We start from the raw sequence: 44547 nt of genomic DNA on the forward strand, positions 1-44547 counted from the left end.
TGCCGATTGCCGATTGCCGTCAGATGGGTGGCAAGCGAGCGACCATTAGCAGTGGGTAGGAAAACCGGCGCGGTTATTTTCAGCTGGTGAGCTGATAAGGGAAGTGCGTGGTCTGCAAAAGGATCTCCAGCGTGTGTTTAGACTGGGGCTTTGGGAGGGCGTGTCAATAAATAGAGAGCCAAGAAATAGCGTGGCAATAAATGGCGTACCAATAAAAAGGGAAGATGAGAGGCATCTTCCCTTGGTAATCGGTTGGCGCGGGTTCGATCAGCTGTGCTGGCGGCGATCGTTGGCTTGTGCCAGCAGGGTGCGGCTTTCGCGCAGGAACTGGTCGGCATGGTCACCAAAGAAGCCGGAAACCTGGCTGAACGCCTCGATAAAACCGTCCCTGTCTCCACGCTCCAGCAGACTCAGCGCCTCGCCGAAGTTCTGGTAGTAGCGCCGGATCATCGCCAGGTTCTGTGGCGACGACAAAATGATGTCGGCATAGAGGTGGGGATCCTGGGCAAACAGCCGCCCCACCATGGCCAGCTCCAGCCGGTAGATGGGAGAGCTCAACGCTAGCAGCCGCTCCAGATTGGCTCCTTCCCGGGAGAGGTGCCAGCCATAGGCAAAGGTGGCAAAGTGGCGCAGTGCCTGGATAAAGGTCATCGCCTCATCGTGGGCCTTGGCTTCCACCTGCTGCAGGCGGGCGCCCCAGATGGTCATCTGCTCCAGCAGCCACTGGCTGGCGGCTGCGTCACGTCCCTGACAGCAGACGATCACCTGTTTGGCAAGGCTTGCCACATCCGGTCCGAACATGGGGTGCAGACCCAGCACAGGCCCCCGGTGCACCGCCAGCATGTGCTCGAGCGGAGCGGATTTGACGCTGGTGACATCCACCAGCAGGCAATCTGCGGGCAGGTTGCCGAGCCGGTCGATGATCTGGCAGGTGATGTCGATGGGCACCGCTACCATCACCAGTCCTGCGCCCTGCAGGATCTCGTCCGCTCTTGGCCAGTCGCCCTGTTCGAGGGTATCGACGTGATAGCCCGAGAGGGTGAACATATGGCCAAACAGGCGGCCAAGCTGGCCCTGACCGCCGATGATCACCACCTTGCCCAGATCCGGCTTCATGCACTTGAAGCCGGTATCTTTTTCACTGGTGTAAGATTCGCGCATCACCCGGCGCAACACGTCTTCGATCAGATCGCCCGGCACTCCCAGTGCCTCGGCTTCGGCGCGGCGGCGGGCCAGCATGCTGGCCTCCCGATCCGGCGCGTAGATGGGCAGGCCGTGGCGACTCTTCACTTCACCGACTTCTCCCACCAGCGCTAGTCGAGCGGCCAGCAGATCGATCAGCTGCCTGTCTACCGCATCAATCTTATCCCTGAGGGCATTCAACTCTTCTGCCATCTTCAGTCCCTGTGGGTGCCGCCTGCAACGGCACCTTGTGATTCAATATGTTGCATCAAGATATCACGGCTTAACGGCCAGTTCTGCTCTTGAGTGGCGCCGCCAGCTGGCTGTGGCAACGGGCCAGCAGCGCCTCTGTGGTTTCCCAGTCGATGCAGGCATCGGTGATGGAGACACCGTAGCGCATCTCGCACTTGGGTTGCTCGCTTGACTGGTTGCCTTCGAACAGGTTGGACTCGAGCATCACCCCGATGATGGAGCGGTTCCCCTCCAGGATCTGGTGGATGACGTTGTCAGCCACCTTGGGTTGCAGACGGTGATCCTTGCTGGAGTTGCCGTGGCTGCAATCCACCACTAGCCCCGGCTGCAGGCCTGCTTTTTCCAGCGCCTCTTCGGCCAGCGACACGTTGACCGAGTCGTAGTTGGGGTGTTTGCCGCCGCGCAGGATCACATGGCCATCCGGGTTGCCCTGGGTCTGCAGCAGCGCGACCTGACCCTGCTGGTTAATGCCCATAAAGGCGTGGGGAGAGGAGGCCGATTGCAGGGCATTGATGGCGGTGCCCAGATTGCCGTCGGTACCGTTCTTGAAGCCGACCGGCATTGAGAGGCCGGAGGCCATCTCCCTGTGGGTCTGGGATTCGGTGGTGCGGGCGCCGATAGCTGACCAGGAGAAGAGCTCGGCCAAGTATTGCGGGCTGATGGGGTCGAGTGCTTCGGTCGCCAGCGGTAGCTCCATCTCGGCCAGCGAGCAGAGCAGCTCGCGGGCACGGTGCAGCCCCAGCTCTACGTCGAAGGTGCCATCCAGATTGGGATCGTTGATAAAGCCCTTCCAGCCCACCGTGGTGCGGGGTTTCTCAAAGTAAACCCGCATCACAATGTAGAGAGAGTCCTGATAGGCATCATGCAAGGCCTTGAGTCTGGTTGCGTACTCTTTGGCGGCCTCCATGTCGTGGATGGAGCAGGGGCCGCAGATCACCAGCAGGCGGTGGTCACGGCGGTGGATGATATCGGCGATGGTATTGCGGGCCCCTTGCACGAATGCCAGCGCCTTGGCGGAGATAGGCAATTTCTCCTTGAGCTGGGCAGGCGTGATCATCACTTGTTCGGACTGGATATGGATGTTGTTCAGGGGATCTCTTTGCATGATGTCGTTCTCTCTGGACTGAATTCTAAAAGCAATCGTACATTTATGTTTACATTGGTACGTGCTTTGTTACGCAACCGCCCTCACCTTACCAAGTAAAAACAAACAATCAAGTGAAACAAGCGGGTTTACTGCCATTTATGCAGATAAAAACGCGTTGACATAGTCGTTATGGTAATAAAATAGTGAGACATAGCGTGATGGGGAGTGATTTTTGTAATTAAATGTTTACGGTTGGTGCTGAGAGAGGGTAAAAAGAGCATAAAGGGAGAGCTGGCTCGACACCGCAGAGAAACAAGAAAGGGGCCCTGATGGCCCCTTCGAATAGGGGCCAGAGCCCCGTTCAAGACGTGATATTACGCCTTGAGTTTGTCCAGCATCTCTTTGGTGACCAGGACTATGCCCTGTTCGGAGCGATAGAAGCGACGGGCATCCTCATCGGCGTTTTCACCGATCACCATCCCTTCCGGCAGCTTGCAGCCCTTGTCGATCACCACCCGGCGCAGGCGGCAGCCCGGCCCGATCTCGACCCCGGGGAAGACCACGGCCTGATCCAGGGTGCAGAAAGAGTGAACCCGCACATTGGTAAAGAGCACCGAGCTCAGGATAAAGGAGCCGCTGACGATGGTGCCGCCAGAGAACATCGAGTTGATGGTCATGCCGTGCTGGCCGTTTCTGTCCTGCACGAACTTGGCTGGCGGCGTCATGGTCTGGCTGGTCCAGATGGGCCAGTCCTGATCATAGATATCGAGCTCCGGAGTGACGGAGGCGAGGTCCATGTTGGCCTCCCAGAAGGAGTCCACTGTGCCCACATCGCGCCAGTAGGGGCGCTTCTCGGCATTGCAGCCGACGCAGGACATGCCAAACGGGTGAGCGTACGCAGTCCCTTCCCGCACCACGCGGGGGATCACGTCCATCCCGAAATCGTGATGGGATTCGTCGTTGGTGATGTCTTCATCCAGCAACTGATAGAGATAGTCGGCATCGAAGATGTAAACCCCCATGGAGGCGAGGGAGGTATCTTCCTTGCCCGGCATGGCAGGCGGGTTGGCCGGCTTTTCCACAAAGGCATTGATCTTGCGATCGCCATCGACCGCCATCACCCCGAAGGCACTCGCTTCACTGCGCGGCACTTCGATACAGGCAACGGTCACCTTGGCACCCATGTTGACGTGGTCGAGCAGCATGGCGGCGTAATCCATCTTGTAGATGTGATCGCCAGCCAGCACCACCACATATTTGGGGCCATGGTCGCGGATGATGTCCAGGTTCTGATAGACCGCATCGGCGGTGCCCCGATACCAGTTGACCTCGTCCACGCGCTGCTGCGCGGGCAGCAGGTCGATGAACTCGTTCATCTGATAGCGCAAGAAAGACCAACCGGACTGAAGGTGGCGCAGCAAGCTGTGGGATTTGTACTGGGTCACCACACCGACGCGGCGAATGCCGGAGTTGATGCAGTTGGAGAGCACAAAATCGATGATGCGGAATTTTCCGCCAAAGTGGACTGCAGGCTTCGCTCTGTTATCAGTTAACTGTTTGAGGCGACTACCCCGCCCTCCGGCGAGAACCAAAGCCATGGTCTCGTTCAGCAACTGTCTCGCTTTTGCTGTATTGGCAGGTTGTAACAACATCTTGTATCCCTTTGTAGATAAATCACTACAATCTTGCCGCTTTTGAGACCTAAAGAAAGTGCTTTCAGTCACATTTTTGCGGGGTATGCCGTAATAAAATGACTTTTTTGTTATTAAGGTGTGGTTGTTTTTTCATCATTTGCTGTCAATCTGCTCACTCGTAAATTTTCTTCGTAAAAAGAAGCTAACAGCGTTAAAAGAAGGGGCAGGAAAGAGGCCCCTGCCAGTGTGCAGGGGCCGGAAGGTGGGAGGTAAAACACACCGTAAAAAGAACCGTAACAAGGGCGGTTATGCCGCCTCTGCCAGCGGCTCCTCACCCTTCTTCTGATAGGCCAACGGGCTCAGACCCAGCAGCTCCTGCACGGTGGAGGCCACTGTGATGGAGGAGATGGTCCCCACCAGAATGCCGGTGAACAGAGTGAAGGAGAAACCGTAGAGGGTATCGCCGCCAAACAGCAGCAGTGCCCCGACGGTAAACAGGGTGGTACCCGAGGTGATCATGGTGCGGCTGAAGGTGGCCTTGATGGCGACATCAGAACATTCGTGGATCCCCATCTGGGTGCGCGAGCTCAGCAGATCCCGCAAACGGTCCGAAATCACGATGCTGTCGTTGAGGGAGTAGCCGATCACCGCCATCAGACCGGCGATGACGTTGAGATCAAACTCGATGTTGAACAGCGCCAGCAATCCCAGCGCCACGATGGCATCGTGGATCACCGAGATAAGAATGCCGATGGCCTGACGCCACTCGAAGCGAAACGCCAGATAGGCCGAGATGGCGAGAGAGGCGACCAGCACCGCCAGCATCCCCTGCTGGAACAGCTCGGCGCCCACCTGCGGGCCGACGATGGTGGTGCGCAGCAGCTCGACCGGCATGCCCAGTTGCTGGGTCAGCATGGTGGCAAGCTCGGTGGCCTGCCAGGGCAGTTCGTGCGGTGGCAGCTTGATCAGCCACTCGCCGGGAACACCGGCAGAGCTGAGTTCCACCGCGCCCGCCAGCGGGGAGGTGAGCATGGCGTTGAGCTCATGGGCCTCCTTGAGGGTCTGGATATGAAACTCCAGCAGGGTGCCACCGGTAAAGTCGAGGCCGAGGGCAAGGCCGTTGACCAGCAGCATGGCGATGCTCGCTACTGTCAGTACGATAGAGGCCCACAGGCCGATATAACGCCAGCGGGTCAGACCCATGGCAACAATCATTCTCAACATAGTTCTCTCCTTGGCCTGCCAGCACCTGGCTGGCGGCCGCATCCCGACGTGCCTTGGCACTGCGGGGGAAATGTCTCTGATCCGGTGCGCCCGGCTGGCCATCTCCATGACCGGCGGCGGAGCCGGATCCGCTCATCAGGGGGCGGTTCGCCCCGTTACACCTTCAGCGTGCGCTCGCTGCTGCGGCCCCACAGGGGGTTGATGATGGCGCGTGTGCCCCAGATCCCGGTCACCATGCTGGAGATAAGTCCCAGAATGAGGGTGATGGAGAAGCCTTGCAGCGGCCCGGAACCGATGGAGTAGAGCACCACGGCGCAGATGAGCGTGGTGATGTTGGCATCGAAGATGGTGCGAAATGCCGAGCGATAGCCAAAGTCGATGGCGTTGGCCAGCGAGCCGCCGTCACGCAGGCGATCCTTGATCCGCTCGAAGATGAGCACGTGGGTATCCACCGCCATCCCCACCGTCAGCACCAGACCGGCGATCCCCGGCAGGGTCAGCACGGCCCCCGGCAGCACCGCCAGCATGCCGACCTGCATCAACAGGTTGGCGACCAGCGCGGTGATGGCGACCCAGCCGAACTTGCGATACCAGGCCATCATGAACAGCATCATGCCCGCCATGCCGAAACCGAGGGCGGTGAAGCCCGCTTCGATATTCTGCATCCCGAGGGTCGGGCCAATGCTGCGCTCTTCCAGGATCTTGAGCGGTGCGGTGAGGGCGCCGGCGCGCAGCAGCATGGCGAGCTCCTGCGCTTCCGGCAGGCTGCCAATCCCGGTGATGCGGAACTGGTTGCCAAGGGCGGTCTGGATGGTGGCGACGTTGATCACCTCGCTCTGGGCGCGCAGCTTGCCCTGGGCATTGGTCTTGTACTCGGTGAAGACGGTCGCCATCGGCTTGCCCACATGCTGGCGGCTGAACTGGTTCATCTTGTTGCCGCCCAGGGTGTCGAGCACGATGTTGACCTGCGGTTGACCCATCTCGCCCATGTTGGCCCGGGCATCGACGATGTGTTCGCCGGTCAATACTGGCCGGCGCGCCATGCCGACGGCCTGACCGTTGCGATCGGCGATGTAGAAGTGGCTGTCAGCCTTGGCCTCGTAGAAGGCCAGTGACGCGGTCGCCCCGATCACCTCTTTCGCCTGTTTGGGGTTGTGCACGCCCGGCAGCTCGATGCGGATGCCATCCTGCCCCTGACGTTGTACCGAGGCCTCGACGATGCCGAGTTCGTTGATCCGCTTTTTGAGGATGGAGAGGTTCTGGGTCACGGCGTTGTTGATGAGCTGGGTGCGCTCGGCCTCGCTCAACACCAGCTTGAGCTGATTGCCGCTGCGGGTCATTTTCCACTGATCCTGACGGGTGCCGGCGCTCTCCTTGATGATGGTGAGCCAGCCACTCTGATCGTCAGCTTCCGGCAGGGTGACATTGACGCTGCCGAGATCGGCCCGGGCCACACCCGCACCGCGCAGATTGGCTTCACGGAAGCGGGTGCGCAGGGTGTCGACCAGATTCTTGGTCTGGGCATCGAGGACGAAATCGACATCGACCCCGATCAGCAGCTGGGAGCCGCCGCGCAGATCGAGCCCGAGTTTGATGGGATCGGCGCCAAGGCGGCTGATCCAGGTCGGGGCGTTGGAGTGGAACTCCAGCGTCAGCGCTGCGCTGTCGAGGCCCTGCTGCTCCAGCAGTTGTTTGGCTCTTTGCTGTTCGCTCTGAGTGGCAAAGACCAGCTCGACCCGCTCCGGTTGTTCGATGATCTTGGCCGGGTTCAGGTGGTTGTCGGTCAGCAGCATCTGCTGTTTGGTGGTCAGGCTCTGCTGACCGTGCAGACCAAGAGAGGGCTGCTCACCAAAGAAGGTGGGCAGCGAATAGAAGGTAAAGGTCAGCAGCATGAGCAGCAGTAGGGCGTACTGCCACTTGCTCATGCGGTTAAGAAGGGTATGACTGGTTTTTCTCATGGCAAATTGGCCTCTGTCAGGAGAATGGTGCGCAGGCCGATAGCATCAAGGCTCGGCAAGGCGCAGAAAAATGGATGCATCAAGTGCGGATCAGGCCGAAGCGGGATCCGTCAGAAGGAGGAGATGAGCAAACAGTGGATGTGCCAACCCCTCGGGGTCAGGCGCTCAGATAGCTCTGGGTGAAGCGGTACTGCAGATACTGGCGCTGCAGCCGGTGGCGGTGAATCGTGGCGAAGGGATCACGAAAGAGCTGCTTGTGGTAGAGCTGGGCGGCCAGCAACAGCCAGCCAAGCAGCACCAGCAGGATCGCCTGGGCTGACCAGCTCTGGATCAGCTCGTAGACCACGCTCTTGGGCTGGTTGTCGCTGCGCAGGGATTGCTCAAAACGCAGCAGGTGATTCTGGTTGGTCGCAACAAACTTGATGACACCATCGTCGCTCTCGCTCGCTTGCGAGAGGCTCTGGGTCTGTTGCTGATCGGGTAGCAGCGGGCCTTCCATCACATTGATGGAACAAAGCAGAGTGAGCGAGACAACGAGTGCCACCAGCCCCAGTTTGACTTTGTCGATAAGGCGCAAAAGGGTATTCCCGATAAATGGAAAAGGGAAACTACCACAGGCAGCGCAGGTGGGACAACCCTTGCCGCCCAATTAGGATTATTCTGAAGCCCCTTGGTCAGCTCCCGGTCATCTGCTGGAAATCGCGAGCATAGCCCTTGAGCAGTGAGTAGAGATGGGCCCGCTGGGCCAGATCCAGTGACTGACTCATGGCGCAGAGCCAGTTGACGGTGCGCTGGCGCGACTGCTCGGTATAACCGGTAAAGCGGCCATCCATCATGCCATCCCCCTGTGCCAGCAGTTCGGTCAGTTCGCGGGTGAAATCGGGGCTTTGGCGCTGCTGCATCAGCCTGTCCAGCTCTTTGGTCCAGGAGGTCTGGAACTCGAGCCAGGGGGGCATCAGCTCGTACTGCCACTCGGCCCACTGTGCCACCAGTGGCGCCTGCGCCGGTTTCACTTCGCCAATCCAGTACTCGAGGCGCTGGTTCATCTTGTCGCGAAACTCCGCCAGCATCTTCTCTTTGGGTTCGCTGGCAAACTCCTGCTGCCGCTCCTGCTGGCGTTTGAGCCGATCGGCCATGAAGCGGGTCACCTGCTCATCGCTGAGAGTGCTCGCCAGCCTGACGGTACGGGGAATGGCGTTCTCCAGGGTGCGGGTCAGGCTCTGCTGCACCGCATCGAGATTGGTGGAGATCTGCTCCGGTGTCATGGGGCTGGCCACCGCTTTGGCGAGGGTATCGAGATCCCGGGCGTAGCGGGGCAGTTCGTGCTGGCGGTGCCATGCCATCAGCCCTTTGACCTCGCGGCTCAGCAGATCCTTCTGGGGTGAGGTGAGGACGAAATAGTCGTCCAGCTGCCAGATGATGGCGGTATCAATCCAGTAGTAGATGACCCGGGTCGAGCAGCCGGTCAGCAGCAGGGCGAGCAGTAGCAGACCCCAGGTTTTTGGCTTGTGCCAGCGCACCTTGTTGATCATCTGTCACTCCAGTCGTTGCCGGTTGAGGGCAATCAGTGCGTCGTAGTCGGGCGAAGCGTGTTGTTCCGCCATCAGCAGAGCCCAGAGTAGACCGATATAGTCGACCCAGGGGATGAACGCCTCGCTCTGAAAATCGGGCCACTCATGGCGTGGTAGCGAGCGCAGATAGTGCTCCTCCAGCGCCAGGCGGCGCTCTGCGGGCCAGTCGTGAGTGCGCTGGATGCTGGCCACCTCAAAACCGGGATGGCCTGCCGCGCCGTACTCCCAGTCGATAACCCAGGGCGCGTGACCCAACAAGTTAGCCGGATTGAGATCATGGTGGCAAGGCCGCCAGCAATCGTCGGGTTCGCGGTTGGCAAGCAGGCTGCGCTCCAGCGTCGGTAGCCAGGTCGGTACCTGAGCCAACCGGGCGCGATAACCGGCGGCGTGGGCCCGTACCGCCATCACCACAGAGGGAAGGGGGAGGCGATGCAGCTTGCGCAGCACATCTGCCAGCAAACGGGTCTGTTTGGCGACGGAGGGCGCAGCCTCTAGCCAGTTTGGCTCGTCGCACCACTCCAGCAGCATCAGGCCGCTGGCGGGATCCTGGTAATGGCAGGGCAGTGCCAGACCCGACTTCATGGCTCCCTGATAGAGCTGCCACTCGGTGGCCCGGTCGATGCCAAGGCGCACCGGATCCGGATGGCCCTGACGCAAAAAGTAACTGCGCCCCGAAGGGAGGCGCAGTCGATAGTTGCTGTTGGTGAGGCCCGCGCCGAGCGGCTCGAGAGTCCCGTCTCGCCATGGGACGGGCAGCGTGGCGAGCAGGGCGTCGGGGGCGAGCATCACCGGGTGAGCCTTACCAGCCAAAGGTGGACTTCTTCGCCTGCTTGCGGATCTCTTTCTGGTCAGCCCAGAGCAGTTCGCCGCTTTGCAGATCCATCAGGTTCATGGTCATCTGGTAGTAGACATCCTTCACCTTGCCATTGTCCTTGACGATGCTGGCGAGGTTGCCATAGACCATGTAGCGGGCACCGGTCTGCTTGCCCAGTCGCACCATGGAGGCCGGGTCAACCATGCCGCTGCTCTGCTGATATTCGAGCTGCTGCTTGACGGCGGCAACCTTGCTCATGTCGACGAAGCGGAACTTGCCGGCCCGCAGCAGCTTGGTGCGGATGGTGTCGGTGATCGCTTCAGTATCGATGTGCTCGGAGGTCTTGTTGCGGATGGAGTCCATAAACATCACCGGACGACCGCCGGCGGTGATCTCGCTGGTGGCGGGGGAGGCCAGCATGGAATCCGCCATCTTGTCGGCGATGGCCTGCAGATCGCTGGAGCCGTAATCGACGGTGACCGTTTCGGTTTCGGTCGGATCACCGTAGCTGACCGTGGTGCTGGAGCAGCCGCCCAGCAGCAATGCGCCGGTCAGGATCAGCAGGGCATGATTCATTTTCATCAGTAGGATTCCTCAATCACTTCACGTACATAAATCCGGTAACCGCGGGCGGTCGGGGTCGGGGCCAGGGCTGACAGAGTGCGGGTCTGATAGCCGTGCAGCTTGAGCGGTGTCCAGCCACGACCGTCGCTGGCGACCTCCTGACCGGCCTCATCATACCAATAGAACATATATTGCAGCTTGTTGTCGCCACGCTGGGTGCTGGCGGCGGCCACATTGACCTGCAGCAGGGCGTTCTGTTCATGGCGGCTCAGCTCGGTCAGGGTGACGTTGACGTTTTGATGCTGCTCCGTCACCGCTGCGGCGCCCGGTGCTCCATAGAGCGCCACACCGGAGGTATTGGTGGCGCAGCCGGTCAGCAGCAGCGCGAACCCGAGGGCCAACCCGTATGCTTTCATCTTGCTCTCCTTGGTTGGAGTGAGTGGGGCAGCACTGGGGCTGCCCGGTTAATCGTCTTGCTCATCTCTCTTCGCCGCTTGCTCAGAGCGGCATCACCCGGGTGGTCAGGCCGGCGCCGAGGCGCTGAACCCAGACCAGAGTGGTGCGGCCGCTATGAATGGTTAGCGGCAATTGACGCTGGGCGGCACCTGCTCCCAAGGTGAGATTTACCTCACCTGCAGGTACCATTCCCTGCCAGCTCGATGCCTGTGCCGGTAGCGTGAGCCAGCTGCGGGTATCAGCCCGTTCCGAGAGGGTATTGAAGATCCCCACCAGAATATTGCCTACATCGCCCCCCTCTTTGGCGGCGGTGCGGCGCATCTGCTCCTTGGTCACCAGCCGCAGCGCCTGCCGGGTCAGCATACCGGGCAGCCGCTCCTGCAGATCTTTGGCGGCCAGCGCTTCCAGCCTGACCAATTCGCTGGTCTGCTCGACCCGTTTGCCGAGCGTGACCGTGAGCGGCCCCGTGTCGCTGGCCCGATTATCGTAATAGGGGATGGCCACGGTAAAGGTGCGAAAATCGCCGCGGGAGGTGGAGATTGGGAGCGGCAGGAACAGTTCGCGCCGTGCCGGGATCAGGCCATCTTCAAACAGCACCACCAGTTGGCCCTGATTTTTAGTGGGTGGTGGCGCTTTGCGACCCACCTTTTTCTCGGTCGCGCGGATCTCGTCCGGCGCGCCACGCAGCACCGCCAGACGCAGCAAGGCATCTTGCAGGCTGCGGTTGTCCGGCGCTATCTGGTAGCCGCGTTGGTAATCGACCCAGGCGTCGTTGAGATCCCCCGCCGCCTCATAGAGCACGGCGGAGAAGTAGAAGGTATAGGCGTTCTGGAAACCGTTCTTGACCTTGCCGATCAGCCGGTCGAGCTCGGGTGCGCCGCGCGACATCAGCTGGCGCATCTCCCCCTCGGTCTCGGCCTCTTCGCTCTCATTCTTTGCCTTGCGTACCTCGTCTGCTCGCCGTTTCAGGGCTTGCTCCTGCACCTTATTGGCCCGGCGCACCTCCACCAGGGCGCCATCGGCATCCCCCCGATGCAGGTAGTTGAGGGCCAGATAGTGGTGCAGCATGGTGCGTTCGTAATCGGGGGTGAGGTAGGCCATCGACTGGTCGTTGGTGAGCAGGCTGCCCACCTGATCCAGACCGTGGCTCAGCCGGTATTCGGCCTGATTCTCTTCCCACTCGAGGCGGCTGTCGGCGGCAGAAAACGCCTGCTTGCTGCCCGCATCCTGACCGGCGAGCCAGGCGATGCGCCCCTCTTCCAGACGGTCGAGGACAAAGGTGTCATCGCCGAGGGTGGAGTCGCGCACCTCGGGCAGCGCCTCGGCGGCATGGCCCAGCAGCAGCTGGTTGCGCAGTGGCACCATCTGATCGGAGTAAGAGACGAACATGTCTTGCCAGCGGGAGGCGCAGCCCCCCAGCAACAGCAGGGCGCCGCAGAGCAACATGGCGCTGCGGCAGGTGGCGATGTAGCGAGTCATTACAGGCTGAGCAGCGGTCCCAGCGGCTGGCCACCGACCAGATGCATGTGGATGTGGTAGACCTCCTGCCCACCGTGGCGGTTGCAGTTCATGATGAGGCGGTAGCCATCCTCGGCAATGCCTGCTTCGGCGGCGAGCTTGCGGGCCACGGTGAACATCCGGCCAAGAGCCAGTTCGTGCTCCGGCTCCACGTCGTTGACGGTAGGGATCAGCACGTTGGGGATGATCAGCACGTGGGTCTTTGCCTTGGGCTGGATGTCCCGGAAAGCGGTCACCAGATCGTCCTGATAAAGGATGTCGGCGGGGATCTCTTTACGGATGATTTTGCTGAAAATGGTTTCTTGCGCCATGGCTAACTCCCTTATGAGAAAAAGAAAATCGAATTTGGATCCCAAGCGGCTCCGGGCTGCACGGCAAGTGTGACACAAGCCGAGATTTGACACAGCTGATGTCCCATTCCCTTCAGTTATTGTTAAAAATACCGATAGCCGGAGGGACGTCATCTGTAGCGCCTGTTCAGGGTGGTCTGCAGGGTATCAAAAGGACGGGGTACTCAGGCAAGGGACTTTTGCATATACAGCGGGATAATAATGAAACAATCAATGTCGGATCTCTCCATCTTGCAGCGGGTCTATCTTGGCTTCGCTATTCTGGTGGCCGTGATGGTGGCCAGCTCACTGCTCACATTTCGTAGTCAGGAGACCCTCGGCGGGGCGCTGGAACAGGTTACCCAGCAGTCGATGCCACTGGTGATCTCCAGCAGTCAGACCCAGATCTCTCTGCTCAGCGCCAACAAGTGGCTCGGGGATGTGCTGACCGAGCAGGACCCCAAGCAGCTGCCGGCCGAAGTGGCTGAGCTGAAACAGGCCAAGGCGCAGGTCGACAAGACCCTGGCCGCCTTGCGTCAGCAGGTGGCCGAACACCCCGAGCTGCAGGGCGAGATGACCGCCCTTGGCGAGCAGGTGGCGCGTTATCTGGAGCTCACCGATACCCTGCCCGGCGAGCATGAGGCACTGCTCACCCGGCTGCACAAGGTCAATCTGGCCAAGGGGCAGTTTCAGGTCAGCCTGCCCCAGTTCAAGAAGAATCTGGGTGACATGATGATCACCATCGACGACAGCTTCATCAAGATGCTCTCCGAGACCCTGACCACCAAGCTCTCTGCAATCGAACTCTCCACCATGGATGCCCTCAACCAGACTATTCCGGCTCCCATCGAAGGGGCGCTCAAGCGCAACAAGATGCAGATCGAGGGGTTCAACAGCACCATCAAGGATCTGCAGGGTGAGCTCAAGAATTTCGAGAACGACATGGGTCACTATGTCCACGGCTTCGTGCGCGACACCACTGCCAGCGAAGGGGTGCTGGCCCAGTATCTGGCGTTGATGAAGCAGCAGGAGCTGATGCGGGAGAAGAGCAAGCAGGCCAGCGCACTGATCGTCGAGATCCAGAACCGGCTGGAGCGGATGACGGCGAGCAGCCAGCAGCTGATGAACGGCAGTATCCAGCATGCCAAAGAGGTGCAGCGCCAGAGCACCCTGACTCAGGGGGCGAGCATAGTGGTCGCCATCCTGATCGCCATGCTGGTAGCCTACACCCTGGGCAAGGCGATCCGTCGTCCGCTGCGGGAGCTGCTGCGGGTTCTCTCCGAGGTGACTCGCGGTGACATGACCCAGCGTATCGGTTTTCAGAGCAAGAACGAATTTGGCCAGCTGGGCAGCCAGATCAACCTGCTGATTGCCCAGATGGGGGAGGTGCTGGCGCAGCTTTCACAAGCGTCGGCCCAGCTTAACGATGCTGCCCACGGCAACCGCCACACCACCGAATCGGTACGGGCCGATCTGGAGAAACAGCGGCAGGAGACCGCCTCGGTTGCGGCCGCCATGACCCAGATGGAAGCCTCGGTGCGCGAGGTGGCGCAGGCTGCGAACCAGACTCTGGAGCGGGTGATGGATGTGGAGAAGGCCTCCGAGATGGGGCGCAAGGTGATGGCAGGTAATATCACCACCACCCATCAGCTGGCGGGCAAGCTGCAACAGACCGGCAAGGTGATTGGCGATGTGAGCAGCATGAGCAGCCAGATCGGCAACATTCTCGATGTCATTCGCGGCATCGCCGAGCAGACCAACCTGCTGGCCCTCAATGCGGCCATCGAGGCTGCACGCGCTGGCGAGCAGGGGCGCGGATTTGCGGTGGTCGCCGACGAGGTGCGCAGTCTGGCGGGGCGCACTGCGCAATCCACCAGCGAGATCCAGACCATGATCGAGAACCTGCAACAGGGGGTCGCCAGAGCGGTGACCGTGATGCAGGAGTGCTCCCGCGAGATGGACAGCTGCATGGATCAGAGCTCCCACGCCAACAACGCCATGGAGGAGGTGCAGGGGATCGTGGTGCTCATCAGCGACATGTCGAGCCAGATTGCCTCTGCCGCCGAGCAGCAGCAGGCGACCAGCGCCGACATCGCCACCAACCTCAACCGCATCTCCGATATCTCGGATCTCAACTATCAGGGGATCGAGCGGGTGGCCCAGACCAGCCAGCAGCTCGACTCCCTCGCCGAGCAGCAGGAGAGCCTGGTCAAGCGCTTCCGCTTGAGCGCCTGATGGCAATAGGCTGAAATAACAAGGCCCCGCATCTGCGGGGCCTTGTTGTTTGCGGCAGTGACAAGGGGATCAGGCGTAGGCGATGGCGCCCTTGCCGACCCCTTCATAGGCGACAATCTTGACGAACTTGTCGCCCACCATCTTCTTCACTTCGCGGGCGATATAGCAGGCCAGCAGCTCGACCGTGGTGTCGGTGTCGATCATCTCCACCTCGGCGCTGGGGATGGCCAGCTGGAACAGCCCCTGCGGCGCCACATATTTGAAGCCGGTGTGGTGTTCACCCAGCTGCACGTTGGCGCGGGCACTGAGTGCCAGCTCTTCGAGGGCCACTTTATCCTCATCGGTGCCGAGATAGATATCGGCCCAGCGTTCGGCCCAGTTAAGCTCCAGCTCACCATCGCGCTCACCATCGACGTGGATCTCAATGGGGGAGCGGTGGCCGTGGGCGATGCGCTGGCAGTTGCCATCGTGCTTTTTCAGGCCGTGGCTGTAGTGATAGAAGGGGCCGTCGATGGCTTCCTGGCGCAGGGTCAGGGAGAGATCCTTGATGTTGCCTGGCAGCCGCTTGGCCAGTACCGCCAGCAGGTAGCGAGTGACCGACTCCTTGTCGACCTGCGGGGCAGGGATAAAGGCAAAACCCTGGGTCGGGCAGCGCAGGTGGATGGAGCGGCCGGGGCGCAGCAGATCAACGCAGCTCTCGCCATCTTCCTGCGTCTCGACATGCACCAGAGAGCACTCGGTCGGGACCAGCAGCTTGTGATCCACCTCGTCATCGATGATCGACTTGATCAGCTTCTTTACCCGGCCGAAGTCCAGCAACATGCTCATCTCGTTGAGCTCACCGCTCATTTCGATATCTACCAGCCAGCTCTCACCCACCATGCCGCGGCGTTCGCACAGGTAGCTGGAGTCGATCACGGTCAAATCTCTTACAAATAACTTCATCAGTCAGGCCTTGCTACAGAGAAAGGGCAGTTTTGCGCTATTATGACCCGCGATTATCGGCAAAGGAACTGGAACCCCCCATGAACAAACTGCTTATCAAGAATGCCACCCTGGTCAACGAAGGCCGTATCTATGCCTCCGACGTGTTGATCGAGGGGGAACGGATTGCCCGCATCGCACCCGATATCGACGCGCATGATGCGGTGGTGATCGATGCCGCAGGTCGCCACCTCATCCCCGGAATGATCGATGATCAGGTCCATTTCCGGGAGCCGGGGCTGACCCACAAGGGGACCATCGCCAGTGAATCCCGGGCCGCCGTCGCCGGTGGTACCACCAGTTTCATGGAAATGCCCAACGTCAATCCCCAGACCACCACCCTCGACGCCCTCGAAGCCAAATACCAGATCGCCGCCAACTCCTCCGTCGCCAACTACAGCTTCTATCTGGGTGCCACCAACGACAACCTGGAAGAGATCAAGCGCCTCGATCCCAAGCAGTCCTGCGGGGTCAAGGTGTTCATGGGCTCCTCGACCGGCAACATGCTGGTGGACAATCAGGAGACCCTGGCGGCCATCTTCCGCGAGAGTCCGGTGATGATCGTCACCCACTGCGAAGACACCCCGACCATCGCCAAAGCCGAAGAGGCGGCGCGGGCCAAGTGGGGCGAGAATGTGCCGATGGGCGAGCATGGTCGCATCCGCAGTGACGAGGCGTGCTACAAATCCTCCAGCATGGCGGTGGCGCTGGCCAAGCAGTACGGCGCCAAGCTGCATGTGCTGCATCTGACTTCGGCCAAGGAGCTGTCGCTCTTTACCGCCAGCCACGATCTGAGTGAACTGAAAGACAAGAACATCACTGCCGAGGTGTGTGTTCACCATCTGTTCTTCAACGAAGCCGATTACGAGACCTTGGGCAGCCAGATCAAGTGCAACCCGGCGGTGAAGAGTGCCGCCGATCAGCACGCGCTGCTCGATGCGGTGCGCAATGACGTGCTCGATATCATCGCCACCGACCACGCTCCCCACACCTGGGAGGAGAAGCAGAACAGCTACTTCAAGGCGCCGTCCGGTGTGCCGCTGGTGCAGCACTCCCTGCAGGCGCTGCTGGAGCTCTACCACAACGGCGTGTTCACCCTGGAGACTATCGTCAAGAAGACCTCCCACGCGGTGGCCGAGCGCTTCCAAGTGCAGGATCGCGGCTACATCCGCGAGGACTACTTTGCCGATCTGGTGCTGCTGGATCTGGGCAAGCCCTACGTGGTCAACGATGACAACATCCTCTACCACTGTGGCTGGTCGCCCTTCAACGGCTACCGTTTCCACAGCACGGTGGAGATGACGCTGGTGAACGGCCAGATCGCCTGGCAAAACGGGCAGATCACTGACCAGATCCTGGGCAAGCGGCTGACCTTTAACCGCTGATTGTTCGCAAAGCAGGCGAACGCACCATTGTCGGGGAATTGGCGGCGTTTCTTTGTTGACAGGGCTGGGCCATCTCCATAAACTCAGCCCCCGTCAGCTAAGACTGACTTCGTCGGCGTGTAGCGCAGCCAGGTAGCGCACTGTCATGGGGTGTCAGGGGTCGGAGGTTCAAATCCTCTCACGCCGACCATCATTCCCCGGAAAAGGCCTTGTCAAACGACAAGGCCTTTTTTCTTTTCTGCTCTTCGCCGTTGCTGCGATTGTCTATCCCCCTTGCGCTGTGCTGTAGTAGCGACACTGTTCTGCCCTGACGGGGGTTATCGTGTCTCTCTCTGCATCCATCTGGCGATCTCTGGTTTTGCTCTCCCTGCTGCTCGGCGGCTGCGCCACGCCATATCAGCAGGATAAGTCGTTCTGGAACGGCCGCACCGGCTTTTCCGAGACCCGCCTTGCGCCCGACAAGTGGCAGCTGGAGTTTGTCGGCAACGATCTGGTGGACAGGGAGACGGCCCGCAAATATGTGCTCAAGCGGGCAGGGGAGCTGGCGCAGCGGGAGGGTTACCCCATGCTGCAGGTGGAGGAGCTGACCATTGCGCGCGATGCGGTGAGGGTGACCCCGGAGCGCCCCATGTTCGGCTTTGACGAGGATGAGCCAGACACCTTCATGACGCAGATGCAGGTACAACACACCATCTCGGCCATGCTTACCTTCCGGTTGCTAAAGCGGGCAATTAATGAACAGTCGCTTTCCACCAAATATCTTGCTGATATTAAAATAAACGGTGATTAATATCGGTTTGTTGCAAGATCCATATCACATACATCTAACAGCAGCATAAAATTCTGGAATAAGCCTCTAGATTTACCCCCTGCTTTTAGGCATTCTCCCAGCATACCAGCCGCCAGGAATCAACGGCTCGGATCACAAAAACGGACTGTAGTGGCTCCCATGCCACTGTCAACGGCTTGCACCAATCAAAACCGGGACTCCCCCATGAAAATGAATAAACTGACGGTCGCCATCCTCATTTCGATGTTGCTTGGCATCCTTACCGGCCAGGGCTATCGCCTGTTTGCTGCCGATCAGGCGGCAGACTTTGCAAACAACATCACGATCCTGACCGATATCTTCCTGCGACTGATCAAGATGATCATCGCGCCATTGGTCTTCACCACTCTGGTGGTTGGCATCGCCAAGATGGGCGATACCCGCACCGTGGGTCGTATCGGTGCCAAAACCCTCGGCTGGTTCATGCTGGCCTCCCTGCTCTCCCTGAGCCTGGGTCTGGTGATGGTCACCCTGATGCAGCCGGGGGTGGGCCTCTCCCTTTCCCTGCCCAATGATGCCGCTACCTCTGGCATTTCTGCCGGCGCGATTACCCTGAAAGATTTTGTGACCCACGCCATTCCGAAAAGCGTGGTCGAGGCGATGGCCACCAACGAGATCCTGCAGATCGTGGTCTTCTCCCTGTTCTTTGGTCTGGCTGCTGCGGCGCTGGGCGATCTGGCCAAACCGGTTGTGGTGCTGATGGCCAGTGCTGCCGAGATCATGCTGAAAGTGACCGGCTACGTGATGAACTTTGCGCCGTTCGCCGTGTTTGGCGCCATTGCCGCCATGGTGGCCAAAGAGGGGCTGGGTATTCTGGTTACCTACGGCAGCTTCATGGCCCAGTTCTACATCGCCCTTGGCTGCCTCTGGCTGCTGCTGATCGCCATGGGTGGCGCCTTCCTGCGTGGTCGCATCATCAAGCTGCTGGCGATGATCCGCGAACCCATCCTGCTTGCCTTCTCTACCGCCAGCTCCGAAGCGGCCTATCCGAAGACGCTGGATCGTCTGGAGAAGTTCGGTTGTGACAAACGCATCGCCAGTTTCGTGCTGCCGATGGGTTACTCCTTCAACCTCGACGGATCCATGATGTACTGCACCTTCGCGGTGATGTTCATCGCTCAGGCTTATGGCATCGAGCTCTCCACCGCCCAGCAGATCACCATGCTGCTGCTGCTGATGGTCACCTCCAAGGGGATGGCCGGGGTACCGCGCGCCTCTCTGGTGGTGATTGCCGCGACCCTGAACCAGTTCCATATTCCGGAAGCGGGCATCCTGCTGCTGCTGGGTATCGATCACTTCCTCGACATGGGTCGCTCTGCCACCAACGTGCTGGGCAACGCCATCGCCGCCAGCGTGGTAGCCAAGACCGAAGACAGTCTGGGCGAGACCGAAGAACTGGGCGAGAGTGCTCCCGCCAAGGCATAAGCATGGTTTGAGCTGACCAGAGGGTTGGCCGGTGCAAAGAGAAATCCCCGTCATGACCATGGCGGGGATTTTTTTATGGCTGGCCGGTTTAGAAGCCCGAACCGGGTTGCAGCAAAAACGCTGCCTCTTCCGGCGTCGAGGTGCGACCAAGAGTGACGTTGCGGTGGGGGAAGCGGCCAAAGCGTTCGATGATCACCTGATGGCGGCGGGCAAAGTCGGCAAAGCCCGCGAAGGTCTCGTTCGCTGGGGAATGCGCCTGCTCGGCGGCCAGCTCTTCAAACAGGGCCACGCTTCTGGTTTGCTGCTCGCGGGATTCTGCGTGTTCCAGCGGCAGATAGAAGAAGACCCGCTCCAGCGGCGAGAGCTGTCGGTCCATGCCAAGAGATAGTCCCTTGAGGCACTGCTCGCGGGCGAGCGGATCCCGGGCAAAGGCGGTGGGTGTGCCGCGATGGATATTGCGTGGCAACTGGTCGAGCAGCAGGATCAGCGCCAGCCTGCCGTGGGGCAGATCGGCCCAGTCGGCCAGCGCCCCGTTGGCGGCCGCCTCTGCTTGCGCGCCAAAACGCCGGGCCAGCAGGGCATCGGTCTCGCTACTTTTGCCCCACCAGAGCGGGGCTTGTCGTTTGGCACGCAGGGCGTCGTCGGCCGGGTCGCCAAACCAGAAATCGAGCAGAGGTTGCCAGGGCTGCATGGGGACTCCTTGCCGGTGTGTTGAGGAGGGCCAATAACAAATGGCTCCGGGGTGCTGCCGAAACGGTAGCTTCTCGTTACACTGTGCCATCTTTTGCCCGAAAGAAGTAACCCCAGATGGCGAGCGACGGTTGCCTGGCGCGGCCGATGATGGCCTGCCATCGCTATGAGGTGGCCCTGCTGACCCTGATGGTCATCAGACCGCACACCTTTCTCCAGGGGTTGTTCTCACTGATATAAGGAATCTCTGATATGGCCGGAACCAGTTTGTTGGCCCTGCTCGACGATATCGCCAGCGTGCTTGATGACGTTGCGCTGATGACCAAGATGGCAGCGAAGAAGACCGCCGGGGTGCTGGGGGACGATCTTGCCCTCAATGCGGAGCAGGTCTCCGGGGTACGCGCCGAGCGGGAGCTGCCGGTGGTGTGGGCGGTGGCCAAGGGGTCATTTCGCAACAAGTTGATTCTGGTGCCTGCCGCGATCGCCATCAGTGCTCTGGTGCCCTGGCTCATCACCCCGCTCTTGATGTTGGGGGGCGCCTACCTCTGCTTTGAAGGTGCCGAGAAGCTGGCGCACAAGTTTTTGCCTCATCAGGAGGAAGGTGAACATCACGCCGGCCCCATTCCTGACGATCTGGTGGCCTTCGAGCAGCAGAAGGTGAAGGGGGCGATCCGCACCGACTTTATCCTCTCCGCCGAGATCATCGTCATCGCTCTTGGCACAGTACAGGGGGCGAGCATCGCCCTGCAGCTCTCGGTGGTAGCGGGTATCGCCCTGCTGATGACTATCGGGGTGTACGGTCTGGTGGGGCTTATCGTCAAGCTCGATGATATCGGCCTGCATCTTCTGAAAAAGCCGGATGGCGGGGCACTGCGCCGCGCGGTGGGGCAGGGACTGCTGAGTACGGCGCCCAAGCTGATGCATCTGCTGGCGTTGGTAGGGACGATCGCCATGTTTATGGTGGGCGGCGGCATTCTGGTGCATGGCTGGCCTTTTGCCCATCACCTCATTGAAGGTGCCGCCGCTGTTGTCGCCACTCTGCCCACAGTGGGGGCCGTACTGGCGGCGGTGACGCCCACTTTGCTCAACGCCGTGGCCGGTGTGGTGGCGGGCCTGCTGCTGGTGCTGGCGATGACGCTGATAAGCAAACTCAAGCCAGCCAAATAAGCGTCTGCATTATCTTTCGGGGCCGCCAGCGACAAGCGCTGACGGCCATCTCTCCCTGTTTGACATCTTGATAACGAGCCTTCAATGCAAGCAACCCGATACCTTCAGCAGTGGCACAACCACCATATCTATCCCGCTCTCGACAGTCCCGAGCTTGAGTCCGACATGGCCGAGGCCCGTGCCGCCCTGGCACCACTGGCGGCACTGGTCGCCAATCTGGCTGGTCTTGCGGGGGATGCGCGGCAAGATTGCCTGCGGGAGGTGCGTCTGCGTGCCCGCCGCATTCGTCATACCGGCTGGAATGTGGCGATTCTGGCGGCCTGCCGGGGCAGTCAGGATGCTCGCGATACCCTGGCCAAGCAGCTGGCGTCCCGTGCTCGCGCCCTTAATGCCGATCTGTTCAAGACGCTGGCGCCGGTGGAAGACCTGATGCTGGCGCTGCCGGAGGCCGAATTTGGCCTGCTGATGGCGGATCCCCTGCTTGGCGAGGAGGAGTATCGCCTGCGTCACGAACGCAGATTGCAGGATCAGCGTCTGCCGGTGGCGGCAGAGCAGCTGGTGATCGGTCTTGGTACCGATGGTCTGCACGCCTGGGGTAACCTCTACAACGATCTGGTGGGCAAGATCCGGCTGGAGATAGATGGCCGCGAGATGGGACTGGCGGAGGCGAGCAATCTGCTCTCCAGCCCGCTGCGATCCCTGCGCCGTGAAGCATTCGATGCCATCAGCGCCGGCTGGGAGGGAGAGCAGGAGACGGTGGCCGCCATCCTCAACGCCATCAACGGCTGGCGGCTGGAGCTCTCGCGCCAGCGCGGCAGTGAGCGGCAGCTCGATGCGCTCGATCTCTCCTGTCATCAGAGCCATATCGAGCGCGCTACCCTGGATACGCTGATGAGCGAGACCTGGCAGGCGCGAACCCTGGGGCAGCGGGCGCTGGGGTTGATGGCCGAACGCCTTGGCATCGACGATCTGGGGGCAGAGGATCTCTTTGCGCCGCCTCCAGCTGCCAGCAGCCGCGAGATCCCGTTCGAGGAGGCGATCGAGTTGATTGCCGATGCTTTTGCTCGTTTCGATCCCGAGATGGGGGAGTTTGCCCGCATGATGGCCGAAAAGGGGTGGATCGATGCGGCGCCCACGCCAAATCGCCGCACCGGTGCCTACTGCACCAAGTTTGCCGAACCGGTCGAGCCGCGGGTCTTCGTCACCTATGCCGGCACCATGGATAATGTCATTACGCTGGCCCATGAGCTGGGCCACGCCTGGCACAACTGGGTGATCCGCGATCTGCCGATGAGTCAGCGCAGCTATCCCATGACGCTGGCCGAAACGGCCTCCATCTTCGCCGAAACGCTGGTGCGCAGCGCTCTGTTCGAGCAGGCAAAAAGCCCCGAGGAGCAGTTGGCGATCGCCTGGGCCGAGGCCGATGGTGCCGCCACCTTCCTGGTCAATATCCCGGCCCGTTTCGACTTCGAGCGGGCGCTGGTGGCCGAGCGGGAGCATGGCTATGTTGCACCGGCCCGCCTCAAGGCGCTGACCGACGAGGCGTGGGGACGCTGGTATGAGAAGAGCCTCTGCCGCTATCACCCCATGTTCTGGGCGGCCAAGGCGCACTTCTCCATCGCCGGGCTGGGTTTTTACAACTATCCCTATCTGTTCGGTTATCTCTTCAGCCTCGGTGTTTATGAGCAACTGATGAGTCGCAAGGCGGCGGGAGACGACAATGTGGCGCAGGCGTACCGCGACCTGCTGCGCGATACCGGCCGGATGAGCGCCGAGGCGCTGGTGGCAAAACATCTGGGGCAGGATATTCGCCAGTCGGCCTTCTGGCAGGGGAGCCTGGCGCAGGTGGCGCAGGCGGTAGAGCGCTTTGCGCAGCTGCCAGCCTGATTGGGTAAGCTGTGATGTGAGTGACAGGCCCCGGACAGGTGTCCGGGGCCTGTTGGTTATGCCTGCTCCTGCTTCGGTTTGACCGGGCCGACCAGCAATGGTTTGGTCTGGTGGGTCAGATCCGGCTGGTAGCCGTTGAAGAAGAGGTTGAGCACTACCGAGCTGATGGTCGCCAGCAGAATGCCGCTATGAAACAGCGGCTGCAGTGCCGCCGGGAAGTGCTGGAAGAAAGAGCCGGAGACGGTCGGGATCATGCCGATCCCGAGGCTGATGGCGACAATGTAGAGATTGTGGCGGTTGGTGTTGTAGTCGGCCCGCGCCAGAATGCGAATGCCGGTTGCCAGCACCATGCCGAACATCACTATGCCTGCGCCCCCCAGCACGAAGGGAGGGATGGAGGCGACCATCACCGACATCTTGGGGATGAGACCAAAGGCGAGCAGGATCCCCCCGGACATCACGCAAACCCAGCGGCTCGATACTCCGGTCACGCTCACCAACCCGATATTCTGGGAGAAGGAGGTGTGGGGGAAGCTGTTGAAGACACCGCCTATGATGGTGCCGATGGCATCCACTCGCAGCCCGCGTACGATATCGCCGCGACTGGCCGGATGGCCTACGATGTCGCCAAGGGCCAGAAACATCCCCATCGATTCGATGAAGGTGATCAGCATGATCACCGTCAGGGTGGCGATGGAGATGGGATCGAAGGTGGGCCAACCAAAAGCAAACGGCACTATGGGGGCAAACCAGGCCGCCTCACCAAGACCGTCGAGACTCACCTCCCCCATGGCGATGGCGACCATGAAACCGAAGATGATCCCGAGCAGCACCGAAATATTGCTGAAAAAACCTTTGGTGAAGCGGGTCACAGCCAGAATGAAGGCGAGCACCACAAAGCTGGTGCCGATATAGCGCAGGCTGCCATATTCGGGGTTGCCCTTGCCCCCCGCCATCCAGTCGATCCCCACCTGCATGATGCTGATCCCGATGGAGGTGATGACCACCCCGGTCACCACGGTGGGGAAGAGCGGCATCAACCGGCCTATCAGAGGCACCAGCAGGGTCGAGATGATACCCGCGGCTATGGTGGCGCCGAAGATGCCGGTGAGCCCTAGATCCGGATTGGCACCGATGGCCAGCATCGGCATCACGGCGGCAAAGGTGACCGACATGATAACCGGTAGCCGGATCCCGGCGAAACGCCCGATACCGACACACTGCAGCAGGGTGACGATGCCGCAGCAGAAGAGATCCGAACTGATAAGGTAGGAGATCTGCTCCTTGGGCAGTCCCAGACTGCCGCCTATCACCAGAGGGACGGCGACGGCGCCGGCGTACATCACCAGCACATGCTGCAGGCCGAGGGTAAATAGCTGGCCAGCGGGGAGCATGCGCTCCACTTCGTCATCGGGACGTATTCGCTTTCCCGGTCGGGAGGCGGGGGGATTGGTCTCGTTCATCAACAGATCTCTCCTTGGCGAGCCCCGGCAACGGGCTGGGGCAAGATAGCGAAAGCCGCGGTTTTCCCGGTCACAGATGTTATCGAGTGCGTGGATCGCCAAGCTCATCGGGATGGGCAAGAGAGAGGGATCCGGTGCAGGCCATGGTCAGTGCACAAAACATGCTCAATCGTGACTGTTGGTGAAAACGTTTGGCTTTTTGAGGGATCAATCACATCCGGATCGGGATCAGGCACAAGAAGAGGGACAAAGGGGGCCGCCGGGCGTCTCAGATTGGTAATGGCGGTATCATTTTTGGCCACCGCCTCTCACTTTGATAGGGCTGGCTTGTGTATTGTGCCGGGCAAGGGGTCCCGCGCAGCATCTTGTTGCAGGGGCTGGCGTGATCCAAAGCAAAAAAGTTGGATGTTTTGGTGGCGCGTGAGGCTGCCGCTGGGGTAGTTTCGATAAAACCGACACAGATCCTGAGGTCTTATCCATGATCATCTACCTGCATGGCTTTGATGCCACCAGCCCCGGCAATCACGAGAAAGTGCTGCAGTTGCAGTTTATTGATGATGATGTGCGTTTCGTGCACTACAGCACGGTTCACCCCCGTCATGATATGAGCCACCTGCTCAAGGAAGTGAAGAAGCAGCTCGACATGAGCACAGATCCCAAGCCCCTCATCTGCGGTGTCGGACTCGGCGGCTACTGGAGCGAGCGCATCGGCTTTTTGTGCGGCATTCGTCAGGTGATCTTCAACCCCAATCTGCACCCCGAAGAGAACATGCAGGGCAAGATCGACCGGCCGGAGGAGTACGAGGATATTGGCACCAAGTGTGTAACTGAATTTCGTAAGAAAAATTCAGGAAACTGTCTGTGCATCCTTTCCGTTCAGGATGAAGTGCGCGATAATCGGGACACTGAACGTGAATTGAAGAACTATTACGACATCGTGTGGGATGATCGCGAGACCCATAAGTTCAAAAACATCTCGCACCATCTGCAGCGGATGAAGGCCTTCAAAGAAGCCTGATCCATCACGTCGACCGATTTCGTTTTAGGGAGCCAATGGCTCCCTTTCGTTTTGAGGAACCGAGGAAAAATCATCATGATGAATATTGTCGTTGTAGGCGGCGGCGCCGGTGGTCTGGAGCTGGCCACCAGTCTGGGTCGCAAGCTTGGCAAGAAGAACAAGGCCAAGATCACTCTGGTCGATCGTAACCGCACCCACCTGTGGAAGCCCTTGCTGCACGAAGTAGCCACCGGCTCCATGGACGCGGGCATCGATGCCCTGAGCTACCAGTCTCACGCCAAGAACCACGGTTTCGACTTTCAGCTCGGTACCCTGACCGATATCAAGCGCGACGAGAAACGCATCGTACTGGCTCCGATCCACGACGACAGTGGCGACATCGTGGTCAACGAGCGCGAGCTGCCTTACGACTATCTGGTGATGGCCATCGGCTCTGTTTCCAATGACTTCAACACCAAGGGGATCAAGGACCACTGCATCTTCCTCGATAGCCCCTCCCAGGCGCATCGCTTCCACAACAGCATGATGAACCGCTTCCTGCAGTTCGCGACCGAATATAAGCCGGGCGACAAGGTGAAGATTGCCATCGTCGGCGGCGGCGCCACCGGCGTCGAGCTCTCTGCCGAGCTCTACAACGCGGTCGAGCAGCTCTATGCCTACGGCTTCAAGAACCTGACCACTGACAGCCTGAAGGTGACGCTGGTGGAAGCGGGCCCCCGCATCCTGCCGGCCCTGCCGGAGCGCATCAGCGGCGCTGCCCATCAGGAGCTGGTCAAGCTGGGTGTGGATGTGCGTACAGCCACCATGATCACCGAAGCGACTGCCGAAGGTCTGCACACCAAGGATGGCGAGCTGATTGAAGCGGATCTGATGGTGTGGGCTGCCGGTATCAAGGCACCGGATTTCATGAAGGATATCGCCGGTCTTGAGACCAACCGCATCAACCAGCTGGTGGTGAAAGAGACCCTGCAGACCACCCGTGACGAGAACATCTTCGTCATCGGTGACTGCGCCGCCTGCCCGCAGCCGGATGGCAAGTTTGTGCCGCCGCGCGCCCAGTCTGCCCACCAGATGGCCAGCCAGGCGTTCAAGAACATTCTGGCCAAGATGAACGGTGGCGAGATGAAGCCCTACCTCTACCACGACCACGGTTCGCTGGTATCCCTCAGCCGCTTCTCCACCGTGGGCAGCCTGATGGGCAACCTGATGCGCGGCTCCATGATGGTAGAGGGCTACATCGCCCGTCTGGTTTACATCTCCCTCTACCGGATGCACCAGATCGCCCTGCACGGCTACGTCAAGACCGGCCTCATCATGCTGGTGGGTCGTATCAACCGGGTACTGCGCCCGACCCTGAAGCTGCACTAAGCCGGGATTTGGCACAATTCGGAATAGCAAAAGGAGAGGCCACGGCCTCTCCTTTTTTATGGGCGCAGATAGGGGAAAAGGTGTTATTTGCCCAGATAGGTGCGATCGAAGAAGGTGTTGACCCAGTGGGGGCGGTAGATGGCCAGCACCGTCATCGCCATGCCGTTGAGAAGGGCTTCGGGGAACAGCAGCAGCGGCCAGATGGAGAGGTAATCCGCCGTGATGATGTGCCAGGGGTAGCTGTCACTCAGCCCCATCAGCAGGGCGCTGGCTGCCACCTTGACCGAGATGGCGAGGGCGCCGCCAAGAAAGGCGGCAACGAAGATATAAACAAAGAGATGGCGCGGCAGCCAGGCCCAGGTTGCCAGAAACAGCAGCCAGCTGCTGGCCACCGGCAGGGCAATGCCAACCAGCGCCTGCCAGCCAAAGTCGGCCAGATTGGTCACGCCGAAGTAGTCGAGTACCAGCAGGGTCAGGCAGGGGGCAAGCAGTGCCAACCGCCAGCCCAGCAGCAGGGTGAGGGTGGTGAGCCCGAGAAAATGCACCTCCAGTCCGTCGTGCAGACCGGCGCGCAGCATCCAGAGCGGGATGAGGGCGATGGCGCTTCCCAGCAGCAGATGCTGATAGAGGGGATTGTCATGGAGCAGTTGCCACAGGGTGCGGCGCAGGCTGAAAGTCAGTAGCAGCAGCCAGATCAGAAGAGCGGCGAGTTGTCCTTCACTCATCATTCGTTCACTCACGAGGCGGTCGGATTACCCTAGGCAGCCAGAACCATGCCACCCGAAAACAGAGCAGGCTGACGAGTCAGCCTGCTTGCACATCAATATTTGACGTTGTTGTGGTACTTGCCGAGGATGCCCTTGACCCGTTCCATGGTCTCCTTGCTGGGGGGCTTGATCCCGCTCAGCTCGTACGGGTCGCCCAGTACGTCCCACTTGTGTTTGCCGAGCTCGTGGTAGGGGAGCAGCTCCACCTTCTCGACGCTCTCGCCCAGCTCGGCGATGAACTGGCCCAGCCCTTCGGCGCTCTCGTCGTCATCGCTCCAGGTCGGCACCACCACGTAGCGGATCCACATGGTCTTGCCTTTGGCCGCCAGATAGCGGGCAAACTCCAGAGTGTATCTGTTGCTGACGTGGGTCAGCGGAATGTGTTTCTCGTCATTGATCTGTTTGATGTCAAGCAGCACCAGATCGGTCTGTTCGAGCAACTTGTCCACCTGTTCGTCGAGATGACGGACGAAGCCGTTGGTGTCGAGACAGGTGTGGATCCCTTTCTCTTTGCAGGCGGTAAAGAGTTCGGTAATGAAAGCCGGTTGCAGCATGGCTTCACCGCCGGATGCGGTCACACCACCACCGGAGGCATTCATGAAGTGGCGATAGCTGGTGATGTCACTCATCAACTCCGGCACTGTCACTTCGCGGCCACCCTCGGTATCCCAGGTATCGCGGTTGTGGCAGTACTTGCAGCGCATCAGGCATCCTTGCATGAATACGATAAAGCGTATTCCCGGACCGTCGACGGTACCGCAGGTTTCAACGGAATGGATCCGGCCAATGGCGCCGTGACTCTCGGCTTGTTCACTGATTTCAACGGCAGGGATCCGGTTAATGACTGACATAGACAACTCCAACGATTCGAGCAGGCCGTTATTTTATTACATAAACCCCTATTGATCCTACACCTTTAGTCCGGCCCGTTGCCGTCCAGCAGCTGTTCCAACTCCCTGATGGTGAGCGGGCGGCTGGTGAGGAACCCTTGATAATGCTGGCATCCCAGCTCTCGGAGAATGGCCAGTTGCGCCTCCTCCTCCACCCCTTCGGCGGTGACGGTAAAGCGGAATACCTGAGCCAGATCGAGGATCGCCTTGACGATGGCTCGGTCCTGTTCGCTGTGCACCAGGGTCTGGATGAAGCTTCTGTCGAGCTTCACCTCATCGGCGGGCAGATCCCGCAGATAGGCGAGCGACGAGTAGCCGGTGCCAAAGTCATCGATGGAGATAAGGATGCCGAGCTCCTTGAGCTGGCGCATGCGGGCGATGCTCTCGATGCGATTCTCCAGCACCACCGATTCGGTCACCTCCAGCAGCAGGCGGGAAGGCGGGATGCCGGTATCGCGCAGAATGTACTCCACCTGCTGGACGAAGCCCTGGGTGTGAAACTGGCGGGCGCTAACGTTGACTGACAGGTGAGGTATCTGCAGGCCGCGGTTGAGCCAGAAGCTGTATTGCGCGCAGGCGGTTTTCATCACCCAGTAGCCGATTTCGAGGATCAGGCTGGTCTCCTCGGCGATGGGGATGAACTCGCCGGGGGGCACCATGGTGCCATCGCTGCGCTGCCAGCGCAGCAGCGCCTCGACTCCCGACAACGAGCCATTGTCGACCCGATATTGCGGCTGATAGTGCAGTTGCATCTCGTGGTGGCGCAGGGCATCGCGCAACTGGTTGGTGAGGGTGAGGCGGTTTTTCTCCTGCTCGGCCATCGCTTCGGTAAAGAAGACGTAGTTGCCCTGACCGGCGCGCTTGGCCATGTGAGTGGCCGTGTCGGCCTGCTGCATCAGGGTGAGGTGATCCATGCCGTTGCCGGCAAAGAGGCTGATCCCGACCGAAGCGCTGCAGTGCAGCTTGTGATCGGCTATCTCGAACGGAGTGCGAAACAGCCCCATCAACTCGCGGGCGAAGTGCTCTGCCAGAATTTTGGCGGTCACCTCGCCCTGCCCGAGCTGGGTAAAGAGCAGGGCAAATTCATCCCCCGAGATGCGAGCCTGCACCAGATTGTCCTGCGGCAGCTCCTTGAAGCGGTGCACCACCGCTTGCAGCAGCAGATCGCCACAGGTATGGCCAAGGGAGTCGTTGATCGACTTGAAGTTGTCGAGATCGACCAGCAGCAATGCCCCCCACTGACCATCGGACGTCTCCAGCGTGCGCTGCAAAATGGTGTTTAGGCTACGGCGATTGTGCAGGCCGCAGAGATCGTCGTAGTAGGCGAGCTGCTCTATGTGTCTGGCCGCCTCTTTCTCCTCGGTGATGTCGTAGAAGCTGCAGATGAAGTGGCTGAGTTCCCCCCGCTCATCCTTGACGCCGCTCACCATCAGGCGCACCGGGAAGAGGTGGCCATCCTGATGCAGGCAGCGCTCCTCACCCAGCCAGAACTCCTGCTCGGCCACGGCACGGCTAACATCCTCTTTCAGATGATCGCCGTAGTAGGTGGGGCGCAACTTGCGGATGGAGTGGCCAACTACCTCCACTTCGCCAAATCCGGTGATGCGGGTAAAGGAGTGGTTCACCTTGAGGATGATGCCGTTGTGATCCATCACCAGCAGGCCGTCGTGGGTATTGAAGGCCACTTCGGCCAGGCGCAGGGCATCGTCGGTGGCCAGGCGCTTGAGCTCGATGGCGGCCCGCTCGTGCTGGCTGCTCAAGAGGTCCAGCAGGGGCTCCGGATCACTCAGCGTCTCGTCGAGCAGCAGGGTGAGCTGGCCGGTTGGCGTGCCCCCGGCGTTGTGCAGCGGGATGCCGATATAGGCCCTGGCATTGAGGGCCAGCAGACGGTGCGCCTTGGGATAACGCAGCGCCAGATCTTCCACATAGATGGCTTGCCCGTGCTGGAACAGCTCCCTGCCGGGGCCCGGATCCATCTGCAGGGGCTTGAGGGCGGAGAAGGTCTCGTCATTGAGGACGCAGCGGGGAATGATCCATAGATCCTGCCCCCGTGGCTGGAACTCGCCGATCCAGCCGGCACGTGCACCGCTGGCGGCTTTGGCCCACTGCAGCAACGTTTTGCAGTAGTCGATGCCGGTGAGCTGGTGCAGCTCGGCAGGCAGGGCGAGGTCGCTTGCGCTCTCCTCCTGCACCGGTTGCCAGTGGCCAAGCAGCTGGGCGCAGTGGCGCACCAGTTGCAGCATCTCGTCGCCAAGAGGGGTGGGGTCGAGATATTCGATGCTGAGTACGCCAAAGAGCTTGTCCTGCTCCAGCATGGCACCGTCGAGGCGCGAGCTGACGCCGGCACTGGCCAGATAGAGGTGGTTGCTCAGCATCGGCTGATGAGCTGCTTCCGAAAAGCTCAGGGATTTGCGGGTGCGCAGGGCTCGGATATAGCGGCTGTCGCCACGAATGGGATAGATGCCATCAACGCCCAAGGTAAAGACGGGAGTGAGCTGCTCGCAGCCCAGATCGCCGTTGGCCTGATAGTGCCAGAGAATGAGTCGATCAGCGCCCAGACTCTCCTTGAGGGTTTCCAGCAGGAGGGCATACTGTTGCTGGCTCGCCATCTGGCTAAGGCGCGGCAGTTGCAGTGCCAGTTCGGAGACCGGCTCCAGGTGGCGATGCTGCAGGCAGATAAGCCAGAAGCCATCCTGCTCGTGGGCGATGGCAATGTGCCAGAGCTGGCCGCCAAAGCGCAGGGAGAGTTTGCCGCCATGGCCATTGGCCAGCATCTGCTCGATGGGCTGGCGCAGTTCGGCAGGCAGCTGGGCAGGCCAGGGGGCGCGCGGTTCGTCGAGCCAGTAGAGCGGCGTTTGCATCACGTCGGTCAGGGCGACCAGCCGTTGACTGCGCAGATCCAGACGAAAGAAAAGGGGAGTCTGGAGGGCAGGGGGAAGATGACTGAGAGCGGTAGACGACATGAACGAACAACATCCTGTTAAGCAACCGTCGGGGCTGCAAGAATACTGCAAAATCGAGGGAAACAAAATTTCATTGAAATCTAAATTAGGGATTGCTAATTTATTGGCCATTATCTTCTAGGAGGAGTCTTGCAGATGAAACGGATCCTGATTATCGGTGGGGTTGCGGGGGGCGCATCGGCGGCCGCCAGAGCACGCCGGCTGAGCGAAGAGGCGGAGATCGTGATGTTCGAGCGGGGCGAGTTTGTCAGCTTTGCCAACTGCGGTCTGCCCTACCACATCGGGGGGGATATCCTCAATCGGGATGCCTTGCTGCTGCAGACTCCCCAGAGTTTCAAACGCCGTTTCAACGTCGATGTGCGAGTCTTCCACGATGTGATCGAGATAGACAGGGCAGGCAAGACATTGCTGGTGCGCAACCTGCAAACCGGTGAAGAGCAGCGCGAACCCTATGACGTGCTGCTGCTGAGCCCGGGCGCCGCGCCGATCCGGCCGCCTTTTCCCGGTATCGATAGCCCCCGGGTGCATACCTTGCGCAATATCCCCGACATGGACCGGATTCTGGCCTCTCTTCACCACGATCAACCGCGCCACGTCACCGTGGTGGGCGGCGGCTTTATCGGGCTGGAGATGATGGAGGCGCTGCACCAGCGCAAGCTGGATGTCACCTTGCTGGAGCTCTCCGATCAGGTAATGGCGCCGGTGGACAGGGAGATGGCCAATATGCTCCATGCCCGCATTCGTGAAGAGGGGATCGATCTGCGCCTGCGCACCGGCCTCGCTGCCATCGAGAGTCTGTATCTGCCTGCCGAGAAAACCGCCGCTGTGGCTACCGCCAACAGCGGTGGCCTGCGTCTGGTCCTCAATGATGGTTCACATCTTGATACCGGCTTGCTGATCCTCGCCATCGGCGTCAAACCGGAAACCCTGCTCGCCGCCAAGGCCGGGCTGGAGCTGGGGCCGCGCGGCGGCATCAAGGTGGATGCAGGCATGCGCACCTCGGATCCCTTTATCTATGCGGTGGGGGATGCGGTAGAAGAGATTGACTTCGTCACCGGCGAATCTGTGCTGATCCCGCTGGCGGGCCCAGCCAACCGGCAGGGGCGCATTGCCGCCGACAATATGCTGGGCCGAGCCGAAACCTATAAGAAGACTCAGGGTACTGCTATCTGCAAGCTGTTCGATCTGGCGGTGGCGAGCACCGGGCTCAACGAAAAACGGCTGGTACAGCTGGGGCTGCCGTTCGAGAAGGTCTATGTCCACCCGGGCAGCCACGCCGGTTACTACCCGGGCGCGCATCCGGTCAGCCTCAAGCTGCTGTTTGCCCCGGATGGCAAGATTTACGGTGCCCAGGCGGTGGGCAAGGATGGCATCGACAAGCGCATCGACGTGCTGGCTGTGGCCCAGCGCGCCGGTCTCACCGTGTTTGACCTGCAGGATCTGGAGCTCACCTATGCGCCGCCCTTTGGCTCGGCCAAGGATGTGATCAACATGGCCGGGTTCGTGGCGAGCAATCACCTGAAGGGGGATACCCTGCTCTGCCACGTGGCCGAGGTGCAGGCTCGCAATCCTCACCAGCAAGTAGTGGATGTACGCAACGGCCCCGAACTCGACAAGCTGGGCCGCATTCCGGGTGCCATGCATATTCCGCTCGACGAGCTGCGCAGCCGTCTGCACGAGTTGCCCAAAGAGAAGGAGCTGCTTATCAGCTGTCAGGTCGGGCTGCGCGGTCACGTCGCTTGCCGCCTGCTGAGCCAGCACGGCTTCAAGGTGAAGAACCTCTCCGGCGGCTTTAAAACCTGGCAGATGGCTACTGCCGAGTAACCCCTTTCTGTGCCTGTTTGCCCCTCTCCCTTGTGCGCGCAAGATGAGGGGCTTTTTCTTTTTGCCGCCCGGCGCCATTTCGCCGCATTTTTTTCTCTCTGCGAGACAAAATTAACGTTTTGTTCATGGGGGGAGTGCTATAACCCTGCCTCGTTCACGGTGAACGTTGTGGTAGGGAGTAAGAGATGCTGGATATGTTGATGGCCATTTGGCATCAGGACTTTGACGCCCTGATCCAGATGCAGGCGGTGCCCATGCTCATCTGTTGTCTGATGCTGGTGCTGTTTCTGGAGTCGGCATTTGTCTTTCTCCCCCTGCCGGGAGACAGTCTGGTGCTGCTGGCTGGCGGCTTGGTGGGGATGGGGGTTCTGGGGACGGAAGTGACGCTCATCTATCTGCCACTGGCGGCAGGGTTTGGCTCCGTGCTTGCCTATCTGCAGGGAAGGGCGCTGCAGCGCACCCGCTTTATGGAGCATATCGAGCGGATGTTGCCGCCCGACAGTTTGCCCAAAGCGACCCGGTTGCTGAATCGGTATGGTTTTCTGGCCATGTTTGCCTCCCGCTTTATTCCGTTCGTTCGGGTGCTGACCCCTATGTTGATGGGGATAGGTCGCCTGAGCGCGCTGCGCATGTGCGTGGCGAGTTTTGCCAGCGCAGTGCTCTGGTCACTTTGTCTGAGCCTGGTAGGCAAGCTGGCGATGACGGTGCCGTTCTTTGTTGCCCACAGCGAACTGTTGACCCGAATGCTGCTCATCACCTCTCTGGTGCTCTTCCTTATCGCCGTCACGGCTATTCTCTTTCGCTGGTTCAAGGGCGGTGCCAAAAGAGAGCAATCCCCCCTCCGTTGAGCTCGCTCTGCTGAGTTGGCGGCCGCTCTGAAAGGGCGGCCGTTGTCGCAGCAAGATGGCCTCCGCCTGTCGCCGCGAGAATCCTCTTTGTGTCAGGGGCGCTCGATGCTTTATTCTGTTTGCTGCCTCGCTGCTGTTGCAGCGGATCCCAGCCAGGATGGAATCTATGCGCCTCTTTCACGCTCGCCCGGTTTCCCGTCGCTCTGTCCAAGGAGCACACCCTCTGAATCGTCGCCGCTGGTCGGCCCTGCTGCTATCCGGGCTGGCCGGTTTGCTGCTGGCTGGTTGCGGCCCCGACAAGCCTGTCGCCAACGGGCCGACCACACAGCCTGCCGCGCAGCAAGAGGCGGGGGCACCGGGTTCTGTGGTGCAGGCCAATGCCCGTCAATATCGGGATGCCCCGGCGCTGGCGCTGGTCTTCTCCGGCCCCCTTGCGCCCAAGGCAAACTGGCAGAGCTGGCTTGCGGTCCGCGAGGGGGGCAAGCAGGTGCAGGGGGAGTGGATCCTGGCTGATGATGGTCGCACCCTCTATTTCCCGAACGTGCAGCCCGATAAAAGCTACGAGGTGAGCCTCAAGGCTGGGCTCGGCCCATCCCCTCAGAGCTGGACCCTCAAGACCCGCCCGCTGGAGGCGGGGGCCTCCTTTACCGCCAGCGGCATGGTGTTGCCGCTGCGTCAGGAACTTCGCCTGCCCATCAGCGCGGTCAATGTGGACGAGGTCAATATCGACTTCTTCCGGGTCGATGCGGAATATCTGCCCCGTTTTCTGGCGGAATATCGCCCCGGTTCCGGCATGGGCAACTGGGAACTTGAGCAGATCACCAAGCGGGCCAAGCGGGTGTTCAGCGGCCGTTACGCGCTGGAGCTCGATGCCAACCGGCGCGAGACTCGTCTTATCAATGTGAAGGAGCCGCAGCTGGCGGAGGCTGGCGTCTACTTTGCGGTGATGTCGCCCCTTGGCAATTACGACTGGCGCAAGGAGACCACCTATTTCGCGGTGAGCGACATGGGGCTCACTGCCCGCCATTACCGCGATCAGCTGGAGGTGTTCGTCAGCTCCTTGGCCAGCGCCGACCCGCTCAAGGATGTGCAGCTCTCTCTGCTCGACGAGAAGGGCAACCGGCTGCAGGTGCAAAATACCGATCCGCAGGGTCATCGCCGCTTCGATCAGGTGCAGGGGGCCCGCCTGCTGCTGGCTGAGCAGGGCAACCATCTGGCGGTGCTGCGCCTCGACGGGGCGGCGCTCGATCTCTCCACCTTCGATCTCGGCACTCAGCCCTGGCAGGCCCAGCAGCTTTATCTGTTCAGCGGACGCGATCTCTATCGCCCCGGTGAGCGGCTCGACAGCGAGATCCTGCTCAAGGGGCAGGATGGCCAGCTGCTGCCGGGCATGGCGGTGGAGCTGGAGGTGAAGCAGCCGGACGGCCAGCTGCTCGAACAGAAACGGCTGCTGCCGGACAATTTGGGCGCGGCCCACTACGGCCTGCGTTTGCCTGACGATGCGCCGCTCGGGCGCTGGACCATCAACCTCAAGACCGCCGCTGGCAGCCGCTTTGAGTGGCCCTTTTTGGTGGAGGAATTTCTGCCTGAACGGCTGAAACTGCAGCTTGGCAAGGGGCCGGATGGTGAAGTGACGGATCTGGACGCCGCTCTCACCCTGCCACTGCAGGGGGACTATCTCTACGGTGCGCCAGCGAGCGCCACCAAGGCCAAGGCGGAGGTGAAAATCAGCCGTGCCACCATGCCCTTTACCCAGTGGCAGGAGTTCACCCTGGGGGACGTGCTGCTCGCCGAGCAGGCCAGGGATCTCGAGCCGCTGAATCTCACCCTCAATGCGCAGGGGCAGGGGACTTTTTCGTTAGCTGATGAGCTCGATGGGGTACGCGCCCTCGGGCCGCTGGAGGTGGCCTATCGGGTGTCGCTCTCCGAGCCCGGTGGCCGTGCCGTCAATCGCAGCCGCACCCAGTATGGCTGGCCCGCGGGCAGCCAGTGGCCGGCACTCAAGGCCGATTTCGTGGCTGATCGGGTAGAGGGGGGCAAGCCGCTCCCCTTCCAGATCCTCAACCTCGATGAGCAAGGCCAACCGGTGGCAGGGGCGGTGAAAGTGCGCCTTATCAACGAGTACCGCGACTACTACTGGCACTACGCCGATGGCGAGGGGTGGAAGTACGAGTTCAATAGCCAGCCCTATCTGGAGCAGGAGCAGACCCTGCAGCTGGATGGCAAGGGGCCGACCCCGCTCACGCTGCAACTGGCGGCGGGCTGGTATCGGTTGGAGGTGGAGAACAGTCAGGGCCATCAATCCAGCCTGCGGGTAGAGATCGGCAGTTACGCCTGGGGCGGCGGTGGCGAGCAGGCGCGGCCCGACAAGATAGCCATCACTCTCGACAAGCGCGCCTATCAGGCGGGTGACAAGGCCAAAGTGACCCTGGTGGCCCCACGCCCCGGCAAGGGGTTGCTGCTGGTGGAAGATGGCGACGGCCTGCGCTGGTGGCAGCGTATCGAGCTCAAAGGCGCCGGTGGCGATGCCAAGGATGCCCGCGGCGAGTTCGAGATCCCGGTCAGCCCCGAGTGGCAGCGTCATGACCTGCATATCTCGGCCCAGATCGCCGCGCCAGACAGCGCCTCCAAACCGGTCGGCAAGCAGCAGGGGCAGAGCCTGCGCTCTGTCGGCCTGGTGCCGCTCACCCTGGACCGGGAAGCGCGCCGTCTGCCGCTCACCCTGAGCGCGCCGGACAAAGCCGTGCCGCTCACCCGGCTGGAGGTGACCGCCACCTCCAGCCCCAACAGTCAGGGGCGGGTGGTGCTGGCGGCGGTGGATCGGGGCGTGCTCAATATCCGCGATTATCAACCCCTCGACCCGTTCGAGATCTTCTTTGGCCGCAAGCGCTTCGCCCAGGACTTGTTCGACAACTACGGTCAGGTGATCCCGCCGCAAGATGGCAAGCTGGCCCGCCTCAACTATGGGGGCGATCGGGCGCCGCTGAAAAAGGGCGGCGCGCTGGAGAGTCGGGTCGAGATCGCCGCGCTGTGGAGTGGCGAGGTGAGTTTTGATAAGAGCGGCAAGGCGGTGATCCCGCTCGACCTGCCCAACTTCAACGGCGAGTTGGCGCTGATGGCGCTGGCCTGGAATGAACAGCAAGTCGGTGAGGCGGAGCGCGCCGTCAAGGTGGTGGCGCCCTTGGTGGCCGAAATTGGCTGGCCGCGCTTTGGCGCCAGAGGCGATGAGACCCGGGCGCTGGTGCAGCTGCGCAACATGAGTGGTGAGGAGCAGACCCTCTCCCTTGTCTGGACCCTCAATGGCGGGCTCAAGGCAAATGGTGAGCTGCCCGGCACCCTTTCCCTTAAAAATGGCGAGGAGCAGTGGCTGACCCTGCCGCTCACCGTGACCGGGGCGAGCGGTGTGGCGAGCCTGCAGTTGGCGGCCAGCGGCAAGGATTTTGCCATCAGCCGCGACTGGACTTTGCCGCTGCGTTCCCCCTGGCCTGCCGAGACTCGCCAGCGCTATCAGATGCTGTCCCCCGGCCAGCAGATGAGCTTTGCGCCAGCTGAGCTGGTCGGGCTGGAGCGTGCCAACCTGCAGGGGCTGCTCAGCCTCTCCGGCACTCCCCCCTGGGATCCGGCAGCACAGTGGCAGGCGCTGGCTGACTACCCCTACGCCTGTCTGGAGCAGACCCTGTCCCGTGCCTGGCCTTACTTGCTGACCACGGCGGATGAGCGGGCCGCCTGGAGCAAACCCGCAGAGGGCAAGAAAGCGGCGAGTGAGGCGGATGTGCAACGCGCCCTGCTGCAACGGCTGCAGCGGTTGCAACTGCCCAGCGGCGGCTTTGGCCTCTGGGATGGTCGCTCCGACGAGGAGCAGTGGCTCACCGCTTATGCCGCCGACTACCTGCTGGCGCGCAAGGAGGCCGGCGATGCAGTTCCGGAGGCGATGCTCAATCAGGCGCTGAACCGGCTGCAAAGTTATCTCACCGACAGCCAGTATGGTGAGCGCTGGAGCAGTGCCCCCGAGCACAGCCGTCTTGCCTATCAGGCTTACAGTGCCTATGTGCTGGCCCGGGTGGGCAAGGCGCCGCTCGCTACCTTGCGCCTTGTCTGGGAGCAGCAGGCCGATCACGCCCGCTCCGGTTTGCCGCTCTTGCACCTCTCGCTGGCACTCTCGGCCATGGGGGATGAGCAGAACGCCGCCAAGGCCCTCAGCCGGGCATTGGCGACCGAGCGCGGTGACGACTATCTGGGGGATTACGGCTCGCCGCTGCGCGATGAAGCCCTTGAGCTCTCCTTGCTGCGCCAGCACAAGCTGGCTGCGGAGCGCTGGCCAGCCCTCAGTGCCAAGGTGGCCGATACTCTGGCCCATCGTCAGTGGCTCAGCACTCAGGAGCGGCTCGCCTTGTTGCGACTCGCCCGCTTCGACCCGGCCGTCGACTGGCAGGCCAAGTTGACCTCCTCTGTTGGCAGTGGATCCCTGAGCGGTTCGGCCGCGTTGCAACTGGGCGCCCCCGAGGCACTGGCCGCGAGCACCGTCACCAACGAGGGCAAGGGATCCCTCTATGTGCAGCGCACCCTTATCGGCTATCCCGAGCAGGCTCCTACCCGGTTGAGTCAGGGGATAAGCGTGACCCGCAGCTGGTTCAACAGCGACGGTCAGCCGTTTGATCCCGCCAAGGTGAAGGTCGGCGATCTGGTGGTGGTGCGGCTCAATGTCAGCAGCAAATCGGCGGTGCCCGATGCTCTGCTGGTGGAGATGGTGCCCGCTGGTTTTGAGTTGGAGAACCCGGCCCTTGGCAACAGCATCAAGCTCGAAGAGCTCTCCATCGAGGGGAAATCGGCGTGGCAGAGCGAGTGGAACGACTATCTCAAGCATCAGGAGTTTCGCGACGATCGCTACACGGCAGCGCTGGATCTGAGCGAGGGGAGCAACCAGCAGTTGGTCTACCTGATGCGGGCGGTGACGCCGGGTCGCTATCAGGTGCCGCCGACCCAGGTGGAGGATATGTACCGGCCCGAGCTGCGGGCTGTGGGTGAGGATATTCATGAGGTAACGATTTCTGATTAGCTGGCGCTTGGTGAGTCGCAGACGCCCTCTGAGTAACGTCCCCTCCCTTGAGCAGGTTCGCCCGCTCACTCGCTGGCAGCGCGGCTGGCTGAAATTGGGTCGCAGTGGCCGCGCTTGCTGGCGCTGGCTTGGCCGCCTGCCACGCTGGCTGCGTGTCTCGGTGCTGGGCGTTGTAGCTCTGCTCCTGTCATTGCTGGCGCTGGATCGACTCTTCCCGCCGCCGCCACTCGATCCTGCCTATGCGCGGGTAGTGCTCGACATGAAGGGGAGGCCACTGCGCGCCTTTGCCGACACCAGCGGCGTGTGGCGCTACCCCGTGACGTTGGAACAGGTCTCCCCACGCTATATCGAGGCGCTGCTGGGTTACGAGGATCGCCACTTCTGGCGCCATCCCGGGGTCAATCCGGTGGCCATGGTGCGCGGTGTCTGGCAGTGGCTGCGCTACGGGCGGGCCGTGTCGGGCGGTTCGACTCTCACCATGCAGGTGGCGCGTCTCATCGAGCCCTACCACAGAAGCGTGCCCGGCAAGCTGCGCCAGATGGCCCGCGCGCTGCAGCTGGAGTGGCACTACGACAAGCGCACCCTGCTTACCGTCTACCTTAACCGGGCACCGTTTGGCGGCAATCTGGAGGGGGTGCAGGCGGCAAGTTTTGCCTATCTCGGCAAGAGCGCCGCCAAGCTGACCTATGCCGAGGCTGCGCTGTTGGCGGTGCTGCCGCAGGCTCCCAGTCGCAACCGGCCGGACCGGCATCCCGAGCGGGCCCGCGCCGCCCGCGACAAGGTGATGCTGCGACTGGTGGCGCAGGGCGCCTGGCCCGAGCAGGTGTGGCAGGAGGGGCGCATCGAGCCGGTGCTGGCCCGCGGTCACTTCACGCCGATGGAGGCGCCGCTGTTTGCCCGCCTTGCCGCCGACAATCAGGCGGGGGCGCTGGTGCACACCACCATAGACGGCGATCTGCAGCGCTGGCTGGAGGGGCGGGTGGCAAGCTATATCCGCCGTTTCCCCGAGCAGACCTCAGCGGCGTTGCTCTTGGTAGATAACAAAACCATGGCGGTGCGCGCCTATGTGGGCAGCGCCGAGTATGGCAATTTGCGCCGCCACGGTTACCTCGACATGGTGCAGGCGATCCGCTCTCCCGGCTCCACCCTCAAGCCCTTTATCTACGGCCTGGCCATGGACGAGGGGCTGGTGCACTCGGCCTCCCTGCTCTCTGATGCGCCAAGGCTGGGCTCGGATTATAGACCCGCCAACTTTTCCGGCGCCTTTCAGGGGCCGGTGACCCTCGCTCAGGCGCTGCAACAATCCCTCAACGTACCGGCGGTACAGGTGCTGGAGGCGATCGGGCCGGACAAGCTGGTCAGCCGCCTCGACAATGCCGGGGTGAGGCTGGCCCTCTCCGACAAACCCAATCCGGCCATTGCGCTGGGGGCGGCGGGGATCCGGCTCGAGCAACTGGTGGCGCTTTATAGTGCACTGACCCGTGAGGGGCAGGTAGCGATGCCGGTCTGGCTGGCGGGGCAGCAGGCGGTGTCGCGCCCCTTGCTGAGTCCGGGGGCGGCCTGGATCATCTGGCAAATATTGAGCGCGCAGGGACGCTCAGATCAGCCCTTTGCCAGCGAGGCGACAGGCCGGGTCAACCGGCTGGCCTGGAAGACTGGCACCAGCTACGGCTATCGTGACAGCTGGGCAATGGGGGTCTCCGGTCGCTGGACCATCGGCGTCTGGCTGGGGCGCCCCGATGGCACCCCCATGCCAGGTTTTTACGGCCAGAGCGCGGCGGTGCCGTTGCTGCTCTCGGTTTATTCGCGACTGGCCGACAACAGCCCCCTACCGGTACAACCCAATACGGTGAGCGAGGCCGAGATCTGCTGGCCGCTGGGACGCAAGGCGAGCGCGACCCTGCCGCAAACTTGTTTGCAGCGCCAAAGCGCCTGGCTGCTGGAAGGGCGCGATCCCCCCACCTTGCCGGACCCCATGGATTGGCCTTCGCCGCTGCGCCAGGTTGCGCTGACCGCCGAGGGCAAGCCGACCCTGCCCCGCTGCCCCGATGCGGCGCAATCCGGTTTTCGGGCGCTCTGGCCATTGTCGCTGGAGCCGTGGCGATTCCCCGGCGAGCGGCGCCAGGCGTTGCTCGCCAGCGGTTGTAAAGGTGAGGGGCAGAGCGCCGAGCTGCAGGCCCCGATCCGCATCGTGGCGCTGGGGGAAGGCAACCTGATCCGCAGCCAGCGCTACCGGTTGCAGCCCAAGGTGCTGGGCGGCGTCGGCAGACCGGCCTGGTTTCTCAACGGCCAGCGGCTGCGCTGGGACGGGGATCAGGTGCTGAGCGTGGCGGGTCGTTATCAGCTGGTGGTAGTGGACGAGGCGGGCAACAGCGATCGTATCGAGTTTCGCATGGTGCATCCCGATGGTGATGAGGCCGGTACCGTTATCCGTTGACCTCACTCTGAGCATTTTACCAGCGACCACTAAGCAGTATGTAATTAACCATCTGAAATGCATGAATTATTGAGCGTTGCGGTTGGTGTGGGCATAATTCAGGGTTCGTTCAAATCCCGAGGAGTATGAGATGTCCCTTCGCATTCTGTTGTCCCTGCTGGTACTGGTGGGCTCGGGTTGTGCAACGATCCAGGAGAGCAGCGAATTTGGCCGCTCGCAGCAGCCACAATATGGCTCTCCCTTTGGCTTGGCCAACGATGGCTGGTATCGCTGTGTCGAGAAGAAGTTTGCCTGTACTCCTGCCAATATCCGCCGTGACAGGGCGATGGAAGCGCGCCGTGAAGCGCAGGAGCGGGCCAATCACCGGGGTGATGATTGGTAGGCTGCAGATAACGAGAGGGGTTGGCAGATGCCAACCCCTTTTTTATTCCGCTGGTTCAGCCCGGTTGGCGCAGATGGCCGAGCCTGGTGAAGAAGTGCTGGCTCTTGCGCTGGTGAAAGTGGCTCTTCTTGATGGGATGGAAGATGAGGTCACTTTCGGGATGGCTCGCCTTTAACTGGTGAAGCATCGCCACGGCGGGCAGGCTGGTGCTGATCAGGGTGGTGAGTGGCATGCTGATGGTTTCGGGGCCGAGCAGTTGATTGAGACTTTGCCGGGCCTGCTCGAAGCGGGTCAGGGCTGCCGGGTCGGCATAGCCGCTACCCAACATGGTGAGCAGGTTGTCGAGGGCCAGATGAAATTCGGCCAACTGCTGGCGAAAGCCGCTGCGCCCGCGCAGGGCGATAAGCTCGGCGAAGGAGATCTCGCAGAGGTGAGTGGGCACTTGCAACGGGATCTCGAGGTGGAAGCAATCCTGACCGCCGCGATTGTGGTAGCGGGATTCGAGCAGATGGAGCAGGCGGTCCAGATAGTCGTGATCGGTAATGAGCGCCCCGTCATTGGCGAGTGCCCACTCACGGGCGAGACGCATGGAGAGCAAATTGGCAAAGCGCCGTGCCATTCTGATCCCCCCGTGATCCCGACTGGCAAAACCATGGTTGAGGCAAAAGCCGTGCAGCCGCTCCAGCCCCGCCTGATCCGGGCAGAAGCAGTCGTGGTTGGCCCCCTGACGCCAGCGGGTGACCAGCTCTTTGTTGCCAAACACCTTGTGACGGACAAAATCGGGAGCAAGCAAACCGCTTAACTGGCTTTCGAGTTGCGGAGTGATGGCGGCAAAGAAGGCGGCATCGGGTCGCTCGGCCAGGAGATCGGTCTCTTGCTCGAGGGTTTGCTGCAGGGCGGTGAGACCGCTCTTTTCGCTGACGGTGAAGACAAAGGCGAGTCGCTCCAGATAGAGCAGGGCAAACTTGAGCCAGAGCTCGTCACGTACCTCCATGCCGGGGTAGTAGATATAGGTCTTCATCGTATCGGTCTGTCGCCAGAAGTGGTGCCGGGGTGCAGGGTCGGGAATATACGCAAGATTGGCGCTGCACGGCAAACACTGCGTGGGGGAATGTGAGCAAACGCTCATCCAGTAGGCGCTGGCCACAAAGTTCTGATATAATTCGCGCCCTTAAATCAAGGTCACCCGAGTCATTACCATGAAGTTCATTATCTTCTTCGTGGTGTTCTAACTCTCTGAATCCCTTATTAATCAGTGGCTTATGTTCGCCGCTTTGTCCGGTTTATGGTACGGTTCGCACTCTAGCACAGGGGGAGACCGTATGAAAAGCCGTAGTACAACTTACGCTCTTACAAGCCGCGCTGGGCGTTGGTTCATTCACTGGCATGTGCCTAAAATTCTTCATAACCATCCCTTCTTCAGGGGCAAGACTGTCTACGTTAAGACCCTAGAGACCTCAGATCTCAGGGAAGCCATCATCAAGCGGGATGCCGCTCTAGCCCAGTTCAAACTACTTGCTGACCAGATGGCCCAAGAGCCCAAGAGGTCACGCTTCAACGCCATGATTGAAGAGATTCAGGAGGCTGTACGCGAATCCCAGCAGAAGCTCCCTACAACTATCTGGCAGGGTAACGAGAGCGCCGAGATCATCCATGAAGACCTCTATGATGCCTATGACGTAGAGAACTCATTGGCTCGGGGTGATGAAGTTGAAGCGGACGCGATCCGGTATGTGCTCGGAGGCGAGAAGGCTATAGCAGCCAAGTATGAGATAACGCTGAAAGAGGCAGTGAATGCTTACCTCGACTTCGATAGCAAGCAAGACCCAGCCAAGCGTAAGGCAAAGGCAACTCTCAGTAAGATGAGCAATGGGGCTGATAGTCTCTGTGCATTCATGCGCAAGAAAGACCCCAGAATCTCCACCATTGAACGCCGAGACGTTACCCTATGGCTTCAGTCATTGGAAGATGCCAAGAGCGACAGCACCCGTGTAGGCTACCTCAGCGCGTTATCCCTGTTATGGGAATGGTGTTACTTACGCAAGAACGCATCAGGGGACAATCCATTCAAGAATGCCAATGTGCTCTCTACAGGGGGATCACAGTCGTATGTGGATTTCACCGTTGAGGAAATGGCTAAGATTCTGAAACATGCCGATTATCCTCTGAAGATCCTAAGCAAATTTGGTCTACTGACAGGTTGCCGGATAGGGGAGCTGGTTGCTCTGACGGCTGACGATTTTGAGGTTAACAATGGGGTTCACCTTGTCAGAATCAGGAAAGGCAAAACCGCTAACTCAATTCGTGCTATCCCATTTCCTGCTGCTATGTGGGCAGAGC

33 protein-coding genes and 1 tRNA gene are annotated in these 44547 nt (G+C 60.8%); 15 read left to right on the top strand and 19 right to left on the bottom strand.

The window, feature by feature from the left end:
* Positions 1 to 267: 267 nt before the first annotated feature.
* The 12 genes from tyrA to hinT all read right to left on the bottom strand — a co-directional run bounded on the left by tyrA (position 268) and on the right by hinT (position 12571).
* Positions 268 to 1395: a bifunctional chorismate mutase/prephenate dehydrogenase gene (gene tyrA / locus LG31_RS0104850; RefSeq protein ID WP_033113374.1), complete on the bottom strand. Its 1128-nt coding sequence runs from the start codon at positions 1393 to 1395 to the stop codon at positions 268 to 270.
* 70 nt (positions 1396 to 1465) lie between these two features.
* On the bottom strand, positions 1466 to 2539 hold the full coding sequence (locus tag LG31_RS0104855; RefSeq protein WP_033113375.1) for a 3-deoxy-7-phosphoheptulonate synthase: 1074 nt from the start codon (positions 2537 to 2539) through the stop codon (positions 1466 to 1468).
* 356 nt (positions 2540 to 2895) lie between these two features.
* Complete coding sequence (glgC, locus tag LG31_RS0104860) at positions 2896 to 4173, bottom strand: glucose-1-phosphate adenylyltransferase (protein ID WP_033113376.1); 1278 nt, start codon at positions 4171 to 4173, stop codon at positions 2896 to 2898.
* Positions 4174 to 4461: 288 nt separating this feature from the next.
* A complete protein-coding gene (secF, locus tag LG31_RS0104865) occupies positions 4462 to 5379 on the bottom strand; it encodes a protein translocase subunit SecF (RefSeq protein ID WP_193354216.1) in 918 nt (305 codons plus the stop codon).
* A 155-nt stretch (positions 5380 to 5534) separates the two neighbouring features.
* Positions 5535 to 7337 carry a protein translocase subunit SecD gene (secD, locus tag LG31_RS0104870; RefSeq protein WP_033113378.1) on the bottom strand — a complete coding sequence of 601 codons (1803 nt, stop codon included), beginning with the start codon at positions 7335 to 7337 and terminating at the stop codon, positions 5535 to 5537.
* A gap of 157 nt (positions 7338 to 7494) precedes the next feature.
* Complete coding sequence (locus LG31_RS0104875) at positions 7495 to 7914, bottom strand: hypothetical protein (RefSeq protein ID WP_033113379.1); 420 nt, start codon at positions 7912 to 7914, stop codon at positions 7495 to 7497.
* 97 nt (positions 7915 to 8011) lie between these two features.
* Complete coding sequence (locus LG31_RS0104880) at positions 8012 to 8869, bottom strand: DUF6279 family lipoprotein (RefSeq protein WP_033113380.1); 858 nt, start codon at positions 8867 to 8869, stop codon at positions 8012 to 8014.
* A gap of 3 nt (positions 8870 to 8872) precedes the next feature.
* Positions 8873 to 9718: a phosphotransferase gene (locus LG31_RS0104885; RefSeq protein ID WP_420796188.1), complete on the bottom strand. Its 846-nt coding sequence runs from the start codon at positions 9716 to 9718 to the stop codon at positions 8873 to 8875.
* Entirely contained in the window at positions 9708 to 10304 is a 597-nt protein-coding gene (lpoB, locus tag LG31_RS0104890; RefSeq protein ID WP_033113381.1) for a penicillin-binding protein activator LpoB, read from the bottom strand. Before lpoB ends, LG31_RS0104885 begins: the two co-directional genes overlap by 11 nt.
* Entirely contained in the window at positions 10304 to 10702 is a 399-nt protein-coding gene (locus LG31_RS0104895; protein WP_033113382.1) for a YcfL family putative periplasmic lipoprotein, read from the bottom strand. The genes lpoB and LG31_RS0104895 overlap by 1 nt, the downstream gene beginning before the upstream one ends.
* 82 nt (positions 10703 to 10784) lie before the next feature.
* Positions 10785 to 12221 carry a COG3014 family protein gene (locus tag LG31_RS0104900; RefSeq protein ID WP_050513407.1) on the bottom strand — a complete coding sequence of 479 codons (1437 nt, stop codon included), beginning with the start codon at positions 12219 to 12221 and terminating at the stop codon, positions 10785 to 10787.
* Positions 12221 to 12571, bottom strand: coding sequence for a purine nucleoside phosphoramidase (gene hinT, locus LG31_RS0104905; protein WP_033113383.1), 351 nt, complete (start codon positions 12569 to 12571; stop codon positions 12221 to 12223). The genes LG31_RS0104900 and hinT overlap by 1 nt, the downstream gene beginning before the upstream one ends.
* Positions 12572 to 12811: 240 nt before the next feature.
* Between hinT and LG31_RS0104910 the strand changes: the two genes are divergently transcribed.
* Positions 12812 to 14824 carry a methyl-accepting chemotaxis protein gene (locus LG31_RS0104910; RefSeq protein WP_033113384.1) on the top strand — a complete coding sequence of 671 codons (2013 nt, stop codon included), beginning with the start codon at positions 12812 to 12814 and terminating at the stop codon, positions 14822 to 14824.
* 69 nt (positions 14825 to 14893) lie between these two features.
* Here the strand turns inward: LG31_RS0104910 and LG31_RS0104915 are convergent, their stop codons facing one another.
* Positions 14894 to 15769 (bottom strand): 6-carboxytetrahydropterin synthase, encoded by an 876-nt coding sequence (locus tag LG31_RS0104915; RefSeq protein ID WP_033113385.1) that lies wholly within the window; start codon positions 15767 to 15769, stop codon positions 14894 to 14896.
* Positions 15770 to 15849: 80 nt separating this feature from the next.
* Here LG31_RS0104915 and LG31_RS0104920 point away from each other — a divergent pair, with 80 nt between their 5' ends.
* From LG31_RS0104920 to LG31_RS0104935, 4 genes are all read left to right on the top strand, one after another.
* On the top strand, positions 15850 to 17193 hold the full coding sequence (locus LG31_RS0104920) for a dihydroorotase (protein WP_033113386.1): 1344 nt from the start codon (positions 15850 to 15852) through the stop codon (positions 17191 to 17193).
* Between the two features lie 113 nt (positions 17194 to 17306).
* Positions 17307 to 17383: transfer RNA gene (locus tag LG31_RS0104925), tRNA-Pro, on the top strand.
* Positions 17384 to 17515: 132 nt separating this feature from the next.
* Positions 17516 to 17983, top strand: a complete 468-nt coding sequence (locus LG31_RS0104930) for a CC0125/CC1285 family lipoprotein (protein ID WP_238567479.1) — start codon at positions 17516 to 17518, stop codon at positions 17981 to 17983.
* A gap of 204 nt (positions 17984 to 18187) precedes the next feature.
* The gene (locus LG31_RS0104935; protein WP_033113388.1) at positions 18188 to 19447 is read left to right on the top strand and encodes a dicarboxylate/amino acid:cation symporter; all 1260 of its coding nucleotides are present in this window, start codon (positions 18188 to 18190) and stop codon (positions 19445 to 19447) included.
* Between the two features lie 88 nt (positions 19448 to 19535).
* On the opposite strand, the gene LG31_RS0104940 is transcribed toward LG31_RS0104935, so the two are convergent.
* Positions 19536 to 20138, bottom strand: a complete 603-nt coding sequence (locus LG31_RS0104940; RefSeq protein WP_033113389.1) for a DUF924 family protein — start codon at positions 20136 to 20138, stop codon at positions 19536 to 19538.
* A gap of 251 nt (positions 20139 to 20389) precedes the next feature.
* Between LG31_RS0104940 and LG31_RS0104945 the strand changes: the two genes are divergently transcribed.
* Positions 20390 to 21304 carry a DUF808 domain-containing protein gene (locus LG31_RS0104945; RefSeq protein WP_033113390.1) on the top strand — a complete coding sequence of 305 codons (915 nt, stop codon included), beginning with the start codon at positions 20390 to 20392 and terminating at the stop codon, positions 21302 to 21304.
* Positions 21305 to 21388: 84 nt separating this feature from the next.
* On the top strand, positions 21389 to 23191 hold the full coding sequence (locus tag LG31_RS0104950) for a M3 family oligoendopeptidase (RefSeq protein ID WP_033113391.1): 1803 nt from the start codon (positions 21389 to 21391) through the stop codon (positions 23189 to 23191).
* Positions 23192 to 23247: 56 nt separating this feature from the next.
* On the opposite strand, the gene LG31_RS0104955 is transcribed toward LG31_RS0104950, so the two are convergent.
* Positions 23248 to 24654, bottom strand: coding sequence for a nucleobase:cation symporter-2 family protein (locus LG31_RS0104955; protein WP_033113392.1), 1407 nt, complete (start codon positions 24652 to 24654; stop codon positions 23248 to 23250).
* A gap of 478 nt (positions 24655 to 25132) precedes the next feature.
* Between LG31_RS0104955 and ycfP the strand changes: the two genes are divergently transcribed.
* Positions 25133 to 25672 (top strand): alpha/beta hydrolase YcfP, encoded by a 540-nt coding sequence (gene ycfP / locus LG31_RS0104960; protein WP_033113393.1) that lies wholly within the window; start codon positions 25133 to 25135, stop codon positions 25670 to 25672.
* 75 nt (positions 25673 to 25747) lie between these two features.
* Positions 25748 to 27040, top strand: a complete 1293-nt coding sequence (locus tag LG31_RS0104965; protein WP_033113394.1) for an NAD(P)/FAD-dependent oxidoreductase — start codon at positions 25748 to 25750, stop codon at positions 27038 to 27040.
* 83 nt (positions 27041 to 27123) lie between these two features.
* Here LG31_RS0104965 and LG31_RS0104970 read toward each other — a convergent pair whose 3' ends face one another.
* The 3 genes from LG31_RS0104970 to LG31_RS0104980 all read right to left on the bottom strand — a co-directional run bounded on the left by LG31_RS0104970 (position 27124) and on the right by LG31_RS0104980 (position 31660).
* Positions 27124 to 27765, bottom strand: coding sequence for an energy-coupling factor ABC transporter permease (locus tag LG31_RS0104970; protein WP_033113404.1), 642 nt, complete (start codon positions 27763 to 27765; stop codon positions 27124 to 27126).
* Positions 27766 to 27860: 95 nt separating this feature from the next.
* Positions 27861 to 28658, bottom strand: a complete 798-nt coding sequence (pflA, locus tag LG31_RS0104975; RefSeq protein ID WP_050513408.1) for a pyruvate formate lyase 1-activating protein — start codon at positions 28656 to 28658, stop codon at positions 27861 to 27863.
* 65 nt (positions 28659 to 28723) lie between these two features.
* Entirely contained in the window at positions 28724 to 31660 is a 2937-nt protein-coding gene (locus LG31_RS0104980) for a sensor domain-containing phosphodiesterase (protein WP_033113395.1), read from the bottom strand.
* A gap of 135 nt (positions 31661 to 31795) precedes the next feature.
* On the opposite strand from LG31_RS0104980, the gene LG31_RS0104985 reads away from it, so the two are divergent.
* The 5 genes from LG31_RS0104985 (at position 31796) to LG31_RS0105005 (ending at position 42207) form a co-directional block, all read left to right on the top strand.
* A complete protein-coding gene (locus LG31_RS0104985; RefSeq protein ID WP_033113396.1) occupies positions 31796 to 33484 on the top strand; it encodes an FAD-dependent oxidoreductase in 1689 nt (562 codons plus the stop codon).
* Between the two features lie 185 nt (positions 33485 to 33669).
* A complete protein-coding gene (locus LG31_RS0104990; RefSeq protein ID WP_033113397.1) occupies positions 33670 to 34332 on the top strand; it encodes a DedA family protein in 663 nt (220 codons plus the stop codon).
* A 166-nt stretch (positions 34333 to 34498) separates the two neighbouring features.
* Positions 34499 to 39388 carry an alpha-2-macroglobulin family protein gene (locus LG31_RS0104995; RefSeq protein ID WP_033113398.1) on the top strand — a complete coding sequence of 1630 codons (4890 nt, stop codon included), beginning with the start codon at positions 34499 to 34501 and terminating at the stop codon, positions 39386 to 39388.
* A 10-nt stretch (positions 39389 to 39398) separates the two neighbouring features.
* The gene (pbpC, locus tag LG31_RS0105000; protein WP_033113406.1) at positions 39399 to 41825 is read left to right on the top strand and encodes a penicillin-binding protein 1C; all 2427 of its coding nucleotides are present in this window, start codon (positions 39399 to 39401) and stop codon (positions 41823 to 41825) included.
* Positions 41826 to 41955: 130 nt separating this feature from the next.
* Entirely contained in the window at positions 41956 to 42207 is a 252-nt protein-coding gene (locus LG31_RS0105005) for a hypothetical protein (RefSeq protein WP_033113399.1), read from the top strand.
* 55 nt (positions 42208 to 42262) lie between these two features.
* On the opposite strand, the gene LG31_RS0105010 is transcribed toward LG31_RS0105005, so the two are convergent.
* Positions 42263 to 43228: a hypothetical protein gene (locus LG31_RS0105010; protein ID WP_033113400.1), complete on the bottom strand. Its 966-nt coding sequence runs from the start codon at positions 43226 to 43228 to the stop codon at positions 42263 to 42265.
* A gap of 301 nt (positions 43229 to 43529) precedes the next feature.
* Between LG31_RS0105010 and LG31_RS0105015 the strand changes: the two genes are divergently transcribed.
* Positions 43530 to 44547, top strand: a 1018-nt coding sequence (locus LG31_RS0105015; protein WP_033113401.1) for a tyrosine-type recombinase/integrase, incomplete at its 3' end; no start/stop codon positions are given.

Source organism: Aeromonas lacus (assembly GCF_000764665.1).
Classification (GTDB): Bacteria; Pseudomonadota; Gammaproteobacteria; order Enterobacterales; family Aeromonadaceae; genus Aeromonas; species Aeromonas lacus.

What these genes read in the sequence shown, in the direction of transcription:
- LG31_RS0104855 (WP_033113375.1), bottom strand. Translation starts at nt 2,539, where the DNA reads ATGCAAAGAGATCCCCTGAACAACATCCATATCCAGTCCGAACAAGTG.
- ycfP (WP_033113393.1), top strand. Translation starts at nt 25,133, where the DNA reads ATGATCATCTACCTGCATGGCTTTGATGCCACCAGCCCCGGCAATCAC.
- LG31_RS0104880 (WP_033113380.1), bottom strand. Translation starts at nt 8,869, where the DNA reads ATGATCAACAAGGTGCGCTGGCACAAGCCAAAAACCTGGGGTCTGCTA.
- LG31_RS0104935 (WP_033113388.1), top strand. Translation starts at nt 18,188, where the DNA reads ATGAAAATGAATAAACTGACGGTCGCCATCCTCATTTCGATGTTGCTT.
- LG31_RS0104940 (WP_033113389.1), bottom strand. Translation starts at nt 20,138, where the DNA reads ATGCAGCCCTGGCAACCTCTGCTCGATTTCTGGTTTGGCGACCCGGCC.
- hinT (WP_033113383.1), bottom strand. Translation starts at nt 12,571, where the DNA reads ATGGCGCAAGAAACCATTTTCAGCAAAATCATCCGTAAAGAGATCCCC.
- LG31_RS0104915 (WP_033113385.1), bottom strand. Translation starts at nt 15,769, where the DNA reads ATGAAGTTATTTGTAAGAGATTTGACCGTGATCGACTCCAGCTACCTG.
- LG31_RS0104990 (WP_033113397.1), top strand. Translation starts at nt 33,670, where the DNA reads ATGCTGGATATGTTGATGGCCATTTGGCATCAGGACTTTGACGCCCTG.
- LG31_RS0104955 (WP_033113392.1), bottom strand. Translation starts at nt 24,654, where the DNA reads ATGAACGAGACCAATCCCCCCGCCTCCCGACCGGGAAAGCGAATACGT.
- LG31_RS0105005 (WP_033113399.1), top strand. Translation starts at nt 41,956, where the DNA reads ATGTCCCTTCGCATTCTGTTGTCCCTGCTGGTACTGGTGGGCTCGGGT.
- glgC (WP_033113376.1), bottom strand. Translation starts at nt 4,173, where the DNA reads ATGTTGTTACAACCTGCCAATACAGCAAAAGCGAGACAGTTGCTGAAC.
- lpoB (WP_033113381.1), bottom strand. Translation starts at nt 10,304, where the DNA reads ATGAAAATGAATCATGCCCTGCTGATCCTGACCGGCGCATTGCTGCTG.
- tyrA (WP_033113374.1), bottom strand. Translation starts at nt 1,395, where the DNA reads ATGGCAGAAGAGTTGAATGCCCTCAGGGATAAGATTGATGCGGTAGAC.
- LG31_RS0105010 (WP_033113400.1), bottom strand. Translation starts at nt 43,228, where the DNA reads ATGAAGACCTATATCTACTACCCCGGCATGGAGGTACGTGACGAGCTC.
- LG31_RS0104970 (WP_033113404.1), bottom strand. Translation starts at nt 27,765, where the DNA reads ATGAGTGAAGGACAACTCGCCGCTCTTCTGATCTGGCTGCTGCTACTG.
- LG31_RS0104950 (WP_033113391.1), top strand. Translation starts at nt 21,389, where the DNA reads ATGCAAGCAACCCGATACCTTCAGCAGTGGCACAACCACCATATCTAT.
- LG31_RS0104900 (WP_050513407.1), bottom strand. Translation starts at nt 12,221, where the DNA reads ATGACTCGCTACATCGCCACCTGCCGCAGCGCCATGTTGCTCTGCGGC.
- LG31_RS0104920 (WP_033113386.1), top strand. Translation starts at nt 15,850, where the DNA reads ATGAACAAACTGCTTATCAAGAATGCCACCCTGGTCAACGAAGGCCGT.
- pflA (WP_050513408.1), bottom strand. Translation starts at nt 28,658, where the DNA reads ATGTCAGTCATTAACCGGATCCCTGCCGTTGAAATCAGTGAACAAGCC.
- LG31_RS0104910 (WP_033113384.1), top strand. Translation starts at nt 12,812, where the DNA reads ATGAAACAATCAATGTCGGATCTCTCCATCTTGCAGCGGGTCTATCTT.
- LG31_RS0104995 (WP_033113398.1), top strand. Translation starts at nt 34,499, where the DNA reads ATGCGCCTCTTTCACGCTCGCCCGGTTTCCCGTCGCTCTGTCCAAGGA.
- secF (WP_193354216.1), bottom strand. Translation starts at nt 5,379, where the DNA reads ATGTTGAGAATGATTGTTGCCATGGGTCTGACCCGCTGGCGTTATATC.
- LG31_RS0104895 (WP_033113382.1), bottom strand. Translation starts at nt 10,702, where the DNA reads ATGAAAGCATACGGGTTGGCCCTCGGGTTCGCGCTGCTGCTGACCGGC.
- secD (WP_033113378.1), bottom strand. Translation starts at nt 7,337, where the DNA reads ATGAGAAAAACCAGTCATACCCTTCTTAACCGCATGAGCAAGTGGCAG.
- LG31_RS0104985 (WP_033113396.1), top strand. Translation starts at nt 31,796, where the DNA reads ATGAAACGGATCCTGATTATCGGTGGGGTTGCGGGGGGCGCATCGGCG.
- LG31_RS0104980 (WP_033113395.1), bottom strand. Translation starts at nt 31,660, where the DNA reads ATGTCGTCTACCGCTCTCAGTCATCTTCCCCCTGCCCTCCAGACTCCC.
- LG31_RS0104945 (WP_033113390.1), top strand. Translation starts at nt 20,390, where the DNA reads ATGGCCGGAACCAGTTTGTTGGCCCTGCTCGACGATATCGCCAGCGTG.
- LG31_RS0104965 (WP_033113394.1), top strand. Translation starts at nt 25,748, where the DNA reads ATGATGAATATTGTCGTTGTAGGCGGCGGCGCCGGTGGTCTGGAGCTG.